33 protein-coding genes are annotated in these 47,740 nt (G+C 61.2%); 15 read left to right on the top strand and 18 right to left on the bottom strand.

The window, feature by feature from the left end; genetic code table 11:
* Nucleotides 1-952: acetyl-CoA C-acyltransferase (locus tag VJR68_RS15435; RefSeq protein ID WP_324149114.1), on the bottom strand; the 952-nt coding region annotated here is incomplete at its 3' end.
* Nucleotides 953-1,398: 446 nt separating this feature from the next.
* On the opposite strand from VJR68_RS15435, the gene VJR68_RS15430 reads away from it, so the two are divergent.
* Nucleotides 1,399-2,535, top strand: coding sequence for a hypothetical protein (locus VJR68_RS15430; protein ID WP_324149112.1), 1,137 nt, complete (start codon nt 1,399-1,401; stop codon nt 2,533-2,535).
* A 158-nt stretch (nt 2,536-2,693) separates the two neighbouring features.
* Nucleotides 2,694-5,180: a sensor domain-containing protein gene (locus VJR68_RS15425; protein ID WP_324149110.1), complete on the top strand. Its 2,487-nt coding sequence runs from the start codon at nt 2,694-2,696 to the stop codon at nt 5,178-5,180.
* Between the two features lie 20 nt (nt 5,181-5,200).
* Here VJR68_RS15425 and VJR68_RS15420 read toward each other — a convergent pair whose 3' ends face one another.
* The 7 genes from VJR68_RS15420 to VJR68_RS15390 form a co-directional block, all read right to left on the bottom strand.
* Nucleotides 5,201-6,223, bottom strand: a complete 1,023-nt coding sequence (locus VJR68_RS15420) for an HDOD domain-containing protein (protein WP_324149108.1) — start codon at nt 6,221-6,223, stop codon at nt 5,201-5,203.
* Between the two features lie 262 nt (nt 6,224-6,485).
* On the bottom strand, nt 6,486-8,378 hold the full coding sequence (locus tag VJR68_RS15415) for a M61 family metallopeptidase (RefSeq protein ID WP_414647798.1): 1,893 nt from the start codon (nt 8,376-8,378) through the stop codon (nt 6,486-6,488).
* Between the two features lie 358 nt (nt 8,379-8,736).
* Entirely contained in the window at nt 8,737-10,275 is a 1,539-nt protein-coding gene (locus VJR68_RS15410; protein WP_324149104.1) for an amino acid permease, read from the bottom strand.
* 208 nt (nt 10,276-10,483) lie between these two features.
* Nucleotides 10,484-10,900, bottom strand: coding sequence for a DoxX family protein (locus VJR68_RS15405; RefSeq protein WP_324149102.1), 417 nt, complete (start codon nt 10,898-10,900; stop codon nt 10,484-10,486).
* A 152-nt stretch (nt 10,901-11,052) separates the two neighbouring features.
* Entirely contained in the window at nt 11,053-12,312 is a 1,260-nt protein-coding gene (locus VJR68_RS15400) for a sterol desaturase family protein (RefSeq protein ID WP_324149100.1), read from the bottom strand.
* A gap of 146 nt (nt 12,313-12,458) precedes the next feature.
* On the bottom strand, nt 12,459-14,774 hold the full coding sequence (locus tag VJR68_RS15395) for a TonB-dependent receptor (RefSeq protein ID WP_324149099.1): 2,316 nt from the start codon (nt 14,772-14,774) through the stop codon (nt 12,459-12,461).
* A gap of 426 nt (nt 14,775-15,200) precedes the next feature.
* The gene (locus tag VJR68_RS15390; RefSeq protein WP_324149097.1) at nt 15,201-15,812 is read right to left on the bottom strand and encodes a hypothetical protein; all 612 of its coding nucleotides are present in this window, start codon (nt 15,810-15,812) and stop codon (nt 15,201-15,203) included.
* A gap of 230 nt (nt 15,813-16,042) precedes the next feature.
* Between VJR68_RS15390 and VJR68_RS15385 the strand changes: the two genes are divergently transcribed.
* Nucleotides 16,043-16,975 (top strand): DUF5995 family protein, encoded by a 933-nt coding sequence (locus VJR68_RS15385; protein WP_324149095.1) that lies wholly within the window; start codon nt 16,043-16,045, stop codon nt 16,973-16,975.
* A 185-nt stretch (nt 16,976-17,160) separates the two neighbouring features.
* Here VJR68_RS15385 and VJR68_RS15380 read toward each other — a convergent pair whose 3' ends face one another.
* The 4 genes from VJR68_RS15380 to VJR68_RS15365 all read right to left on the bottom strand — a co-directional run bounded on the left by VJR68_RS15380 (nt 17,161) and on the right by VJR68_RS15365 (nt 25,456).
* A complete protein-coding gene (locus VJR68_RS15380; protein ID WP_324149093.1) occupies nt 17,161-19,452 on the bottom strand; it encodes a beta-N-acetylhexosaminidase in 2,292 nt (763 codons plus the stop codon).
* Nucleotides 19,453-19,604: 152 nt separating this feature from the next.
* The gene (locus VJR68_RS15375) at nt 19,605-21,440 is read right to left on the bottom strand and encodes a glycoside hydrolase family 9 protein (protein ID WP_324149090.1); all 1,836 of its coding nucleotides are present in this window, start codon (nt 21,438-21,440) and stop codon (nt 19,605-19,607) included.
* 88 nt (nt 21,441-21,528) lie between these two features.
* A complete protein-coding gene (locus VJR68_RS15370; RefSeq protein ID WP_324149088.1) occupies nt 21,529-24,339 on the bottom strand; it encodes a TonB-dependent receptor in 2,811 nt (936 codons plus the stop codon).
* Between the two features lie 130 nt (nt 24,340-24,469).
* Nucleotides 24,470-25,456 (bottom strand): glucokinase, encoded by a 987-nt coding sequence (locus VJR68_RS15365; protein WP_324149115.1) that lies wholly within the window; start codon nt 25,454-25,456, stop codon nt 24,470-24,472.
* A 479-nt stretch (nt 25,457-25,935) separates the two neighbouring features.
* Here VJR68_RS15365 and VJR68_RS15360 point away from each other — a divergent pair, with 479 nt between their 5' ends.
* The 7 genes from VJR68_RS15360 (at nt 25,936) to VJR68_RS15330 (ending at nt 32,438) form a co-directional block, all read left to right on the top strand.
* Nucleotides 25,936-27,222, top strand: coding sequence for a sugar MFS transporter (locus VJR68_RS15360; RefSeq protein WP_324149086.1), 1,287 nt, complete (start codon nt 25,936-25,938; stop codon nt 27,220-27,222).
* Nucleotides 27,223-27,316: 94 nt separating this feature from the next.
* Complete coding sequence (locus tag VJR68_RS15355; protein ID WP_324149084.1) at nt 27,317-28,348, top strand: LacI family DNA-binding transcriptional regulator; 1,032 nt, start codon at nt 27,317-27,319, stop codon at nt 28,346-28,348.
* A gap of 88 nt (nt 28,349-28,436) precedes the next feature.
* Nucleotides 28,437-29,471, top strand: coding sequence for an SIS domain-containing protein (locus tag VJR68_RS15350; RefSeq protein WP_324149082.1), 1,035 nt, complete (start codon nt 28,437-28,439; stop codon nt 29,469-29,471).
* On the top strand, nt 29,471-30,634 hold the full coding sequence (gene nagA / locus VJR68_RS15345; RefSeq protein WP_324149080.1) for an N-acetylglucosamine-6-phosphate deacetylase: 1,164 nt from the start codon (nt 29,471-29,473) through the stop codon (nt 30,632-30,634). Before VJR68_RS15350 ends, nagA begins: the two co-directional genes overlap by 1 nt.
* A gap of 293 nt (nt 30,635-30,927) precedes the next feature.
* Nucleotides 30,928-31,371 (top strand): DUF2778 domain-containing protein, encoded by a 444-nt coding sequence (locus VJR68_RS15340; RefSeq protein WP_324149078.1) that lies wholly within the window; start codon nt 30,928-30,930, stop codon nt 31,369-31,371.
* Nucleotides 31,368-31,922 carry a hypothetical protein gene (locus VJR68_RS15335; protein WP_324149076.1) on the top strand — a complete coding sequence of 185 codons (555 nt, stop codon included), beginning with the start codon at nt 31,368-31,370 and terminating at the stop codon, nt 31,920-31,922. Before VJR68_RS15340 ends, VJR68_RS15335 begins: the two co-directional genes overlap by 4 nt.
* Before the next feature lie 177 nt (nt 31,923-32,099).
* The gene (locus VJR68_RS15330) at nt 32,100-32,438 is read left to right on the top strand and encodes a nucleotidyltransferase domain-containing protein (RefSeq protein WP_324149074.1); all 339 of its coding nucleotides are present in this window, start codon (nt 32,100-32,102) and stop codon (nt 32,436-32,438) included.
* A gap of 370 nt (nt 32,439-32,808) precedes the next feature.
* On the opposite strand, the gene VJR68_RS15325 is transcribed toward VJR68_RS15330, so the two are convergent.
* Entirely contained in the window at nt 32,809-34,521 is a 1,713-nt protein-coding gene (locus tag VJR68_RS15325) for an LTA synthase family protein (RefSeq protein ID WP_324149072.1), read from the bottom strand.
* A 163-nt stretch (nt 34,522-34,684) separates the two neighbouring features.
* Between VJR68_RS15325 and VJR68_RS15320 the strand changes: the two genes are divergently transcribed.
* The 4 genes from VJR68_RS15320 (at nt 34,685) to thrC (ending at nt 40,606) form a co-directional block, all read left to right on the top strand.
* Entirely contained in the window at nt 34,685-36,715 is a 2,031-nt protein-coding gene (locus VJR68_RS15320) for a bifunctional 2',3'-cyclic-nucleotide 2'-phosphodiesterase/3'-nucleotidase (protein ID WP_324149070.1), read from the top strand.
* A gap of 428 nt (nt 36,716-37,143) precedes the next feature.
* The gene (locus VJR68_RS15315) at nt 37,144-38,286 is read left to right on the top strand and encodes a homoserine dehydrogenase (protein WP_324149068.1); all 1,143 of its coding nucleotides are present in this window, start codon (nt 37,144-37,146) and stop codon (nt 38,284-38,286) included.
* Nucleotides 38,283-39,272 (top strand): homoserine kinase, encoded by a 990-nt coding sequence (locus VJR68_RS15310; protein WP_324149067.1) that lies wholly within the window; start codon nt 38,283-38,285, stop codon nt 39,270-39,272. Before VJR68_RS15315 ends, VJR68_RS15310 begins: the two co-directional genes overlap by 4 nt.
* Nucleotides 39,269-40,606 carry a threonine synthase gene (thrC, locus tag VJR68_RS15305; RefSeq protein ID WP_324149065.1) on the top strand — a complete coding sequence of 446 codons (1,338 nt, stop codon included), beginning with the start codon at nt 39,269-39,271 and terminating at the stop codon, nt 40,604-40,606. Before VJR68_RS15310 ends, thrC begins: the two co-directional genes overlap by 4 nt.
* A gap of 140 nt (nt 40,607-40,746) precedes the next feature.
* Here the strand turns inward: thrC and VJR68_RS15300 are convergent, their stop codons facing one another.
* A complete protein-coding gene (locus VJR68_RS15300) occupies nt 40,747-42,093 on the bottom strand; it encodes a GH1 family beta-glucosidase (RefSeq protein WP_324149063.1) in 1,347 nt (448 codons plus the stop codon).
* A 95-nt stretch (nt 42,094-42,188) separates the two neighbouring features.
* Between VJR68_RS15300 and VJR68_RS15295 the strand changes: the two genes are divergently transcribed.
* On the top strand, nt 42,189-43,280 hold the full coding sequence (locus VJR68_RS15295; protein WP_324149061.1) for a sn-glycerol-3-phosphate ABC transporter ATP-binding protein UgpC: 1,092 nt from the start codon (nt 42,189-42,191) through the stop codon (nt 43,278-43,280).
* Between the two features lie 86 nt (nt 43,281-43,366).
* On the opposite strand, the gene VJR68_RS15290 is transcribed toward VJR68_RS15295, so the two are convergent.
* From VJR68_RS15290 to VJR68_RS15275, 4 genes are all read right to left on the bottom strand, one after another.
* Entirely contained in the window at nt 43,367-44,188 is an 822-nt protein-coding gene (locus VJR68_RS15290; RefSeq protein WP_324149059.1) for a carbohydrate ABC transporter permease, read from the bottom strand.
* Nucleotides 44,185-45,063, bottom strand: a complete 879-nt coding sequence (locus VJR68_RS15285; protein WP_324149057.1) for a sugar ABC transporter permease — start codon at nt 45,061-45,063, stop codon at nt 44,185-44,187. Before VJR68_RS15285 ends, VJR68_RS15290 begins: the two co-directional genes overlap by 4 nt.
* Complete coding sequence (locus tag VJR68_RS15280; protein ID WP_324149055.1) at nt 45,060-46,322, bottom strand: sugar ABC transporter substrate-binding protein; 1,263 nt, start codon at nt 46,320-46,322, stop codon at nt 45,060-45,062. The genes VJR68_RS15285 and VJR68_RS15280 overlap by 4 nt, the downstream gene beginning before the upstream one ends.
* Before the next feature lie 152 nt (nt 46,323-46,474).
* A partial coding sequence (locus VJR68_RS15275; protein WP_324149053.1) for a glucoamylase family protein occupies nt 46,475-47,740 on the bottom strand: 1,266 nt, incomplete at its 5' end.

The following is a 47,740-nucleotide window of genomic DNA, read 5'->3' as shown; positions in this document are numbered from 1 at the left end:
TGCGCGGCACCGCCACGGTCGGTGCCATCAGCAGCCCCTCGCCGTGCACGAAGTCGACCGCGGCCACTTCCGCGTCGCGGAAATACGCCTGCACCTTGAGGCCGCGCCTGGCCGCCCATTCGTCGCTCGCCAGCAGCACCGCGGCGGCGCCGTCGGAGAGGCCGGTGGAGTTGCCCGCTGTGAGCGTGCCGTGGCCGGAGATCTTGTCGAATGCCGGCTTGAGCGAGGCGAGCTTCTCCATGGTGGTGTCCGGACGCAGGAAACCGTCGCGCTTGAGGCCGCGGAACGGCACGACCAAATCTTCGAAGAAACCGGCCTCGTAGGCGGCGGCCAGCTTCTTGTGGCTGTCCAGCGCGAGCTGGTCCTGCGCCTCGCGGCCGATGTGCCATTCCTTGGCCATGCGCTCGCAGTGGTCGCCCATCGACATGCCGGTGCGCGGCTCGGCCACGCCGGGAAACGAGGGCTTCAACTCGCTGAAAGAGAAACCGCGCACGGCGGTTTGCAATTTTTCCAACGGTGTCCTGGCGCGATTGACCGCCAGCAGACGCTTGCGCAGGCGTTGGCTATAAACGATCGGCACGTCGCTGGTGGTATCGGAACCGCCGGCGATGCCGGCCCCGATCTGCCCGGCGGCGATCTTGTTGGCGACAAGTATGGTGTTGTCCAGCGAGGTACCGCAGGCGCGGGCGGTGGTGATCCCCGGGGTGGTCGGCGCCAGGCCGGAGCTGAGCAGGGCTTCGCGGGCCAGGTTCCACTCGGAGGAGTGCTTGATCACCGCCCCCATCGCCACTTCACCCAGTTCCACGCCGTGCAGCCCGAAACGTTCGACCAGCGCGCCTAGCACCTTGACTGACATGCCGAAGTTGCCGACGTCCGCATAGGCAGTGTTGTTGCGGCAGAACGGGATGCGCACACCGCCGATGACGCCAACGCGCTGCTGCGTGTTTTCCATAGCCTTGAATGGGTCCCGATGCATCGATTCAGCAAGGCTAACCCGCGCGGCGCCCTGGCGAAACCCCGCGCGGGCGGTCGATCAGCAAATGTTAGAATTGTCAGGGATGCTCTGATCTATTCCACGTGCCCGGCATGACGTCCAGAAGGCTCGCAGGGTGTATTGCGTGGCGCCGGGAAGACTGGCCGTCTTGCCAAGCCACGCGGCACACCCTGCGGGCCTTCTGGACGTCACCCCACCGTTTAAATTCAAGACGTTGGGGCATCGCTTCGCCCCGCCGTCTCGACGATGCGCCAGTCTGCCTTCGCCGTCGGTGCTGTGCGATGCGCGCATACAGTGCGGTGACGGGTACGTGGAATAGATCAGAGCATCCTCAACTGTTTCCCATACGCGTGATGCATGTCGAACCCGTGTCTCGACAGCATCCGGCTCGAGGTATCGATCACGTGGAATCCGCCAGCTCACTCGTCGCCCTGCCCGCCGTCCTGGCTCTGGAACTGTCCCCCGGCGAGCATCCGCCGCGCCTGATCCTGAGCCGTGACGAAGCCGCCGACCTGGCCACCCTGGTGGCGGAAGACCTGCACGCCCTGGTACCCGAGGTCGCCCAGGCGCGACTGGCCCTGGGCGGGGCGGTGTTCGATGCGGTGGAACTGTTGCGCCCCGGCTTTCCGGTGTGGGCGACACTGGACGAGCTGGCTCGCCGCGTCCCGCGCGGCCAGCTCGGCAACGTGGTCGCCTTCGGCCACTACGAAGGCCGCATGCCGGCCCAACCGCTGGAGCCGGCGCTTGCTTACGCGGACGGCCCCATGCGGCTGCTGCCGCTGAGCCTGCTCGCCGCCGACGATATGGCCGATGCGCTGTCCGAGCGGCTGGAAGTGGAACTGGTCGGCCGCGGCGAAGCCGGTGCGCGCACCGCAGACTGGCTGATGCGTACGCTTGGCATCCGCCTGGAGCATGCGCGCTACCTCAGCCGCAACGACCTGCTTGCCCTCACCTGCGTGCAATACGAACACGTCAATCTCGCGCCGTTATGGCAATTGCTGGAAGCGGCCATGCTGACGCCGTACCGGCCCGAAACCACCTTGAGTGCACGCGGCCTCGCGCTTCGCTATGAAGATGGCAAGGTGTGGATGCAATCGCCGGCGCAATGGCTGGCGGCGCAGCACGGCGAGACTGCCGAACGCAGCCATGCGTTCGCCGGCTCCGTGTTCGAATTGCGCCAATACGCGGCCCTGTTGCAGGCCCATGGCATGACGCTGCAGCTGGAAGGCGACGCCGTCACGGAAGGATCGGGCTGGCTCGCCGAGACCCTGGCGCAGCCCGATCCCGCGTACGGTGCGCCAACCCTGTTCGCGCACGAAGCGGCCGGCCTCGGGGTGGTGGCCGTGACTGTGGCGCAACGCGGCTCGGCGGGACGCGCCAGCGTGCTGGCGCATGGCTATCCCCTGCGGTCTGCGGCGCTCGGGTCGTTGCTCTCCGTGCTGGCCGATCGGTTCGGCGCAACGAGCGACCTGCATGCATTGGGAAAGATTCAGCTTGATGAGCGCGGCGTGCTTGCGGCACCTGCCGTTGCCTTGCATTGAAAGCAGGCTGGGATGTGATCCAGCACCTGGACATCACGAAACGCTGGGATTGGCATCCCAGCCTACGGGCTCCCGCGCATCAGCAACGCCGTCCCACAGGTGCAAACAAAGCACGATCCGGCGCATGATGTGCGGACTCACGGCCGCACCGGAACCGCATGTCCAAGGTGACGAATCCCGTCGACGGCAATCCATCCGCCCAGGAATCGGGCCAGGGTTTGCTTGCACACGTCGTGCAGGGTGTGCCTGCGCTGATGACATATATCGATCTGCGCGAACATTTCGTGTTCGCCAACGAGGCGCACCGCCGCTGGTTTGATCTCGATCCGGCCCTGATCGTCGGCAAACCGGTCAGCGACGTGCTGGATCCGGAAAGCTATCTGCGCGTGCGCGCCGCACTGCTGCAGGCGCTGGGCGGACATGATTCCAGCTACGAAGGGCCGCTGTTCAATCGCAGCCAGAATCGCTACGTACACGGCAGTTTTACGCCGGATCGCGACGAACACGGCCGGCTGCGCGGCGTCTTCACCGTGTTCACCGACATCACCGAGCGCCACGCGCTGGAAGAACAATTGCGCGAAAGCGAGCAGCGTTTTTCGCAGGCGTTCCAGCACGCCGCCGTCGGCATGGCGCTGGTGCTTCCCGATGGCCGCTACCAGCGCGTCAATGCAGCGCTGTGCGACATGCTCGGCTACACCGAAGCACAACTGCGCACAATGACCTGGCGCAACGTGACGCATCCGGATGATCTGCCCGTAAGCGACGCCTTGGCGACACAAGTCATCAGCGGCCGGCGCGAAGCGTTCCAGACTGAAAAGCGCTATATCCATCGCGATGGGCACGTCGTGTACGTGCTGCTCAGCATCTCGCAGGTGCGCAACGATGGCGGGCAGCTCAATTACCTGGTCAGCCAGGTGCAGAACATCACCAAGCGCAAGCAATACGAAGAAGCGCTGTTCCGCGAACGCCAGCTGGCCGAAGTCACGCTCAATTCGATCGGCGATGCGGTGATCACCACCGACGTGGCGCTCAACATCACCTCGCTCAACCCGATCGCCGAGGCGATGACCGGCTGGTCCAGCGCCGATGCGAAAGGCAGTCCGCTCGACGACGTTTTTCGCCTGCGCGACATCAACAACCGCCAGCCGCTCGACAATCCGCTGCGCCAGGCAATGCGGCGCAACGTGATCGTCGATTTCAGCGGGCGGGCGATCCTGCTTCATCGCAACGGTTTCGAAACGCCGATCGAAACGTCGTCCGCGCTGATCCACGATCACACCGGCACCGTGACCGGCGGCGTGCTGGTGTGCCATGACATCAGCGAAAACCGCACGCTGGCGCTGAAGATGATCCAGCTGGCCCAGCATGACACGCTGACCGGCCTGCCCAATCGCAGCCTGCTGTATGCGCGCATCGAGCAGGCCACCACCATGGCGACGCAGCGCCATCGTCAATGCGCGCTGCTTTATCTGGATCTGGATCACTTTCGCCGTGTCAACGACACACTTGGCCATGGCGTCGGCGACCAGGTGCTGCAAGCGCTGGCGCAGCAGATCCGCAGCGTGCTGCGTGATAGCGAAGACATGGCGTTCCGCTACAACGGCGACGAATTCGTGGTGTTGCTGCCGCGCGTGGACGATGCGGACGAAGCCGCCAGCTTCGCGCGCAAGCTGCTCGATGCTTGCGCGCAGACGCAGGTCCCGCACGTACCGCCGCTCGAACTGCGCGCCAGCATCGGCATCAGCCTGTTCCCGCGCGACGGTATCGAACCCGATTCGCTGGTACGCACCGCCGATGCGGCCATGTACGAAGTGAAAACCCAGGGCCGCGACGGTTACTGTTTCTACGCACCGGAAATGAGCCAGCGTTCGGCTGCCAGCCAACGCATCGAAAACGTGCTGCGCCACGCACTGATGCACAACGAGCTGAAGCTGCAATACCAGCCCAAGGTCGACGCAAAACTTGGCCATATCGTGGGCGCCGAGGCACTGCTGCGCCTGTACGTGGATGGCCAGGAGATGTTCACGCCGGATCAGTTCATTCCGGTGGCGGAAGACACCGGCCTGATCGTTTCGATCGGCACCTGGGCACTGCGCGAAGCCTGTCAGCAGGCGCGCACCTGGCAGCGCGAAGGACATCCCATCGCGATCTCGGTAAACGTGTCGCCGCTGCAGTTCCAATACGCCGGTTTCTACGAACGGCTCGACAGCATTCTCAACGAGACTGGCCTCGATCCAAGCCTGCTGGAACTGGAACTGACCGAGCGCACCATGATGAGCGGCGGCGACGGCATCATCCGCTTGCTGCGACGCATCCGCCAGCGCGGCGTGCGGCTATCGCTGGACGATTTCGGCACCGGCTACAACAGCCTTTCCTACCTCAAGCATTTCCCGGTCGACGCCTTGAAGATCGAGCGCGCGTTCGTGCGCGACATTGCGCAGGATGTGGAAACGGCCGCGATCACCCGCGCCATCATCGGCATGGCGCGCAGCCTCAACAAGGATGTGATCGCCGAAGGCGTGGAGACCGAAGTGCAAAGCGCATTCCTGCGCGATGCGGGTTGTTCGCACATGCAGGGCTTCTTGTTCGGTGCGCCGATGCCACCGGAAAAGTTCGAGGAACGGCTGGCGGCGAACAGCGTGTAGGTTGGGGTGCGAACCCCAACCTACGTGCGGAAGACTCTGCGCAGCTCCTGCTGCGCGCGCTCCACCAGCACCTCGGGCAAGCGATCCGAACGCACCGGCGCAGGCGGCGTGGCGCGATCGATCACGTGGTTGTCGGCCAGCATCTGGATCATCGCCAAGTGGTCGGCGGCGAGCAGCGCATTGCCCAATTCGGTGACGGGTGCCTTGCCGCGTACCTCCAGCCGTTCGCGCAAGGCCACGATCACGTTCGGCGGCAGCTCCCAGTGCTTGGCCGCGCGCAAGGTGAGATGGTTGGCAAGATGCACGAAATTAAGCAGGAAAGCGCGGCTGAAAACCCCGAGCGTGGGCGGCGCTTCCTGATCGAGCACGCGGATCATCGCGCCGACGCCGGCGTTGCAGACGATGCCGGCGAGATACGCCTCAAACGGATCGCCCTGCCCGCGCGCCAAGTACGTGCTGACGTGCGCGCAGCGTTCCGCGTGATCCCACAACCGCTGGCCCGCCGAATGGGCGAGCATGCCGGCGCTGGCCTGCAGGATCGGCTTCATCACGTGTTGCGTCACCATCTGGCGCAAGCCATCGTGGCCGAGCAGCACGACTGCATGTTGCAAACTGCTGATCGGCCGCGCCGTGCGATAGTGCGCGCTGCGGCTGACCCGCATCACTTCACCGACCAGCACCGGATCGCGCCCGATCAACTTGGCGACCTTGGTGCCGTCGGAGTTGTCGCTTTTAAGCAGGCGCAGCAACTGCGGCAGCACCTCCGGCAAACGCGGCAACGTCGTGATGTCGAAACGATCGCCGCCGCATAGTTCGTCCAGCCGGCGCAGCATCACCTGTTCCTGCGGACGCATCTCCGCCGCTTCGGAACCGGGCATGCCCAGCACCAGGCGGTAAAACCAATCCTGGATGTCCGCGCTGCTCAGCGACGGGACCGGCTCCTGCGGCGTGCTTTCTTCCGGCCACGGCAAGACCACGCTGAGACGCGGCCGCTCTTGTGCCGGCTCGTCCCCCGTAAACAGTCGTTTCCAGAATCCGCTCATATCCCGCCCAGGTTTGTCCCCTTGCAACGGATATCGGCAGGGATGGGCGGGGCTTGATGGGCTTGCCCTCCCCGCTATCGCGGAAGGAAGGAAATCGTCGCCGCTTCGTTCGGAGGCTGGGATGAAATCCCAGCATCAAGAGACCGCCAAGCATGCTGGGATTGTCCTCCCAGCCTACGTCGCTCCTCTCCCTTCAACGCTTGCCCTTAAGGCCGTCATTCCGCGGGAATGACGGCCATATATAAGCGTTACGGGTTAAGCATTACTTGCTACGCGGCTTGAGGATATCGCCAAGCACATCCTTGCCACCCGCCCGCACCAGATGCGGGTAGCGCAAGCCGTCGTGGTAATCCACCTTCACCGTGCTGTACACGTCCACGTTCTTCACCAGCAGTTCGATCGGTGCCGAGGATGTCTTGGCGGCGGTGATCGCATCCTTCATAGCGTCGGTGGAGAAGTCGCGCCCATTGACCGCGACGATGGTCAGGTTGGGTACCAGGCCGGCTTTGAATGCCGGACCGTTCCATTGCACGTCGCTGATACGGCCTTTCTGGTTGACCGTCAGGCCGATCGAGTAGGCCAGGTTCATGCCGTGGCGGATGCCTTCATAGGCTTTCTCCTCGGCATTGGGCGTGTCGTTGTAGACCAGCTTCCAACCGCCGCGCTCGATGCCGTGCTCGGGCAATTCGGTGCCGGTGTAGTCGAGGCGGTCGCGCAGGAATTTCGCCCAATCGAACGGCTGCACCTGGTTGAGCGTGTTGACCACGTCATCGAAGGTATAGGTCTTGGTGACGTAGCTGCCGTTATCCATGCCATAGAACGCGTGTGCGAAATCATCCAGCGAATGCTTGCCGTTGCTGAGTTCGCGGATCTTGGTATCGACGTCCAGCCACAGCAGCTGGCCTTCCGGATAGAAGTCGGTATCGCGGATCCAGTTGATCCAGCTTTCCGAGCCGTAATAGGTGAGCGGCGCGGCATCGGCGGTGTCTTGCAGCGAACGCCAGGCGCGGCCGGTGCGATAGCTCATGGCGCCGGCGATATTGGCGATGGAGTCGCGATACTGCTCCGGCGTCCACAGGCCGGCGCGCGCGGTAAGGATGCCGCACCAGTAATCGGTGAGGCCTTCGTACACCCACAGCAGGTCATCCTGCATTGGCACGTTGAAGTTGGGCGTCCACAGATCCGCCGGGCGGCGGAATTTGCCGTTCCACGAATGCACCATTTCGTGCGGCATCAGGCTCGCCGCCACCAGATGCATGTCGTCGTCGGTGAAGAAGTCTTCCGGCAGACGATCATCGCTGGACTGGTGATGCTCCAGGCCGAAGTGGCCGGTGTGATCCGACAGCGTCAGCAGGAAATCGTAGTGACTGTAGTGATGCGCGCCGAACAGGTAGTTGGTTTGCGCCACCACGTTGCGCTGCTGTTCGAGTTGCTTGTCGGTGAGCTTCACCGCTTTGGCCGAATCGCCGACCACGTTTAAGTACACCGGCGCTCCGCCTTTGGGTGTGAGATCGACGCGATTGAAATGCGAACCGGCGATCAGCGGCGAATCGACGAAATTATTGAAGCTCAGCGGCTTGAAATGAATGGTGTTGCCCGATTGGTTGTCCACTTCCAGCGCACTGCCGAATTTCCACCCTTGCGGCAATTGCACGCTCGGCTGGATCTGGATCTGGCGCGTGTAGTAGCCCGCCGGATAGAACGCCACCTGGTTGAACTCCATGTCCACCACGTCGGGCGAGGTGGAAACGCTGGCGCCGAAGTTGCTGCCCTCGCCTTCGCCCGGCGAGAGGAATTCGAATTCCAGGTCGAGCTGATTCGCATCCTGCGGCACGTCGACGTGGATCGCATACATATCGCGCAGGTCGCGGCGCCACGACAACTGCTTGCCGTTCGCGCGAATGATCAGGCCCGATACGTTCGACACCGGACCGGACGGTGCGTGCTCGCCCGGGATCCACTTCGGATAGAACAGCGTGACCGCACCCGGCTTCACCGGAATGGTTTCGTGCGAGCGGAAGATGCGCTTGGCGGCATCGGTGAGATCGACGTTGACCGTCAGCATCCCCGCATAAGGCTGATCGACCGGCGCCGGTACGTTGCCGGAAAATCCATCCTGCGCGGCGGCGGTGGCGGATAAGGAACAGGCTGCCATCACGGCGGCGGCAATCACGCTGAAACGCAGGGCTTGGGACTTCACTCGATAACTCCGGCAGGCGCCGCCGCGCGGATGGCCCGCAAGGACAGCAGAGGGTAATGACCGCACAACAGGCGGATTGCCGGCGATGTTAGAGCGAAGACCCTACGCGACTTCCCCTGCCAGAGGTCATGTTGTTGGGCTTTTAAGATGCACGGCGAAGTGCAGTTATGGCTATCGCAGTGCATCACGCAAAAGCCTGCGACTGCCTATTCCTGCATGGCTCCCGCGCGTGCTGTCGTAGGCTGGGATGACAATCCCAGCTTTTTTGCTTCCGATGCTGGGATTTCATCCCAGCCTACGATGGCATTTCAGTTTATTTATCCACGCGGCTATGCCGCATGCCGTAGCCGAAATAGATCACGCAACCCAGCGCCATCCAGATGATGAAGCGCTCGAAGGTGATCCACGGCAAACCGCCGATGCGCTGCCAGCCATTGGCATCCGACCACGGCACGCCGAAGATCAGCAGCAGCGAGAACAGCACGCCCAGCGGCGATACCAGCGCCAAGGCCGGCGCGCGGAAGCTGCGCGGCACGTGTGGCTTGCGGACGCGCAACACCAGTACCGCCGTGCAAATGATGATGAACGCGCTGAGCGTGCCGATGTTCACCAGCTCCGCCACTTCGCCAATCGGCAGCAGGCCTGCGACCAGGGCGGTAAACACGCCGAGGATCACCGTCGGCCGCGCCGGCGTACCGAAGCGCGGGTGGATATGCGCGAACCACGCCGGCAGCAGGCCATCGCGTGCCAGCGCAAACCAGATGCGTGCCGCGCCGAGCATGAAAGCAAACAGCACGCTGGTTACGCCGATCACCGCCGCCACGGCAATCGTCACGCTCAACCAATGCAGGCCGATGGATTCGAACGCCTGCGACACCGACGCATCGCCACCCAGGTTGCTGTAGTGCGTGATGCCGGTGAGCACCAGCGACACCGCGATGTACAACACCATTGCCACCGCCAGCGACAGCAGCACGGCGCGCGGCAGATCGCGTTGCGGGAATTTCGCTTCTTCCGCCGCTGTCGTCAGCGTGTCGTAGCCGAACACGGCAAAGAACACCACGCTGGCGCCGGTCAGCACACCGGCCCAGCCAAAGTGCCCAATGCCCTGCGCATCAAGGATGCGAGCGGGAATGAACGGCTGCCAGTTCGTCTTATGCACGTAGAACGCGCCAACCAGCACCACCAGCAGCACGCCAATCACCTTGATCGTCACCACCAACGTATTGAAGCGCGCGCCCCATTCCGTACGAATGGTGAGCAGCGCCGCCACCAACAGCGACACGGCGGCAGCGATCACGTTGAAGCGATGTCCATCGCTAGGCCCGGCGATCGCCTGCCCGCCATGCACGCCGAACCATTGCTGCAGGTAGTACTCCATCGTCTGCGCGCTCATGCTCTGCTGCGCCCATTCCGGCAGATGGATGCCTGCCGAGCCGAGCAACACCTGCACATAGCCGGACCAGCCGATCGCCACCACCGCCACAACCAATGCATATTCCAGCAGCAGATCCCAGCCGATGATCCAGGCGACGAATTCACCCAGCACCGCGTAGCCATAGGTATAGGCGCTGCCGGTTACCGGAATCAGCCCGGCAAATTCGGCGTAGCACAGCGCGGCACACGCACTGCCCATGCCGGCGATGATGAAACTCAAGGCGACGGCCGGTCCCGCATTCGCAGCAGCCTGCTGTCCGGCCAGCACGAAGATGCCCACGCCGATGATGCCGCCGATGCCGATGGCCGTGAGCTGCCACAACCCCAATACACGGCGGAAATCGCCACGCCGGCCCGCTTCCGCCTGCAACTGTTCGACGGACTTATGGCGCAGCATCCTGCTCAGGACACTCATCGGCGGCTCTCCAAAAACGAAAGCGCCGATCATAGCGAAAGCAAACAGCCGGGACGGCTGCCGGAAGGGATATCCGACACGCCTTTTGATGCTGCAGCGCAACGGGACCGTAGGTTGGGTTAGCGCAGCGTAACCCAACGTTTCTGAGCCCGAAGAATGGTTGGGTTACGCTGCGCTAACCCAACCTGCGCAAGCCCTGGCGACGGCTTTACCGTCGATCGAGCGAGAACTTGCCCGGCCCGGTCAGGCATAGCAGCAGCAAGCCGCCGGCAATGCCCATGTTCTTGTAGAAATGGATCATCGTATCCAGGCGCAAGCCACCAGTCAGCGCCCAGAACCGGTGACCGATCAAGGCGGTGATCAAGGTGTACAAGCAGAGCGCGAAGGCCAACGGCCGCGTGTAGAAGCCGAGCAGGATGGCCACGCCCACCACCAGCTCCATGAACAGCGCAATCAACGACGCCAGCGTGGCAAACGGCAATCCCACCTGTTCCATGTAATCGGCCGTGCCGGAAAAATTAAGGAACTTGTCCCAGCCGAAGATCACGAACAAGGCCATCAGCAAGATGCGGGCAATCAGCAGCAGAACGTCCCTGTAACGTTCGAACAGCGATGTGTAACGCATGATCATTCTCCCGTGGAGAACAACACACGCCCGGCCGGGCAACGCCAAGCCAGGCGGACCCTCTGGTGCACACTATGGAACAAACCGATGCGGGTTCCAACTCATTTCATCACTCAGCGACGCAGGTTGGGGTGAGCGCACGCGAACCCAACCTACACGTTAGCCGCTGCGGATGAACGTCGCTCGTAACCCACCAGCAGCCATAGCGCGACGGCGCTCATACCAAACACCATAACCAGCGCCATGACGATGCGCGCATCCAACTGCGCGATGCCGAACCAGCACCCGCTGATCGCCACCAGCACTGCCGTTCCCGCCGTGCGCAACAGCTCCAGCCATATGCCGATGCGGCACCCTTCCAGCAAGAAGCCAAGCGCCCACAAGCTGTACACCAGGTACGCCGCATAGGCTGCCGCGGGTATCCATGCCATCTTCGGCGCGACATCCAGAAAGTTCACGCCAATCAGCAGCAACACGCCCAATTGCACCAAGCAATAGAGCTTCAACGCCCGCGATATCGGCGGGTTGTAGCGCGCATGCCGGATATCGAAATCCGGCTTGGGAAAACGCGCTGCCACCTCTGCAGGCCGCCAGCCCGGCGGCTTGATCCACACGCGCAACTTGTCCAGCCAACCGTGTGCATGCCAGCTGTCCCTGAGCATCGCGCCATACACTTCCACGTTCGCCCACAGCGGGTTCCAGCTTTGCAGCGGTGAGCGCGTGCCGTACACCGGCGGGTCGTCGTCGTTCTCTTCGACGAAGCTGCCAAACACACGATCCCAGATAATCAGGATGCCGCCGTAATTTCGATCGAGATAGCGATCGTTCACCGCGTGATGCGCGCGATGGTTGGAGGGCGAACAGAACACGCGATCGAACCAGCCGAGCCGGCCGATCACCTCGGTATGCACCCAGAACTGGTAAAGCAGGTCGATCAGCGCGATGACGGCAAAGACTTCGACGGGATAGCCAAGCAGCGCCATCGGCAGGTAAGCCACCCACCCCAGCAGAAAACCACTGCCGGTCTGGCGCAGCGCAGTGGTGAGGTTGTAGCTCTCGCTCTGGTGATGTACCACGTGCGCCGCCCATAGCACGTTCACCTCATGGCCGAGGCGATGCAGCCAGTAATAAAGCAGGTCATAGAGCAGCAAGCCGCTGATCCACACCCAGATGCTGTCTGCCGGCAACGTCCACGCGGCCAGATGCGCCGCACACCAGCCATAGATGCCGATGTTGAACAGTTTGGTAAAGACACCGACGATTTGCGAGATTGTCCCCAGCCCAAGGCTGTTGATCGCATCGTTGATGTAGTAGACGTCGCGCTTTTGCCATTTCGCGACCAGCAACTCGATGCCGATCAGCACGAAGAAACCCGGTATGGCCCAGGCCATGATGCGTTCGGGCGTGATCATCTCGGCCGCGTGCCTCCCCAAGGCGTGAAGCGCTTGGGCCGCAGTATATCGATGGCACCGGCTTGTGGCGCGCGGCTTTCATGTTGCTGCGCAGCGCCGTGACTGCTCCCTCCTTAAGAAGGGAGCAGTCTTTGTCTTCAAGCCAATCAGAACTTCGCGTTGATATTGAAGAAGTACTGACGCGGCGCACCCGCCTGCAAGGTCTGGTTATAGCCGTTCGGATCCGACGCCACATAGCCATTGGTACCGGTGGTGGCGAAGTAGTGCTTGTTGGCCAGGTTGGTGATGTTGAAGCCCAGGCTCAGGTCTTTCAGGATCGAGACCGCACCGATGTCGTAATTCACGCCGGCGTTGAACAACCAGTACGCCGGCACCGACGAATCGTTGATGTAGGTGATGTAGCGGCGGCCGGTGTACTTGCCATCGATGTTGAAGGTGAAGCCGTCGAGGGTATAGCTCAGCGCACTGGTGAACATCCACACCGGCGTGCCGACTACGTATTTGCCGGAGGTCGCGACCACGCCGTTATCCAGGTAATTGTTCTGGTACTTGGAGTTGTCGTACGACAGCGTGTTCAACCAGCGCATGTGTTCGATCGGCTTCCAGATCAACGCCAGGTCGATACCCTTGCTCTTCACCGAACCCACGTTGTTGATGATGGCCGAGCACGTCTGTACCGCGCTGCACGGCGTCACCGCCAGCAGGCGATTGGTGAAGTGCGTGAAATACGCATCGGCCGAGGCTTCAAAAGCGGCACCCTGTACGCGGTAGCCGAACTCGAAGGTCTGCGATTCTTCCGGCTTCAGGTTGGACTTGGCGTTGTCGAACGACGTCTGCGACTGCGAGAACGGCAGGAAACCATACGCCGCCATGTTCTTGGTGTAGGACGCATACACGTCCTGATGCGCATCGAGCTTATAGTCGACACCGGCCTGCGGCAGGAAGTTGTCCTTGGCGGAAACCTGGCCCGCGGATAGCGCACTGGTCGGCACCAGCGACTTGGCCGTGGTGGTCACGTCCAGCGCCTTGGTGCCGAAGTTCACCGTCAGGCGATCATCCATGAAGTGCAGCGTGTCTTCGATGTAACCCATGCGCGTGGTGGTCTGGTAGTTCTGCAGGAAGCCACGCAGGAACGGCTGTTCGGAATCGTAGAAATCGCTGAGGAAGGTGTACTGGCCGTTCAAGTAGAAGTAATTGCGTTCCTGGTTGGTGTTGGCGTCTTCCACCCAGGCACCGATTTCGATGTCGTTGTTGGCGATGTTGAAATTCAGCGACGCCGTACCACCGGTACGATCCAGACCGTAGTCGGTCGTGCGCATGGCAATCGGCACGGTGGCCGACGATGCCACATACGGCGTTGCCCACTGACCTTCACCACGATCGCCGTGATAGTAGGTGCCGAGATTCAACGTGGCGTTGCTGCCCAGCGCGAACTGGCCGCTCAAGCCCACCAGGTTGTCGCGACGGATGCCGCCACCGGCGTAATAGTTCACGTCGCCCTTGTCGTAATTGGCCGGCAGGCCGTTCAACGAAGCGGGATAGGCACCCTTGCCCTGGATCGCCAACGCCGTCTGCACTGCAGACGTCCAATCCGGCTGCCAATAGTCGTAGTTCCAGCCGAGCACGCGTTCGCTAGTCAGCGACAGATCCTGATAGTCGTATTCCTTGCGCTTGGAGCTGTCGACAAACAGGCTGACGCGATTGCCGTCGCCCCACTGATACAGGCTCTTCAGGTTGACCTGGTTATCGACCTGGTCGCCGTAACCCTTCCACTTGCCGGTATCGGCGCGATTGAACGACACATACATGGAGTAGCCGTGAAAATCGCCGCTATCCAGGCGCACGAAGGTGCGGTACGTGCTGTCGGAAGCAAACGCCTGGCTGACTCGCGCGCCCGCCACCGCATCCGGATCGGCCGAATAGAACTGCACCGTGCCGCCCAGGTTGGTGCTCGACGGCGTACCCAGCGCACCGGCGCCTTGCGCGATTTCCACCGAGCTCAGGTTGTCGCTGGTGATGGCGCGTGTGACTTGCAAGCCATTGGTCACGCCGTAGCTCATGTTGCCCAGCGGGATGTTGTCCAGCGTAAAACCGAGACGGCTCTGGTCGAAGCCGTGCAAGGTGATCTGCGTCGACCACTCGTATGCGCCCCACGGATCGGACGACTGAAAGTTCACGCCCGGCAGTTCATCCAGCGCCTTGAACGCGCTGCTGCCCGGCGGCAGCGCCTTGATGTCCACGTTGGACACGCTCTGCACCTGGATGGTCTCGCCTGGCGCCACCACCGAGATGGCTTCCAGCGATTTGGCCTTGTTCTTGTCCGTGGCCGACGCATCGGCAGGCGCCGCGACGGCAGATGTAGTACCGGTGTTGTCAGCCGCAAAAACCGCCGCGCCATGCAACGCCGCCACGACGGCAAGCGCCAACCCGGACATGCGAATCGAGATATGACGAACAGACATTCGGAAATATCCTTTGCGCAGCTAGCCCTGCAGCAGGCTGCCGCATCATGTGTTTATGGATTCGAGACAGAAGAGAACGCCGCCCCTGGACGGCGCGGCGTCAAGTGTTCATCACATAGATGAAAGGGGCTTTACAGAAATATGGAAGGACGTGGCATTCCATATGTAAGTGATGTGTCACGCATGTTGCATGACCGACCTTTCCTGTCCCTACAGGACCAGCCAAGCACATGAAGACAGACGGCAAACGTAAGCACGATGGCTTCCGAGCCAGCGCAGCAAAGCCTGTCCCTTATCCAGCGGCGAAAAAAAACGCACCCGGCAGAACCAGGTGCGTCGTACGCAAGCTTCGCGAGCGAAGAGGCTGCCGTGTGCAAAAACAGCGCTGAGGAGGCGAAGCCCCCTCAACGCCATTGCTCTAGACAATCAATTCGACTCGGTGAACTGGATATATGGCGAGGCGCCACCCGTGGCGCTGCACGAACCCAGGTTCAGATTATTGGTTTCGCCGGTCGAGCCTGCGTTGGCCAGGCAACTTGGGGCATTCGTGCTGCCATCATTGACCTGTACGTTCACCGTCACCGATGAGCCGGTGTTGAAAGTCGCCGCGGAACCGCCGCCATTGCCGACGATATTGAACTCCGACTGTTTCCACACGTAGGCGATGTCGAGCGTGCTGTCGGCTTCGCTCACGGCATAGGCATTGGCGCCGTTGGTGAACGTGACGGTGTCGTTGCCGTTTTCCGCAACCGCACCAGCCAGCTTCATGTTCGCCAACTGCGTCGCCGGCACGGTAACGCTGTTCACCGCACTGCTGTTTTTGTAACAGCCGTTGTAGGAGCTGGTGCGATATTGACTCCACCCGCTCGGACACTTGGCATGTGCCGGAATGAACATCCAGTTCTGCATGAACACCTGCGCCCCCTTGCCGACATAGTTGGACGAATAGATGAACTGCTCCCACACCTGGCAGCTGGCATAGCCGTAGTGCGCGCACGCCGGCGAGGCATTGGCCAGGTTCGTCGCCCCCGACAGCATGTACGCGCGACACCACAACGCGGCGATCAAATACGAAAATCGTGTTCACCGCGACAAGCGGCGCACCATGGCGGAGCCGTTACGGGGCCAGGGTCATTCATGCCTGACATGCAGTGATATGTAAGCATCGCGCAAGCCGAGCGTGCTTTCGCTTAAGCAGCAGCGTCCCTGTTTCACGCCGGCAAGTGCGTCATCGATCCACTTCTTGGAACTTGAAGAGGAGGAAGCTCATGTCCCTCGCATCAAGACCGGCCAGCACACTCATCACACTGTTCACCATGTGCATGGCTCTGTGTTTCATCCCGCCGAGTAAAGCCGATACGTTCAATCCCGCACCATGGACAGCCCTGTTGCTACCGGCACCACTCGGCTATACGCCTGACAACACCAGCGTCTGCATCAACGGCGATATTTCATGTGTCGACCATGTCGACAGCAACCTGCAGGCGCAGCTTGCATCGTTGCTGACGGACTGCGATCACAAGCTGGTATTTACGTTCTTCCTGGACCGCATGGTGCAAGCCTATCGCACTGCGGCGCTTACGCCCGGCTATTTCGAAAATACTGTTTACACCAATCAGGGGGATGCATTGCTATACAGTTATTACACAACGCAATACCAGGCCTGGAACAACCACAATGTGTCGCAGGTATCGCCGGCGTGGCAGATCGCATTCGCTGCCAATGACGATAAAACCGTCAGTGCGCTGGGTGACGCATTGCTTTCCATCAATGCGCACCTCAATCACGATGGACCGTACGTGCTCGATCAAATTGGGCTGGTATATCCGAATGGCGATTCCGCCAAAGGCGACTATGACAAACACAATGTATGGTTGTACGCCGCCGAGCTGCCCACGCTGGACGAAGGCGCCCGCCGCTTCGATCCCGGCATGAACCAGCCAGCCTTGATCCTGCAGCCACCGTTCAATCTATTGGACTTCCAACTGATTGCTGCCTGGCGTGAGCAGGCATGGCGATTTGCCGAGCAGCTGAAGCTGGCCGAGGAAACCAACGATCCGCTTGCCTATCAGGCGACGGAAGCGGCCATCGATGCCTATACGGTGACGCAGGCAGACATCATCCTGGCGGCGACGGCTATCATGCCGCAGCAAGCGGTCAACCGCGATGCCTACTGTATGGCGCATCGCTACGATCCTTAGGCGTAATGGCGAGGAGCTTGATGCTTTTTGCTCGTCATTCCGGCGTAGGCCGGAATCCAGTTCAAATACGCAGTGCGAAGCACTCAACATAAAAAGTGCCGTGTCCTTCGGACGCTTATTCAAACTGGATTCCGGCCTTCGCCGGAATGACGGGCGTCAGATCTGAGGCGACTGAAAGATCCTATTTAAGGGCTGCCCTTACCGGCACCCGAACCCACCAGCGACACACGCGCAAACGCATACAGCGGCCCATCCGTCGGCGCAGTAAACACCAAACACAAGGTGTGCTCGCCATGTTGCGCTGGCAACGCCGCATCCAGCGAAAACTGCCGCGCACTGGCCGCCGGATCGGGCAGCGGCGCCGTCGCGATCACTGGCCCATCGCAACGATCCAGATGCGCGACGAATTCACCGTACGGCGTGCTGTGCGGCCGCGACACCACCAGCTTGATGTCATGGGCGAGTGCGTAATTGCGTTCCAGCCGTGCCGCTTCGACGTGGATCGATGCGATGCCGTCCAGTGGCGCAGCCGGATATTGCTGGCACGTATCAAAAACGTTGATGGCATAGACCGGCGCCATGCTGGTGGCGTCCGGCATGGGCTGCACATGCAAACGGAAATCGCTTCCCGCGCAATTGGTAAGTTCGGTGCCCGCTCGCGATAGCAGATGGTCGCGATCGATCACGCGCGTGCGCGCAGCAGCCAGGGTCTCGCCATCGTCCGCATACACCGCCGCCTTGACCGTGGCCGGCCATGCCACGGTGAATGGTTTGCTATACAGCGCAGCGTGGCTGCTCGGGGGGCTGCCATCGGTCGTGTAGCGAATGGCGCCATAGCCAGCCTGGTCGGACAGCGTCACCTGTGCTCTGCCGTTTTTCAGCGCGGCGTTGACGTCGAATTGGACGACCGGTGCGAACGCGCTATCGGCCACTTCCACATGCTGCACGGCGTAACGCTGAAACTGTGCCGGCAGCCGCGCAAGAAAGCCCTTCCAATCACGGGAGGAGGCCGGCGACCACGCTACTTCGCTCAAGGCATCCAGGCGCGGGAAGGCGGCATGCTCGACATGGCGCATGCTCGGCATGTGCTCGGTCCATATGTTCGCTTGTACGCCCAGCACATGCGCGGCCTGCGCGGCATTCAACACGGCAGGAATGGCCTGAAAGCGATAGACGTCTTGCAGGCTGCGCACGGGATCGCGGCCAGCCGCTTCATCGGGGAGGTTGCTTTGCAGGCTGTCCAGATAAAGATCCGGCGCGGGCGACATCACCACGTCATGACCCAGCTTGGCCGCCTTGATCGCACCATCCGTACCGCGCCAGGACATCACGGTGGCATCGGCCGGCACGCCGCCGTCGAGAATTTCATCCCAGCCGATCAACCGTCGTCCATGCGCCGACAAGTAACTGCCGATGCGGCCGATGAACCACCCTTGCAACGCGTCTTCGTCTTTCAGATGCAACGCATGGATTTTTTCCTGGATCGCGGGCGAGGCTTTCCATTGATCCTTGATCGCCTCGTCGCCACCGACGTGGATGTAGTGCGAAGGGAACAGTGCCAGCACTTCGTCGAGCACGTTGTCGATGAACTGGAACGTCGCATCGTTCACATTGTAGAGGTAGGGATTCACACCCCAGTCAACCGACACCGACGGACGTTTGCCAGTGACGCCGATGTCCGGATACGACGCCACCGCCGCTTGCGCGTGCCCCGGCATGTCGATTTCCGGAATGATGGTGATGTGGCGCAGCGCTGCATAGGCCACCACATCGCGGATCTGGTCCTGCGTGTAGAAGCCGCCGTAACGCTGCGGTTCGCCGTCGTGCCCGGCATCCGGCGGCGTGCGCCATGCACCGATGCGCGTGAGTTCCGGATAGCGTTTGATCTCGATGCGCCACCCCTGGTCGTCAGTGAGATGCCAATGCAGCACATTGAGCTTGTGCTGGGCCATCTGGTCGAGCAACGCCTTGACGTCATCCACCGATTGGAAATGGCGCGCGGAATCGAGCATCACACCGCGCCAGGCGAAACGCGGCCAGTCGCTGACATGCAGGGCGGGAACTTGCACATCGCCCTGCTGCGCATCCGGCGTGAGGAGTTGATAGAGGCTGACGGCACCATAGAACAGGCCAGCGTCATCATGCGCTTGGATACGGATACCCTGCGGGGTGACATCCAGCGTATAGCCCTCGGCATGTGACGCGTTGGAACTGCGCTGGAACACGATGGCGTGATCGGCCGAACCCTCCTTTACCTGCAGATGGATACCGCGAACGCGTGCAACCAGATCAGCGAGGTACTGGGCGGACGCATCGGCCGCCTGATCATTCGCGGGTACGACGATAGCGGTACTGCCGTCGACCTTGAAGGTACCGTTAGCCTGCTGCAGCTGTGCCGGCAGTGGGATCAGCGTCACAGGGGCAGCATGGGCGAAGCCACACAAGGTCAAGCAAAGCAGTAGAGCGGCGAATCGCATGGCGTTTTCCTATCAATCTATCTGTCGTCGCAAGAGTTGCATTACGTCGTGCATGCCGACTCCTACCGGACGTTATTCCCGCTTTCGCGGGAATGACGTCCGGAGAGTTTGAGCATATCGGACCAGGGTGCCGAATCCATGCACGCCCCTGCTCAATCATGCGGCAAGCTCACCGCATACAAATACCACGCATCGTGCGGCAGCCATTGCTCTGTCCAGCGCCAATCGTCATCGCGGCCGGTCTGGGCATAGCCGAGGTTGAAGGCGATGCCGTCCTCGTCATCCAAGCCCGCCGTGATGCCGTTGATGATCGCGCCCGGCGCGCTGGTGTATTCGTAGGAACGGAAGAACATGTACTGCGCATTGCGCTGGCCGCTACCCATCAGCATGCTGGTGTTGTACGGGTTGCGGCCGAGTATCCAGTGCAGCTGATGCCAGGCGTAGTTTTCCAGCTTCGCCTGGAACGCCAGGTCATCCGGGAACAACGGTTCCGCCATGCGCGCTGCGGCGGCCAACGACGCGATGCGCGCATTTTCGCCTTGCCACCACGGTGCAGCTTCCGAATCGTGCGGGAAGAAGAACGCGGTGCGCAACGTGCCATTACCCATGCGCAAGAACTGGCGGGCATAGCCGAACGGGTTGTTGACCTCATCGGTCACATGCAATTCGTAGCCGAGCGAGCGACGCACCGCGTCACGCACGGCCGATTGCTGCGCGGGCGTGGCAATCAGGTCGTATTCCAGCAAGGCCACCACCGGCAGGCCGGCATCGGTCGGATGGAAAAACGGACGCGTGCCCGCGTCGGCACGCCAGTAGTCGGCTTGACCATCATGCGTGACCAGGCGCGCCATCAAGCTCTGTGCGCGACGGTCAGCGGCATGGCGCCAGGTTTCATCGCGGGTCGCGCGGTAAAGCTCAGTTGCCGCCAGCAGTGCGCAGTAGTCGTCGACGATGTTCTCGACGCCGTCGTTGAGCAATGCCTTGTTGTGCGCGTCGAGGAAACGATACGCGTCTTGTGCTGCGCGCAGATAATCCAGATGAGTGAAATCACCGTCGGCAGGCACCGTGCTGGCCAGCGCCAGCGCCGCAATCGCCAGGCCACCGCCGGCACGGAAGCTGGACTCGTAAGCATGAGGACCATGCGGCGGTTGCTCGATTTGCGCACCGATATCGCCGGCACTGCGCTTGATCTGCGTACGCCAGTTGGGATCGCCAATACGGCGGTCCCGTGGAAGCTTGTCTTTGCCCGGCGCGTCGATCGATTCGTAGAAGGAACCATCCGGCCGCTTGTCGCGCACCAGAAAATCGGCACCGAACAAACCCTCGTCCAGCAAGCGACGCAGATATTGGCTGAAATTCGGATCATGCCGCGCCTCAAGCTGCTGATAGCTGCGCAATAAACTCCAGGCCACCAGCGGCAATTGCTGGGTATTGAAATACGACGTCAGATTCTGGTGCGACAGATGGATGCCATAGTCGCCGGTGGCGTCGTACCAGCCACCATGAATATCCAGCGTGCCGGGTTTGCCATCCGGCCGCGGCAGCTGGCGATCCGCCTTGTCCATCAGGCCACTGGCACGCTGACCCTTGAAGTAATAGATGACGTTGGAGAGCGTATTGCGTTCCAGCACGTTGTCCTGGATCAGGAATTCATAGGAGTGGATGCAGGCATCGTGGTCCTTCAGTTGAAGCACATAACGGCCCGGCGTTTTCAACGAAGAAAAATCGGCGCGCCAATAATGCTGCTTGCCCCAGTTGTGAATGGCTCCCGTGTCCTGCAGCGAGCCACCGTATACCGGCTTGCCGGTGCCGGTGTCGATGACTTGGAAATCATGGAGCGACTGCCCGGCGTCCGCCGAAATGATTGCCTGTTTTTCGGCTGCCCGATCATAGCCGACCTGATCGACCAGAATCGTCGGCGTAGCCGCCCCTACCTTCAGCACGCATGATGCAAGACAAGTCAGGAACAACCGCGCAACGGACTTCATCAGGCAACTCCTTGGGTCAAGCACCGCCCTAAAAAAATGGACCTGGCAAACCATCACCAGGTCCTTGGCGGGGAAGAAGAAGACTAGATCAGAGCTTGAAATGCGCTTCGAGCATGAACTGGCGACCCGTCACATACTCCTCGGACAACTGCGTCTTGCTGCCCAGGTACGCGTAGTACTTGGAGTTGAGCAGGTTCAGCAGGTTCAGCGTGACCGAAAAGTTCTTGTTGAACTGATAGCCCGCGGAAGCATCCAGCTCCTTGAAACCGTCGACATAGGTAGCCGGAGCACCTGCAACGTAGCCACCAGCCAGATAGGCGTCGCGATAGTTGTACGACACGCTTGCGCTATACGGCCCCTTCTCGAAATACGGCCCGATGTTGTAGGAGTTCTTCGAGTTGTACGGCAGCCAACCACCACTCGCAGTGCTTGCATCGGAATAGGTGTAGTTGGCGCGCATGCCAAAGCCGCTATCGCCGAACGCCTGTTGATAGCTCAACGTGGCGCCCTTGACCTTGGCGCGGCCGCCATTGACGGGTGCCGTTACGCTGTATTGGCAAACACCGGCGCTCGTGCAGAGACCGGCGGCAACTTGCGCATTGCCGTTTGCTTGCATATAGCCCGGAATGGTCCAGGAACCATTGATCCGGCTCTGGTATGTGGCGGCATTGACGATGTAGTTGAGGACATCCTTGTAGAACACTGAGGCTGCGAACATCGATTCATCGTTGAAGTACCACTCGATCGATGCGTCGAAGTTGGCCGAGCGATAAGGCTTCAGATTCGGATTGCCGGCGGTCGCGGTCAACACCGTGTCGTTGGCTTCGAAGTACGGAGCCATCTGGTTGTACGGAGCGTACGCCACGGTTTCCGACGCTGCACCACGCAGAATGAGGCTCGGCGTGATGTTCCAGGCGACGTTCAGGGCCGGCAGTATATTGGTGAAGGACGTCTTGGACGTCACCCAGCCGAAACCTGGGCCGAAGTTGCAGTTGAACGTATCCGCGGCGGCGCAATAGCCAGGAACGTTGTAGCCGGATGCGGTGAACTTCGTATCGACGAAGCGCAGGCCGACGTTGCCATGCACGGTGTCGGTGCCAAAGTTCGCCTGTGCATAGGCGGCCTCGTTCTCCTGCTGTACCGCCCAGGTGTTGTCGAAGTAGACGTTGGCGTCCTTGGAGACGCCGAAACCTGGTGTGCTGAGCACCGCGTTCTTGATCGCATTGAAGCCGCTCGTCTGCACGTGTCTGACGAAACTGTCGGAGAGTCCGAGATCCGACATGCCAGACAAATTGGTCAGGCCGCCATAGCCGATCTGATTCAAGGTCAACTGCTGCGGACCGGTATAGGCATTTTCCACCTGGCTTTCCCAGTGGCTGGCATAACGCACGCCGACCAGTACCTCGTTGACGAAGCCGTCGAAATCCTTGCTGAAATCGAGCTGGCCGTAAGTATCGCGAGCCTTGTACAGGATGGTTTCTTCGTTACCGCCCCAGCCATTGTCTGCCCAGTAGTTGGGGTTGTTGGCGGTGCTTGGATCGGTGTATTGAACACCGTTGTTGATGTTCCAGTTGAAGCTGCCGCCGTAATAGATTTCCTTGATGAAGGACGTCATCGGGTTACGCGAGCTGCTCACACCCGCATTTGCGCTCAGGCGCCAGCCATCACCGAAGTACGTGCCCTTCCAGTCCGCCCCTTTGGTGGTGACCGCCGATCCGCGTGCATAGTTATCGGAGAACGTGGATGCATTACTGGTGCAACTGGTGGTGTTGAAGCAGGGCGTACCCACCGAGCTGCCACCCGTGATGATGCCGTTCGGGCCTTCGGTCAGCGACGTAATGCCGGCCGGCCTGTTGGTGGCCCACGGATACGTCGATTGGTTGACGTTGTCGAGGTCGTCACGCATGTACATCAGGCTCAGCGTGCTCTCGAAATTCTGGTTCGGACGGTACTGAATATTGGTCAGGATGCTGCTGCGCTTTTCCGTCTGCTGGAAATTGGCCGCGCTCAACTCGTTCGGAATCAGGTCGCCCGGCTTGATGCTGCCGGCGTTGATTTCGTTCTGGATGGCGTTGTTACCTGCAGCGACGGCTGCCGCGTTGACCGACGCCACCGTGCTGTAGCCATAGTTTTCCATGCCCTCGCGCGAGGTGTATTCCTCATAGTGCTGGGCGGATACGTCGATACCGAACGTTTTGTCGCTGTTGTGCCAGGAGTAGAACACCGATCCATTGGGACGCTGGCTGCCGACCATGTCGTTGTAGTTGACGCCGAACGAACCGTTTAGCGTGTTGGAGGCCACGTCAAGCGGCTTCACGGTGTGCATGAGCACCGTGCCACCGAGGCTGCCTTCGACGATGCGCGCTTCAGGGCTCTTGATGATCTCCAACTGGCCGAGAATTTCCGGCGGCAGCAGCGAGTAGTTGAAGCCGCGGTTGGGGTTGTCGCCAAACAACCAGATCGCCTGCGCCACCGGATGGCCGTCCAGCAGACTGACGTTGAGGCTGGGGTCCAGACCATCGATGCTGACGCGCTGGGTGCCCGGAATGCTGCGATCGAGCGTGACGCCCGGAACCTGGGCCAGCGCTTCGGCAACGTTGGTGGCGGGGAATTTGCCGATGTCCTCGGCCGTGATCGCATCCACAATGGCGTCGGCATTGCGCTTGGTGTCCATCGACGCCTGAAGGCTGGCGCGGATGCCGGTAACCGTGATGGTGGCCAATTCCTTGGCGTTGGTTTTGCTGGTGGCGCTGTTCGTCGTGTCCTGGCTCTTGGTCAGCGCGCCGACGCCATTGTTGGCGGTGGTCGTCTGGCTCGCATCCTGCGCATTCAACGTACCGGACAGGCAACATAGGCCCGCGATAATGCTCGCGGTAAGCAGAGTCTTGCGATGTGACATGGCTTCCTCCCCTCAGAGGCTTTTTTCAGCACGGAAACGTTCGCGGCATATCCGTACTGCGTGGCGTATGGGCTTGCGCCCGTTCGTTTCAGAACACTTCCTTCAACCCTTTACATCTCTCACACGCAACTCAATGCGCGTGTTGACCATCCAGATACAAACCAGCGGCGCCGATCACGCCGAGCTGGCCGTGCTCCATCAATCGAACCGGTACTTGCTGCAGAAAAGGGCGCATTACGCCCTTGTTGAAATAGCGTTCGGCGAAGGTGCTCGACAGCAGCAAATCGCGGATCTGCGGCAGGATGCCGCCGGCGAGATACACGCCGCCGCGCGCGCCATAGAGCATCACCAGATCGCCGACGAAGCTGCCGAGCAATCCGCAGAACACATTCAAGGCTTCGACGGCTGCAGCATCCGTGCGTTCCACCGCGTTGCGCGTGACCTCGGCCGGCAGTTGCAGGCTCGGCGTTGCACCACGCAAGGCGCAGATCGCGTTGTAGAGATTGAGCAAGCCGGGGCCGGACAGCGCGTGCTCGTAAGAGACGTACGCACGATCGCGCGCCAGCCAGCGCAATATGTCGATTTCCAATTCGTTGCCGGGCGCGAGCGAGATCTGCCCCGCTTCCGTCGCCAGCACGGTGGCGTGCGGCTTGCCCGGCAACAGCACCGCCGAACCCAGGCCCGTACCCGGCCCCATCACCAGCACGGGACCGGCCACCTGCGGCGCGCTGCTTTCGATCACCGGCACGGTGTCGGCCTGAGTCATGAACTGCGTGGCGTAGGCGACCGCTTCGAAGTCGTTGATGACGGCAAGGCGGGAAATGCCCAGGCTCTCGCGGATGTCGCGAATGGATACCGGCCACGGCAGGTTGTCGTTGACGATCGCATCGCCCAGCACGTAGCCGGCACTGGCCACGGCGCAATGATCGACATGCGTGCCCGCGCTGAGCTGCGCGACGAAATCTTTCAGCACCGCGGTAAGGCTCGGCCATTCGGCGCAGGCGTAGCGGCGGTACTCCAATACCGTGACGGGGCGCCGGCCATCCGGACGCGGGCTGACCAGGCCGATGCGCGCATGCGTGCCGCCGACATCAGCTGCCAGGAATACCGATTCCATGGCCGGTTCCGGTGACGGCACCGATTGCGCCTTGCCATGTACGACAGCCTGAGCCACGCCCCCTCCTCACGTTTTTGTTCGCGCCTTGCCTACAGAACCTGCGGGCAACCCTTTCGGCACGTTTCGGTGACGGAGTCTGGTCAGGAATGACAACGCTGTCAACAGGGGGAAACACAAGCGCTCTAGGGACTTGTGCCGCGGTGCGATATGCCGTCGCGCATGGTTACAGGTGCAAGTTTTTAACCCTTTGACATGTCGTCATTTTTGGATCGATCATGTAGGCCATATGGCCTATTCGCCAAGCTGCTGCGATGCATCACATCAAAGCGCTTGCCAGCGCCAAATGACGCACGTTGTCGGTGCTGTAAAACGGCTTCGATTGACAACGTTGTGCCTTGAGGACAATAAAGGACCGGATCGTCTTGCATCACGGTGATGTCGGTTGCCGGCATCGGGTTCATCCATGGGGAAAGCGCTACATGTCGTCCACCACTTACACCGCCGACGCACCACGCACGTCGACCTTGCTGCCGATGATGATCATCGGCGTGCTGTTCTTCATCATGGGATTTTTCACCTGGCTCAACGGGCCGCTGATCTCGTTCGTCAAAGTGGCTTTTACGCTGGACGACATCAACGCGTTTCTGGTGCCGTTTGCGTTCTACGTGTCGTACTTCGTGCTCGCGTTGCCGGCAGGTGCCGTGCTCAAGCGCACCGGCATGAAAAAAGGCATGGTGCTGGGTCTTTTCATCATGGCGATCGGCGCCGCGCTGTTCGGCGAGTTCGTGCGCATTCGCATCTATTCGGGCGCACTTACTGGCTTGTTCGTGATCGGCGCAGGGCTGTCGTTGCTGCAGACGGCGTCCAATCCTTACATCAGCATTCTTGGCCCCATCGACAGCGCTGCGCAGCGCATTGCATTGATGGGTATCTGCAACAAGGTCGCCGGCGCATTGGCGCCATTGGCGTTTGGTGCGCTGGTGATGAAGGGCATCGATACCTTCCTTGGCCAAGTAACCGGCATGGCCGAAGGATCGGCGCGCGAAAGTCTGCTTAATGATTTCGCCGCGCGCGTGTTCTGGCCGTACATGAGCCTGGCCGGGTTGCTGGTGGTGCTGGCAATCTGGATCCTGCTTTCCTCGCTGCCGGAGATCAAACCTTCCGGCGCCAACAGCGAACGTTCGATTGGGCATAACAAGGGCGGTATTTTCAGCTTCCCGCATTTGTGGCTCGGCGTGCTTTGCCTGTTTCTTTACGTCGGCGTGGAGGTAATGGCGGGTGATGCCATCAATACCTATGGCCAGGGTTTCGGCCTGCCATTGAATATGACCACGCACTTCACCACCTACACCATGCTGTCCATGCTGGCCGGCTATCTCATCGGTTCGGCGCTGATTCCGCGCGTCATTTCGCAGCAGAGCTACCTGGCCGTATCGGCGGTGCTTGGCGTGCTGTTCGCCATCGGCGCGTTCTTTACGCACGGCTATGTATCGGTGGCTTTTGTGGCCGCGCTGGGCTTTGCCAACGCCATGATGTGGCCGGCGATCTTCCCGCTGGCGATCAAGGGGTTGGGCAGCCACACCGAGCTGGGCTCGGCGGTGCTGGTCATGGGCATCGTGGGTGGCGCGCTGCTGCCGCAGGCATTCGTGCACCTGAAGCAGTACATCGACTTCCAGCTCGCGTTCGTGATTGTCATCGTGCCGTGCTATCTGTACATCCTTTACTACGGGATGCGCGGGCATAACGTGGGCACGCACGCTGGCTAAGGCAGCTTCGTGAAGCCGGGCGCATACCTTTCCACCACCATCAAGCCGGGGCCCTGGGCTACGATGCCCACCCAATACCCGGGAGGATCTCTCGTTGCACAGCCCCACCATCAAGGACGTCGCCAAACACGCCGGCGTTTCGTTGAAGACGGTTTCGCGCGTCATCAACCACGAGGCGGCAGTACGACCCGAGACCCGCGAAAAGGTGGAGCGAGCGATCGAGCAGCTCGGCTATCACCCGGATCCTTCGGCACGCAGCTTGCGCAGCAGCTCGCACTCGTATGCGATCGGCCTGGTCTACGACAACCCGAACGCGCACTACGTGATCGACATGCAGAACGGCGTGCTGTCGGCCTGCCGCGAACGGGGCTTCGGCTTGCAGATTTATCCCTGCGATTCGACGGCACCGGGCTTGGCGGAAGAACTGGTATCGCTGGTACAACGCGCGCGCCTGGCCGGGTTGATCCTGGCGCCGCCAATGTCGGAGCAATCCGCCCTGCTCGCCACGCTGCAGGCGAACGACGTGGACTTCGTGCGCATCATTGCCTCGCGCGAAGATCCCAAGGACGGCATGCCCTGCGTGTACGTGGACGATCACGACGCGGCGTATGCGATCACCGAGCATTTGATCCAGCTCGGCCACACGCGCATCGGATTTTTGTGGGGCGAGCCGCATCACCGTTCCAGCCCGGAGCGTTACCAAGGCTATGCGGATGCGCTGAAGGATTACGGCATCGCGCTCAATCGCAAGATGATCTTGCCTGGCCGCTATGCCTTCGACGACGGCTTTCGCGGCGCGCGCAAATTGCTGGCGTTGAAGGAGCCGCCCACCGCGATCTTCGGCTGCAACGACGAGATAGCTGCGGGCGTGCTCGCTGCCGCGCGTTCGGCCGGCCTGGACGTGCCGTGGGATCTATCCATCGCCGGGTTCGAGGACAGTCCGTTCTCCAAACAGGCATGGCCGGCGCTGACCACGGCGCGGCAATCGACCAGCGAAATCGGGCGGCATGCAGCGCTGCGCCTGATCGGCGGCTTGCAACACGAAAACAGCAACGAACTGGCCAACGAAGGCTTCATGCCGGAGCTGGTGGTACGCGGGTCGACCGCGCCGCCGCGGCAGACTTGATCACTCCCGCTTACCTATCACCTCAATCCTCTTCCCAGCGGGAAGAGGAAGCAGTGCAAGCTGCGTTTTATTTTTTACCGGAGCCTCCATGAAATCCGCTCGTGACACCCTGATGTACAACGAGGCGCAGGAAAGCGCCGCCGCCGTCGAACGGCAGCTTGCACAGAACGCATCGATCCTGAACACGCTCGGCGAACGCCTGCGTGCAAATCCGCCGCGCTTTATCGTGACCTGCGCGCGCGGCAGTTCCGATCATGCTGCGGCCTATGCGAAATACGTATTCGAAACGCGGCTTGGCCTGGTCACTGCGTCGGCATCGCCGTCCATCGCGTCGATCTACGATGCGAACCTCAAGCTGGATGGCGCGCTGTTCGTGGCGATCTCGCAATCCGGCAAGAGTCCCGATCTGTTGCGTAGCGCCGAAGCCGCGAAGCAGGCCGGCGCCTACGTGATTGCCCTGGTAAACGTCGAAGATTCGCCGCTGGCAGCGCTGGCCGATACGGTGATTCCGCTGCGCGCGGGTCCTGAGCGCAGCGTGGCAGCCACCAAGAGCTATCTCGCCACGCTCGCTGCCGTGCTGCAGTTGACCGCACATTGGTCCAACGACGACAAGCTGCATGCTGCCATCGCACGCCTGCCCGACGATCTGCGGCGCGGCTGGGACGGCGATTGGAGTGCGCTGGAGCAAGGGCTGGTCGGCGTGCACAACTTGTTCGTCGTCGGTCGCGGCTACGGCTTCGGCGCAGCGTTGGAAGCAGCGCTCAAGCTCAAGGAAACCTGCGGACTGCATGCCGAAGCCTTCAGCGCCGCCGAAGTGAAGCACGGCCCGATGGCGCTGGTCGGCGAAGGCTTTCCGGTGCTGTTCCTGGCGCAGGATGACGGCACGCTGGAAAACACGCTCGCTGTTGCCAATGAATTCCGTGCGCGCGGTGCGCGCGTGTGGGTGGCGGCGCCGGGCGCGCAAGATCCGGATGCGCTGCCGCTGCCCAATGGCATCGATCCGATCGTGACACCGCTGCTTGCGGTGCAAAGCTTCTATCGCGCCGCCAGCGCCTTGTCGCTCGCGCGCGGGTACGATCCGGACGTTCCGCCGCATCTGCGCAAAGTGACGGAGACTGTGTAATGCCTCCGAGTCCGCTGATCGCCCTCGTCAACGGCCGTGTACTTGGCGACCATGGCCCACGCGAAGGCCTGGCCGTGCTGGTGCGCGGGAAGCGCATCGTCGCGATCGTTGCGCATGATGATCCGCGCCTTGCCGATGCGCAGCAGCATGATCTGCACGGCCACCTGCTGCTGCCCGGCTTTATCGACGTGCAGGTGAACGGCGGCGGCGGCTTGCTGTTCAACGATGATCCCAGCGTGGACACCTTGCGCGGGATTGCCGCAGCGCATCGCAAGTTCGGCACTACCGGCATGCTGCCGACGCTGATCACCGATACCGCTGGAAAGATGCGCGCCGCGTTGCAGGCGGTCGACGAGGCGATCGAGCAACACGTGCCCGGCATTCTCGGTATTCATGTGGAAGGCCCCTTCCTAGCCAACGCGCGCAAGGGCATTCACAACGCCGACCTGTTCCGCCTGCCTGACGATGACGACGTTGAAGCATTGATCGCTCCGCACAAAGGCCCAGTGATGCTGACGCTGGCGCCAGACCAGGTGCCGATGCCCGTCATTGCACGCCTGGCTGGCGCCGGTGTCGTCGTGGTCGCTGGCCATACCGCCGCCGACTACGCCACCGCGCGTGCCGCACTCGATGCCGGCGTATGCGGCTTCACGCATCTCTACAACGCCATGACGCCGCTCGCCAGTCGCGATCCGGGCGTCGTCGGCGCTGCGCTGGATGACCCGCACAGCTGGTGCGGCTTGATCGTGGATGGCCATCACGTGCATCCAGCCACCTTGCGCGTCGCCATCGCCGCCAAGCAGCGCGGTAAATGCGTGCTGGTCACCGACGCCATGCCGCCGGTCGGCAGCGATCGTCCCGAATACGTGCTCAACGGCCAGACCATCATCATGCGCGACGGCATCTGCCAGAACGAAGCCGGCGTGCTTGCCGGTTCCGGTCTGGATATGGCCGGCGCCGTGCGCAACACCGTGCAGATGCTTGGCCTGCCGCTGGCGGAAGCGTCGCGGATGGCGAGCAGCTATCCGGCGGCATGGATCGGCCTGGAGCGCACGCATGGGCGGATCGCGGCCGGATATCAGGCGGATTTTGTGGTGATGGATGATGCGCTGACGGTGCGCGAGACATGGGTTGGTGGTGTGGCGTACTCGGTTGCTGCCTAAAACTATTTGCTGCGTGTAAGTTGGGCGCTCCGGCGCACCTAGTGCATCTCATATCGATATTGTTGGGTTGCTCAACGCCAACCCAACCGTGGCCGTGCCCCATGCACACGAGATATCGGCAACAATCGCCGACCGACGAACAGATGTATGCAATCTTGGCCTGCATCATGATGGGAATACGACCGATACAGAACACAGTCAACGATCAGTAGGATGCAAAGAAGGAGCAGGCAACTCGATCCGGAGTATTGCTAGCAATGTTGGAATGCAGCTTTGAGTTAAACAACCGTCCCATGAGCGTGCTCAAGATTGGCGCCCTCTCCTTCCCTGCATTCCCCGGGAAAGACGGATACAAAAACATTCACTCACTTATGTGCACACCCGGCTTCGGCGCCATACCTGCCGGGCGCTATTACATTTTCGATCGTCAATCAGGCGGCTTAATCGGCCCGATCAGGGATCGGCTCGAGGAGATTTTCATTCGCAACAGAAAGAGCGAATGGTATGCCCTTTATGCGATTGACAACCATGTCGATGACGACATGACGTTGTGCGATGGGCTTGAGCGAGGAAACTTCAGGCTGCACCCAAAAGATCCCGCAGGCATTAGCGAAGGCTGCGTTACCATTGAGCACCTGCACGACTGGGTCCGCATCAGGGCTGTTCTCGGAAACATTCCCAAGCAAGCTGTCTCTGGCTCGTCCCTAAAGGCATACGGAGTGTTGACGGTAAAATGAAACCAACCTCCTTCACACTGCGCTATACGTTGTTCTTGCTTGGTGTAACCGCAGCTGCCTTAGCCGTTAATGGCGTATGGTGGACGCTTAATAGCGAATGGCTGCCCAATATTGAAAATGCACGCTGGCGCGCTATTTGGAGAGCATTGCTTGACGCGTATGGCGCAAAGAGCTTCGCCGAGCAGAACGATTTCGTCATCATTGCTTCTTCCACCGTCATTTTTTTTGTGATGTTCACGGCAGGGCTATGCACTGCCGGATGGTGGCAAAAGCGAAGCAAAACATCCCCTCATCTGCTCTCATTTGTATCTCTGGCCACATTTGTCACCGCGACCCTGTTGATCATCAATACCATTTGGTGGAATGCGCACGGCGGCTTGCTTCTTGGAGCGACAAACTCTCTCTGGGCCGCCTTATTGCGCGTATACGGGGCGACAAATCCGTACCATGACGTTCAATTAGCTTTGATCTTGTCGTCCATCGCCATCGTGGCTGCGGTCGCCTTGATTGCGTGCAGATTGGCCCGTCGCGTGCGAAAACCCGCAGGCTGAGATGCAGGCTCCGGCATACAGATATGCCGCATAAGCTGTCACCAATGTCGGCCGTTTGAATCAGATTGGAGCGTCCCCATGGACGAATAGCCTCCGGCTATCGTGGATATAGATGAGGGCATCTCCAAAGGCTAGGATAGCGGCGCCCCTTCGCCATCCGGGTATAAGGATGTCTCCATGCACGGCATCGACCATGACACCGAGCAAGCCGTCCAGCGTTTTCTAGCGTTGATTGCGCCACGCTACGCCGTGGCCGGTGCCATCCTTTATGGCAGCCGGGCTCGCGGAACCCATCTTCCCGATAGCGACGCGGACGTGGCCGTGCTGCTGCAAGGAGACCACCAGTGCTTCGTTACCACCAAGCTCGCGATGTCCGATACGGCATTCGATGTCCTGTTGGAGACTGGCATCAATATTTCGCCATTACCCATTTGGCTGGACGAATGGGAGCACCCGGAGAACTTCTCCAATCCCGAGCTACTTCGAAAAATCGCCAGGGAGGGTATTCGTCTGTGAGCAGACTTACACCAGCAGCCCTCCTGGCAAGGACCGAGGGCGCTTGTAATCGTGCGTACTATGGAATGTTCGATGTCACCAGAGCCGCATTGCTAGCTTCACGTACACCCGTAGCGCCGAATATTGGCAAAACCCATAGCGGGTCGATGTCGGTATTCAGCGAGCGCCTCATCAAGACGACCCTGGTTTCCAAGGAAATGGCAGGTCGCCGAAACGCGCGGAGGAGATTCATTTGATCGCTGATTACACAGGCGATCTTATTGATCTGACCGATGCGATGGAACTCGCTGGACAAGCTGAAAGCTTCTTCGCAGCGATGCAACACGTTGTAACACGCTCACGTTGATGCGGCCGAACAGGTCCACGCACATCACTGATACACCCGCAACCGATTGAACGTCCACCCGTAATACGACTTCACCAGCGACTTATCCGCGCAATCGGCATACAAGCCATGGCATCGTTCGCGCAATGACGTCAGCGCGGAGAAATACGAGTCCATCGGCAGATCGGCCGCCTTCAACACCATGCCCGGCAGATGCGCGATATCCAGCATCGGATACGTCGGCAACGCGGCGCCGGGCACGTTGCTCTTGATCATGTAGTAGGTGAGATAGTCCTGGTAGGGCACCAGAGCCGGTGGCAGGTTGCGCGGCAATGTACGCATCAGATCGTCGAACGACGGCTGGTGATCGCCAAAGTGCACCAGCACGGTGGGCTGCTGGCGGTCGAGAAAATGATGTTCCAGATCTTTCATGGCCACATCGGAATCGTGCACGCGTTGCAGATAGGTATCGAAGTTCAATGCGCTCGTCGGCGGCAGACCTTGCAATAGATTCTGGAACGGCTTGGGCAAGGTCGACATGGGATCGTCATGCGGCCCATGCTGATTGATGGTGAGGATCATCATGAAGACCGGCTGGCCCGGCTTCTTCAGCTTGTCGTAGACGCGCTTGGCGGCATCGAACATTTGCGCGTCCGTCTCGTCCCAATCGTCCAGGCCAAGCTCGCCGGCACCGTAGAACTGATCCACGCCGTACGCTTTGTACGCATCGCGGCCGTTGAGGAATTCGCCATGCGTCGGATAGATGGCCACCGTGAGATAGCCGAGTTTCTTCAGCAGTCGCGGCAGTGAATCTTGCACGTGCGGAGCAAGCACGTACGGCGCGTACATGCCACCCGGGCCGAAAATGTCCTGCGGCATGCCGGTCAACGCAGCGAACTCGCTCACCCAGGTGCCGCCGCCGAACGTATGCACGCGCATCACACCCGTGCCGCGTGTGCGTGCATCGGCCTGGAACATGTCCAGGTGACACTCGGGCACGGTGCAATGCGTAAACGGCGCTGGGTCGAACGTGCTTTCCTCCAGCACCTGCACGATATCGGGATAGTGGCCGGGATCGACGGTCGACGGCAATTCGGTAATGGTGGACTGCCAGTCATGCGCCGCCGTTGCCGCATCGGACGTAGCAGGCACACGCACGCTGGAATCGCGCAGGTTCACGAAGAAATTGGTGAGGTCCGCATCGTCGGACATTTTTTCCCACGTACCACGCGCATGCACGCGATGGAACGGACCGGCGGGCAACAGGCAAATCCAGAACGCCAACGCGGACAAGGCGATGGTCGCCATGCGCAACAAGGCGCGCGACGCTTTGCGCCAACCCGGCAACAAGGGCCGATCGTAATGCCACGCCAGCCACAGCACGATCGGCACGGCGATGCCCACACACAAGCCCACGCTGTAAATGTTCGGATAGCGACGCAGTGTTTCGAACAGGCTGGAGCGCACGTAATACACGAAATCCGCCGGCATCAGGGGGGATTCCAGATACTCCTCCTTCAACACCGTGATCGCGCGCAACAGCAGGAACAAGCCGCCGCTGACGACGAGCGCAAACGCCATGCGCATGAACACGAACAGCGATACACCCAACACACACAGCATCAGCGTGGACACGAACACGCGCTGCTCAAGCAACGGTTCCTGCCACGCGGTAAACCACACGCAGATGGCAAAGAAGCCCCATGCGCAAACAGCAGCTACGCGGTTCCGCGAGGCGCGAAACGGAATCAACGGCATGTATGTCCCCTGGGTCGGCGGCGCCGGGAAAGGCGCTCTTTTCTGGTTGTCAAAGTCGCGTCATTTTAGTGTCTTTTGGCCGCTCCATATGGGCCCCTGGCAGGCGCGAAATGTCATCCATATCTGCTAGGTTCATGCATTTGACGCTTTCGAACCGCTGCCCATGCGCCAACGCTTCCGTTTCACCGCCCTTGTCGCCACCCTCCTGCTGGCCGGTTGCGCCAGCCAGCCGCATTCCGCGCAGCCCCGGGCCCAGCCGCCGCTGCCGGACGGCCTGCGTGCGGACGTCGCCGTGCTGGAAACCACCGACCTGCATTCCAATCTCCTCAGCTACGACTACTACAAGCAGAAAGCCGACCCAACGCTGGGCTTCGAACGCACCGTCACCCTGATACGCAAGGCGCGCGAGCAGTACACCAACAGCATGCTGTTCGACGCCGGCGACACCATCCAGGGCAGCGTGCTGGCCGATTACCAGGCGCAGGTGCAAAAGGTGGGTTGCGGGGAAGAACTTGCGATCTACAAGGCCATGGATGCGGTCGGCTACGACGGCGGCACTATCGGCAACCATGAGTTCAACTATGGCTTGCCCTTCCTCTCGCAGGTCACCGGCACGCCGATGAACGTGGATGGCGGCGCCACCCAGCGCTGCGCCGGGCCGCACTATCCGCTGGTGCTGGCGAACGTCAACGGCGCTCGCGACGGCAAGCCGATCTTCCAGCCGTGGACTATCGTCAACCGCAAGGTCGCCGCGTTCACGCCGGACGGCAGCAAACTGAGTGTGCCGTTGAAGATCGCCATCATCGGCTTTGCGCCGCCGCCGATCATGCAGTGGGACAAGCAGAACCTGCAGGGCAAGGTGACCGTTATCGGCGTGGTGGAAGCCGCGCAAAAGTACCTGCCGCAGATCCAGGCACAGCATCCGGACCTGGTGATCGCGATCCTGCATGGCGGCATGAATACGTCGCCCTATACCTCCGACATGGAAAACGGCGGCTGGTATCTGGCCGGCGTGCCGGGCATCGACGTGCTGTTGATGGGACACGAACACACCGACTTTCCCGGCCCGCGTTTCGAGCACATGCAGGATGTGGACGATGCGCACGGTTTCGTGCGCGGCGTGCCGGCGGTGATGGGCGGCTTCTTCGGCAAGGACCTGGGCGTGATTCGCCTGGCCATGGTGCGCCAGCAAGGTCATTGGGTAATCGATAAGAGCAAAACCTTCAGCGAAGTGCGGCCCATCTGCCCGCCCATGACGATCGCCGGCAAGCTCGCCGTTTCCGCATCGAATTGCGTGCCGGCCGATCCGCAGATTTCATTGGTGGTGGGCAAGACGCAGCAAGCGGCGATCGATTACGTGAACACACCGATCGGTCAAAGCACCGTGCGCATGAGCAGCTACTTCGCCGACGAGGGCGACATGACGGCACTGGCTCCAGTGAATGCCGCGCAGATCGACTATGCGCAGCAAGAACTGTCTACCGCACATCCGGAACTGGCGAACGTCCCGGTGCTTGCCGCCGCCGCGGCATTCCGCAACGGCTTTGGCGGCCCGGACGATTACACCGACGTGCGACCGGGTCCGCTTACGCTGCGCAGCGCCGCCGATCTATATTTCTATCCGAACACGCTATCGGCCGTGAAGATCGACGGCGCGTCGCTCAAGGCGTGGCTGGAAAAATCGGCCGAGCGTTTCAATCGCATCGACCCGCATGCGGAAGGCGAGCAGCAACTCGTCAATACGAAATATCCGGGCTTCAATTTCGATCAGCTCCAGGGCGGCATCAGCTACATCATCGATGTATCCAAGCCGGTCGGGCAGCGCATCGAAAAGCTGAGCTATCGAGGCAAAGCGGTGAAGCCGTCGCAAACGTTCGTCGTCGTTACCAACAACTATCGCGCCAGTGGCGGCGGCCGTTTTCCAGGCTTGGACGGCAGCCATATCGTGCTCGCCTCGCCGGATGGCACACGCGAGATTCTTGCGCGATGGTTGAAGACGCATCCCACGCTTGGCGCGGATGATTTGCCGCGCACGTCGTGGCATTTCGCCAAGCTGAAAACGCGCGGCACCGTGGTGTTTACGTCGGCGAGTGACAAACAGTCGGTAGCGGAAGCGGATGGCTTGCACAACATCCGGCAATTGCGCGACAACAGTGACGGCACCGCCGTATACACCATCGACCTTTCGCAGTGAGGCAACGCTTTCGTAGGCTGGGATGCAATCCCAGCATGGCCATGCACATCAATGCTGGGATTGCATCCCAACCTATGAAAAGCCGCATGTATCGGTTTCCACTGAAACTTTTATCACTTGACCTCATGCAATAGTTTCATTAAGCAACTGTTGACAGCCGCTGCAGCGCACAACTATCGTCGGTTCCATGTCGCACGCATCCACGCCAGCACGCATCAACATCGCACCGGTCATCACCGGTCGAGCTGGCATGGCAGCGACAATCATCATCGCCACGATTATTACCACTACCACCGGAACCGGAACGACCGGGTCTGGGGTGGTGTCTGTGCGCGAATAGTCTTCATACGCAAACGGTCCCGCCCTCGACGAGGCGGACCGGCACTCCCGAACCGCCAGCGAGCTAGGGGCCTCTACCGGAGGCCGTCATGGAAAGCTGTGCATCACTCATCGCTGAACACCCACACCGTTTGCCTCCGCTGCAAGCCGCGGTATCGCGACGACGAACGCTCGCCGTCGGCCTGGTCGGCCCGGGCCGCGTCGGCAGCGTATTGCTGGCCCAACTGCGCGCGGCGCAAGAGCGCCTGCTGCGCGAAGCCGGCCTGGAACTGAAACTCTGCGGCGTGGCCGCCAGCCGCCGCATGTGGCTGGATTGCGACGATCCGGAACTCAACGCACAGCACGACGCGCAGACCTGGCGCCCCACCGATCTGGATCAATTCGCCGCCCACCTTCGCGGCGACGGCGGCCGCCACGCCATGCTGATCGACTGCAGCGCCAGCGATGTGGTGGCTTCGCACTATCCCTACTGGCTCGCCTCCGGCGTGCACGTGGTGACGCCGAACAAACTGGCCAGCAGCGGCCCGCTCTCGCGCTGGCAGGCGATCCGCGCCGCGAGCCAGCATGGCGGCCGCTTCCGCTATGAAGCCACGGTGTGCGCCGGCCTGCCGGTGGTGCAGACCTTGCGTGACCTGCTCGATACCGGCGATCAGTTGCTCTCGGTGGAAGGCATGTTCTCCGGCACGCTGGCCTGGCTGTGCTGCCACTACGACGGCAAACGCCCGTTCTCCACGCTAGTACGTGAAGCACATGCATTGGGCTATACGGAACCCGATCCGCGCGACGACCTGTCCGGTATGGACGTGGCGCGCAAGCTGGTGATCCTGGCGCGCGAAGCCGGCTGGCCGATGTCCCTGCACGACGTGGCAGTGGAAAGCCTGGTGCCGCCGGAACTGGCGGACGTTCCGCTGGACGAATTCATGGCGCGCCTGGACGAACTCGACGCCCCGATGGCCGCACGCCTGGCCGAAGCGCACGCCTGCCATGGCGTGCTGCGCCACGTCGCCAGCCTCGACCGCAACGGCCGTGCCCAGGTCGGTTTGCAGGCGCTGCCTTCCGCACATCCGTTCGCGCATACGCGGCTTACGGATAACATCGTGCAATTCCGCACACAGCGTTACCGCGATAATCCGCTGCTGGTGCAAGGTCCCGGTGCCGGTCCGGAAGTGACGGCCGCCGGCATCTTCGCCGACTTGCTGCGCATCGCCGAATCGCTGGAGGTGCGCGCATGAACGCTCCTCTTGCCGTGAAGCCCCCGATGTCCGCGCAACGCCTGCAAGCCGCCTCCGCAACCGCCTTTGCCAGTGTCGGCAACGTGGGCGTGGGTTTCGATATTCTCGGCCACTGCATTACGGGCGCGGGCGATCGTGCCGACGTCCGCCGCATCGACGCACCGGTGGTGCGCATCGCCAGCATCGACGGCTGCGTGGACGTGCTGCCGATGGATGCTGCCAAGAACACCGCCGGCATGGCCTTGATGGCCTTGCGCAAGGCACTGGGTTTGCAGCACGGCTTTGAAATCGCCCTGCATAAGGGCATCGCGCTGGGCTCCGGCATGGGCGGTTCGGCCGCTTCATGTGTGGCCGCGCTGGTCGCGGCAAATGCCTTGCTGGAGCGGCCGCTGTCGCGCGAATCGCTCTACGGTTTCGCGGTAGAAGGCGAAGCCGTCGCCAGTGGCGGACGCCATGGCGACAACGTTGGCCCGATGCTGCTGGGCGGCCTGGTGCTGGCCACGCGCGAACGCCTGGTACGCCTCCCCGTACCGCCGAGCTGGCATTGCGCACTGGTGCATCCACATGCGGTATTGGAAACGCGCAAAGCGCGCGCGGCGCTGGCCGGCGACTATGCGCTAGGTGAATTCGTGGCGCAGTCGGCCAATCTCGCGCTGGTGCTGGCCGGCTGCTTCCGCGGCGATGCGGACCTGGTACGCGAAGGCCTGAAGGATGTGTTGGTAGAACCACGCCGCGCATCGCTGATCCCGAATTTCGCACGCGTGAAACAGGCCGCGCTGGATCACAAGGCGCTGGGCGCCAGTATCTCCGGCGCCGGTCCCAGCGTGTTCGGTTGGTTCGAGCACCGCGCCGAAGCGGAAGCTGCCGCCGAAGCGATGCGCAGCGCCTTCGCCGAAGCGGGACTGGACAGCGACAGCTTTATCTCGCCGGTGGATGGCCCTGCCGCCACGCTGGTTCCTTCGGTTGATGCAGGTGAACACGCATGAGTGCAGGGTTGCGTTATCTCAGTACACGCGGCGCGAGCCCGGCCGCTAGCCTGAGCCAGGCGATCGCCGCGGGCTTGGCGCCGGATGGCGGTCTGTACGTGCCGGATCATCTCCCCACGCTGCGCGTTGAAGACTTCAAAGCCGGCGGTAATCTGGCGCAAACGGCCGCGACGCTGCTTGCACCGTTCTTTGCTGGCGACGCACTGGCTACAGAATTGCCGGCGATTTGCGCCGAAGCGCTGACATTCCCGACACCATTGCGGTCGTTGCCACAGCACCCGAATACCTCGGTGCTTGAGCTGTTCCATGGTCCTACCGCCGCGTTCAAAGATGTGGGTGCGCGGTTCCTTGCCGCCTGCTTGCGTCGCGTGCGGGGCGATCAGACAACGCCACTGACCATCTTGGTCGCGACATCGGGCGATACGGGTGCTGCGGTCGGTGCCGCCTTCCATCGGCAGCCCGGCATTGAGGTGGTGATTCTTTACCCCGATGGCCGCGTCTCGCCACGCCAGGCCCATCAGCTCGGCTGTTTCGGCGACAACGTGCAGGCACTGCGCGTGCAAGGACGTTTCGACGACTGCCAGCGCATGGTGAAAGCCGCCTTGAACGATGCCTCGCTACAGGCGCAGTCGCCCCTTTCTTCCGCCAACAGCATCAGCCTGGGCCGCCTGTTGCCGCAGATGAGCTACTACGCGCACGCCGCCCTGGCGTGGTGGCGCAAGCATGGGCAACCGCTGAACCTGGTCGTGCCCACCGGCAACCTGGGCAATGCACTGGCCGCCATATGGGTGCGCGCCATGGGCCTGCCGCTTGGGCAGATCCGCCTGGCCTGCAATGCCAACGAAACGCTGCCGGATTTCTTTGCCGGCCACGACTACACGCCACGCGAAGCAGTCGCGACGCTGGCGAACGCGATGGACGTGGGCGCGCCGAGCAATTTCGAACGCCTGCGCTGGACGTATCCGGATGCGAACGACCTGCGCAAGGCTTTCAAGGCGCAGTGCGTGGACGATCACATCATCGCCGCGACCATATCCCTGCACGCACGCGAGTACGGCGAAGTGTTCTGCCCGCATACTGCGACGGCGATGCACGTGTTGGATGAGTTGCGGGCAGCCGGTGATAACGCGCCGTGGGCGGTGGTGGCGACCGCGCATCCGGCGAAGTTCGAGAGTGTGGTGGAGCCGTTGATCGGTAAAACGGTGGATGTGCCGCCTGCGTTGGCGGCGATGCTGCGTCGTTCGGCGTCGGCGGAGCCGATGGTGGCGGAAGATCACGTGTTGCGCGAGTGGCTGCTGGAAAAGGCGGCGCGACAGTTAATGTTGTCGCCATAAATATCGGCGCCGTGGCCCTTGTAGGCTGGGATCACAATCCCAGCATTCCGGCCCGACGTAGAAGCTGGGATTATCATCCCAGCCTACGCTAGCGAATGAGGTGATCGATTCCCGCCCTCGCGTGAATGACTGCTTTGCGGTTAGACAAGCGCGTCGCCGTTGGTTTCGATCACCCGTGCATAAAACCTCGCCGACGTCTTCGGCGTACGTTTCAAGCTCGCATAATCCACGTGATACAAACCGAAGCGCTTGGCAAACCCCAGCGACCACTCCAGGTTATCCAGCAGCGACCAGGCGTAATAGCCTTTGAGGTTCACACCGTTTTCAATGCACTGATGCAAGGTACGCAGATGCTTGCGCAGATAGGCGACGCGTAGCGGATCCTCCACTACATCCCCTTCCGCCACTGGTGGATCGTAGAAAGCCGCACCGTTTTCGGTGATGTACAGCGGCAGGTTGCCGTAGCGATCCTTGAACCACATCAGCGTATCGGCCAGCCCCTGTTCGTAGACCTCCCAATCGGTTTCCGTGTGCGTGGCATGTACCTGCCGCACGCGCGAGGCTCGGCAGGGATAGCCTTTGTCGTCATGCTTCACCACCGAGCGGGTGTAGTAGTTGATACCGACAAAATCGACCGGCTGCCTGGTAAGCAAAAAATCCTCGGTGGGGAAATCCGGCCATGCGTCGCCAAAGACCTCTTTCAGTTCCGGCGGATAAGCGCCCAGCAACGCAGGATCGGCAAACTGCTCGTTCATATAGGCATGCGCACGACGGGTTGCCGCCACATCTTCGGCACGTTGCGATGCCGGATATTTCGGCTCGATGTTGAACACCACACCGATCTCGTGCCGCCCCACAGCGCGATAGGCCTGGATGCCGGCGCCGCTGGCGCGCATCAGGTTATGCGCCGCCATCGGCGCTTCGTATTTGCTGCGATGTCCCGGCGCAAGCGCGCCGTGCAGGTAGCCGCCATCCGTCACCACCCACGGTTCGTTGATGGTCGACCAGCGCTTTACGCGGCCGTCCAGCGCTTTGAACACCACGCTGGCGTAGTCGGCGAACCAGTGCGCGCTATCACGGTTCAACCAGCCGCCGCGGTCATCCAGCGCGGCCGGCAAATCCCAATGAAACAGCGTGACATTGGGCTCGATGCCGTTTTCCAGCAGCTCGTCGACCAGGCGCGAATAGAAATCCAGGCCTTTGGGGTTCACGCGGCCGGTGCCTTCCGGCAGCACGCGCGCCCAGGCCACGCTGAAGCGGTAGCTGTGCAAGCCCAGCGCACGCATCAACTGCACGTCGTCCTTGTAGCGGCGATAGTGGTCGCACGCCACGTCGCCGTGATCGCCATTGGCCATCATGCCCGGCGTATGCGCGAAGCGCTGCCAGATGCTGGGACCCGCACCATCGGCCAGGGGCGAGCCTTCGATCTGGTAGGCCGACGTGGCAGCGCCCCAAATAAAGCCGTCCGGGAAGCGATAACGGGTCATGATGCGAGACTCTCCATGCCGCACTGCGGCTTGATGTAATCGATTACGCAAGGAGAATAGCCCAACGCTGCATGCGAATGGGGCAATACATTTCGATGGCGACGGTCAGTCTTGAGCAGGTCCGCAAGGTCTATCCCAATGGCCACGTCGGCGTCGACGATGCCAGTTTCGAGATCGCCAATGGCGAGCTGCTGGTGCTGGTCGGCCCTTCCGGCTGCGGCAAGACCACCTTGCTGCGGATGATCGCCGGATTGGAATCGATCTCGGCCGGCACGCTGCGTATCGACGGGCACGTGGTCAACGACGTCGCGCCCAAAGATCGCGACATTGCGATGGTGTTCCAGAACTACGCGCTCTACCCGCATATGACGGTGGCAGAAAATCTCGGTTTTGGCCTGCAGTTGCGCGGCAAGCCCAAGGACGAGATCGAGCGTCGCGTGCACGAAGCGGCACATCTGCTGCAGTTGGAGCATCGCCTGGATGCGCGCCCGGCTGCGCTTTCCGGCGGCCAACGCCAGCGTGTGGCGCTGGGGCGCGCATTGGTGCGCGAGCCGAAAGTGTTTCTGCTCGACGAACCGCTGTCCAATCTCGATGCAAGATTGCGCCTTACCATGCGCGTGGAAATCGCACGCCTGCACCGGCGGCTGGGCACCACCACCATCTATGTCACGCACGACCAGATTGAAGCGATGACGCTGGGCGAACGCATCGTGGTGCTGGATGGCGGCAGGATTCAGCAGATCGATACGCCGATGCATTTGTACGAGAAGCCGGCCAATTTGTTCGTGGCGGGTTTTCTTGGCTCGCCGGCGATGAACCTGTTGCGCGGCAGACTGCATCGCGCGGGTGGCTGGCAGTTGGTGATGCCGCATGCCGTGCTGCCCCTGGGCGAATTGCCGCTGCAGGCAGCGATGCTGGAGCCATGGAACGATCGCGACATCGTGCTCGGCGTGCGCCCGGAAGATCTGCAACCGGCCGCGTCGCATGCAGGCGCGCTTGAAACGAAGCTGGAAGTGATCGAACCGGTTGGCAACGAACTGTTCCTCAACCTGCGCTTCGGCGATCAGATGCTTGTTTCGCGGGTGCCGCCGCAACAGGTACCGGCGCCCTGCAGTTCGCTGCATGTGGGGTTCAATGCAGAGCGGCTGCATTTCTTTGATACCGACGACGGCTTGCGCATCACGTAGGCTGGGATGAAATCCCAGCTTTCTGGTGGTTTGTGGTGCTGGGATTACATCCCAGCCTACGCGGCCATGAAGCGTCCCGATACGCATCAGCCTTTCACGCTGCCCAACAGCAGCCCCTCCAGGTAATAGCGCTGCAAGGCCAGGAACAACACCAGCACCGGCACCACGGTGATCACCGAGCCGGCCATCATCAACTCGGTATCGGTCGCATGCTCGCGCGCCAGCGAAGCCAGCCCCAGCGGCAAGGTGTAATGCTCCTGCCCGGTCAGCACGATCAGCGGCCACATGAAGTCATTCCATGCGGTCAGAAACGTGTAGATCGCCAGCGTTACCATGATCGGCTTCAGCAAGGGCAGCACGATGCGCACGAAGATGCGCAATTCCCCTGCTCCATCGATGCGCGCCGCTTCAAGCAATTCGCCGGGAATGCCCCGTGCATACTGGCGTACCAGAAAGATACCGAACGCACTCGCCATGGCCGGCACGATGACGCCGCCGTAGTTGTTCACCAGGCCCAGCGGCTTGAGCATCAGAAACAACGGCAACATCGCCACCTGCGCAGGAATGGCCAGCATGCCGACCACGCTTTGGAATAACATGTCGCGGCCAGCAAAACGCAGCTTGGCGAAGGCGTAGCCGGCCATCAGATTCAAGGCCAGCGACAGCACGGTAATGGCGCTGGATACCAGCAGGCTGTTGAGCAGGTAACGCCCCATGCCGGCGCGTAAAAGCAGTTCCTGATAGTTGTGCAGCGTGACATGCGCGGGAAGCAGTGGCGGCGGCAAAGTGCTGGCTTGGCCCGGCTGCATCAGCGAGACCGATAGCATCCACAACATGGGAAACAGCGCGACGATGGCGCCGCCGATCAGCAAGCCATGGATCAAGGCCTTGGCGACGCGAGGATTCATGCCTCGACCTCCTTGCGGCCAACCCGCAGCAAGCATTCCGTCACCACAAACATGATCACGAACAACAGAAACGCGATAGCCGAGGCGGAACCCAGGTTCCACCACTTGAAGCCTTCGTCGTACATCAGATACAGCACGCTGACCGTGCTTTGCAGCGGACCACCCTCGGTGATGACGTAAGGCTCCGCGAACAGCTGGAAATAGCCGGAGATGGTGAGAATGCCAACCATCAATAACGTGGGAGCAAGCATCGGCAAGGTAATGTGGCGGAACTGCCGCCAGGCCGATGCACCATCCATGCGCGCCGCTTCGTACAATTCGCTCGGAATCGCCTGCAGCCCGGCCAGCATGATGATCATGTTGTAGCCGAAGTTCTTCCACACCGCGAAGAGAATGATCGTCGGCATCGCCCAATGCGGGTTGCCTAGCCAATCGACCGGATGGATGCCGATCGCACCCAGCATGTCATTCACCAGGCCGTACTTGGTATTGAACAAATAGCGCCAGACCACAGCCACCGCGACCACTGTCGTCACCACCGGCGCAAACAACGCCGTGCGGAAAAATGGTTTGCAACGTGCCAGCGGCGAATGCAGCAACAAGGCTGCGCATAACGAGACCAGCATCGACAGCGGCACGCCGACCGCCACGAAATACACCGTATGCCCGAGCGCCGCCCAAAACAGCGGCCGATGCAGCAGCGCCCAATAGTTGCCTAATGCCACGAAACGCAGATTGTGCAGATCCGCCAGCGCGTACAGGTCGTAATCCGTGAGACTCAGGACAAAGGCGCCGATCACCGGCAGCAGGAAAAACACGCCGAGCACGATGGCGGCAGGGGCAAGAAACAGCCATGCGGCAGGCTGGCGATTCATAAGTTTTCACCCGCTGCGTGATGCGCGCGGTCCAACATCCAACGCCGCTTTTCCAGAATATGGTCGGCGCGGCGATCGATCTCCGCCGCAGCCTGGTCGACCGTGAGATTGCCCGCCACGGCTTGCGCCGCGACGAGCTGCATTTCGTTGGCGATCTGTTCCCATTCGGGCACTGGCGGCGTGGGTTTCACTCGTTCCAGTTGTTCGCGAAATGCCTGGACTTTTGGATCATCGCGCAAGCTGCGCTGGCTCCATGAACTCCGGCGCGGCGGCATGTCGCCCAGCAAATCGTAGAAGCGACCCTGCACATCAGGCCGCGACAAGTACTCGATCAGCTTCCACGCCTCCTGCTTGTTGCGAGCCTTGCGGAAGATCACCAGGCTGGAACCGCCAGCCACCGATGCCCCCGGACCGTCCGGCCCTGGCAACGGTGCCGTGTTCCACTGCGCTTCCTGCGCGGCAGGAAGACGTTTGCGAAATTCCTGGATGTTCCAGGGGCCGGAAAAATAGAAACTGTAGACGCCGCGCCCGAATTCTTCCCACGGATTACCGGCTTCGATATTGGTGATGGGTGGCGCCTGGTGAAGCCGGAAGGTGTCGACATAGAAGGTCAAGGCACGCTTGAAGCCTGCGCTCTCGAAATTGCCGTAGCGGCCACCGTCGCGCAGCAAGGGATCCGATTGCTGCAAAGCCAGCGACATCAGCTGTTCGTATTCATTGGTGGGCAGCAGGATGCCGTAGATGCCGCGTTCGGGATGGCTCAATGCAGCCAGCATGCGTCGCCATTCATGCCAATCGCGCGGTGGCGCGTCGAACCCGGCGGCTTTCAGCACATTGCTGCGATAGAACAGCAGGCGTGTGTCGATATACCAGGGCACGCCGTAAAGCACGCCGTCGTAGACGTTGGTAGACCAGATGCTTGGGAAGTAGTCGTCAGTGCGAATGATCGACGACTGCGCTACCCGTGTTTGCAGTGGCTCCAATGCGCCCAGCGCCGCCAGTTCCGGCAGCCAGGTATTGCCCAGTTGAGAGATGTCCGGCGTGGAATCGCCAGCGAAGGCGGTAAGTAATTTTTGGTGCGCGGCGCTGAGTGGCAGCTGCTGCAATACGACGTGGATGCCGGGGTTTTCGCGCTCGAATTCCGGCAGCAGCTGCGTGACGGCTTCGCCTTCGCGGCCGATGGTCCAGAAAGTGAGGGTGCGGGTATCCGTGTGTTGCGTACAGGCCGTCAACGATACATGCATCAGCACAGCCACCATGACACGCCACGCCGTATGAGAAAACCGCTTGCCCGTCGTCCGGCGGCGTTGTCCGCCAGCCAAGGCACTAGGGCCCGGCGTTCGCCGGGGCGACGAAGGCACGGCACGTTTTCTCATGATCTCCCCGGAAAGATGGAGACGGACGCACAGCACTAGTTGGCCGCCTGCTCCAACCAACCACCCGTAAACCCGGCGCGCTGCAGTCCCTTGCGGATATACGGATTCTTGCGCATCACCTTCCACACGAAGCCGCTGCGCCAGTTTTCGATCATCAGCACGATCGGCCCCTGATCGATGCCGATTTGCTTGGTATCAAACCAGCCCTTGACGATATAACGGCCGGAATCCGTCGTCACCGTGCCGTCGAAACTGGGATTGAACGCATCGACAAATCCGTATTTGTCGTAGACGTCGTCACCGTATTTTTCCTTCATCGCTTGCAGGGCGGGAACCGCGATTTCCGGTGCATATGCAATGGAACCGCCAGCCGCCGTGGGAGCAATCGTGCCGTCATCTGAAATCTCGTCGAGGCCGGCGCCACGCGCTGAATAGGCGAAGAATTCTCGCGACGAGCCATCACTCGTTTTCATTTTGAAGTCACCAGGGCCATCGCACGCGGTCAAACCCCAGATGTTTGCGCTGTAGTCCTTCCAATGCCTGGGATTGGCGATGGCATAGGCGCGTTGCGCATAAGTGGCGCGGCGGCCGTTTTCAAAATAGTCCAGGCCATGCGCGCGGCTCCATGCATCGCGGATGCCGCGAAAATCCACCCACGTCTCGGTGTACTGGTGGCCGAACAGCGGCGCGAAGTTGAGAAACGTCTGTCCATAGAACGTGCCCCATTGCTTGGAATACGTGCTGGTCCATGCTGACCAGGCCTGCTCGGAAACCGGATGGGTGGGCGAACCAAGCGCCAGGATGTAAACCAGCTTGCCTTCGTCGTAGCCTTTCCAATCCGAATCGATGAACTTGCCGCCCGGCGTCCAGCCCATGCTGATCAACGGCGCACGCGGTTGCATCCAGGTCCAGTCGACACGGCGGTAGATCGCATCCGCCAAGGCACGAATTTCCTTCTCCTTGGGCGTATCGCGATCGTAATAGGACTGCGCAAACAGCACGCCGCCCAACAGCAAGGTGGTATCCACGCTCGACAGTTCGATGGCGCGCGTAAACCGCTTGCCGGTCTGCATGTTGAGAAAGTGGTAGAAGAAGCCGTGATAGCCGGAGGCATCGTCTTCGCTGTCGTTTTGTGGCGCATGGGCGAAGAAGCGCAAGGTGGTCAACGTGCGATCCACCGCTTGCTCGCGCGTGACGTAACCGCGCTCGACACCAACGCCATAAGCGGTCAAGCCAAAACCGACGGATGCAATGCTCGAAAAAGAAGGGCCGGGATAGTGATCCGGGATCAGCCCATTAGC

Origin of the sequence: Dyella sp. (assembly GCF_035277725.1) — a bacterium.
GTDB lineage: Bacteria > Pseudomonadota > Gammaproteobacteria > Xanthomonadales > Rhodanobacteraceae > Dyella_B.
This window is presented reverse-complemented; position numbering and strand designations above follow the sequence as displayed.

Bases quoted from the DNA above. Each gene is read 5' to 3' on its own strand.
- VJR68_RS15425 (WP_324149110.1), top strand. From the start codon at position 2,694: ATGTCCAAGGTGACGAATCCCGTCGACGGCAATCCATCCGCCCAGGAA.
- VJR68_RS15420 (WP_324149108.1), bottom strand. From the start codon at position 6,223: ATGAGCGGATTCTGGAAACGACTGTTTACGGGGGACGAGCCGGCACAA.
- VJR68_RS15415 (WP_414647798.1), bottom strand. From the start codon at position 8,378: ATGGCAGCCTGTTCCTTATCCGCCACCGCCGCCGCGCAGGATGGATTT.
- VJR68_RS15410 (WP_324149104.1), bottom strand. From the start codon at position 10,275: ATGAGTGTCCTGAGCAGGATGCTGCGCCATAAGTCCGTCGAACAGTTG.
- VJR68_RS15405 (WP_324149102.1), bottom strand. From the start codon at position 10,900: ATGCGTTACACATCGCTGTTCGAACGTTACAGGGACGTTCTGCTGCTG.
- VJR68_RS15400 (WP_324149100.1), bottom strand. From the start codon at position 12,312: ATGATCACGCCCGAACGCATCATGGCCTGGGCCATACCGGGTTTCTTC.
- VJR68_RS15395 (WP_324149099.1), bottom strand. From the start codon at position 14,774: ATGTCTGTTCGTCATATCTCGATTCGCATGTCCGGGTTGGCGCTTGCC.
- VJR68_RS15390 (WP_324149097.1), bottom strand. From the start codon at position 15,812: ATGCTGTCGGGGGCGACGAACCTGGCCAATGCCTCGCCGGCGTGCGCG.
- VJR68_RS15385 (WP_324149095.1), top strand. From the start codon at position 16,043: ATGTCCCTCGCATCAAGACCGGCCAGCACACTCATCACACTGTTCACC.
- VJR68_RS15380 (WP_324149093.1), bottom strand. From the start codon at position 19,452: ATGCGATTCGCCGCTCTACTGCTTTGCTTGACCTTGTGTGGCTTCGCC.
- VJR68_RS15375 (WP_324149090.1), bottom strand. From the start codon at position 21,440: ATGAAGTCCGTTGCGCGGTTGTTCCTGACTTGTCTTGCATCATGCGTG.
- VJR68_RS15370 (WP_324149088.1), bottom strand. From the start codon at position 24,339: ATGTCACATCGCAAGACTCTGCTTACCGCGAGCATTATCGCGGGCCTA.
- VJR68_RS15365 (WP_324149115.1), bottom strand. From the start codon at position 25,456: ATGGAATCGGTATTCCTGGCAGCTGATGTCGGCGGCACGCATGCGCGC.
- VJR68_RS15360 (WP_324149086.1), top strand. From the start codon at position 25,936: ATGTCGTCCACCACTTACACCGCCGACGCACCACGCACGTCGACCTTG.
- VJR68_RS15350 (WP_324149082.1), top strand. From the start codon at position 28,437: ATGAAATCCGCTCGTGACACCCTGATGTACAACGAGGCGCAGGAAAGC.
- nagA (WP_324149080.1), top strand. From the start codon at position 29,471: ATGCCTCCGAGTCCGCTGATCGCCCTCGTCAACGGCCGTGTACTTGGC.
- VJR68_RS15340 (WP_324149078.1), top strand. From the start codon at position 30,928: ATGAGCGTGCTCAAGATTGGCGCCCTCTCCTTCCCTGCATTCCCCGGG.
- VJR68_RS15335 (WP_324149076.1), top strand. From the start codon at position 31,368: ATGAAACCAACCTCCTTCACACTGCGCTATACGTTGTTCTTGCTTGGT.
- VJR68_RS15330 (WP_324149074.1), top strand. From the start codon at position 32,100: ATGCACGGCATCGACCATGACACCGAGCAAGCCGTCCAGCGTTTTCTA.
- VJR68_RS15325 (WP_324149072.1), bottom strand. From the start codon at position 34,521: ATGCCGTTGATTCCGTTTCGCGCCTCGCGGAACCGCGTAGCTGCTGTT.
- VJR68_RS15320 (WP_324149070.1), top strand. From the start codon at position 34,685: ATGCGCCAACGCTTCCGTTTCACCGCCCTTGTCGCCACCCTCCTGCTG.
- VJR68_RS15315 (WP_324149068.1), top strand. From the start codon at position 37,144: ATGGAAAGCTGTGCATCACTCATCGCTGAACACCCACACCGTTTGCCT.
- VJR68_RS15310 (WP_324149067.1), top strand. From the start codon at position 38,283: ATGAACGCTCCTCTTGCCGTGAAGCCCCCGATGTCCGCGCAACGCCTG.
- thrC (WP_324149065.1), top strand. From the start codon at position 39,269: ATGAGTGCAGGGTTGCGTTATCTCAGTACACGCGGCGCGAGCCCGGCC.
- VJR68_RS15300 (WP_324149063.1), bottom strand. From the start codon at position 42,093: ATGACCCGTTATCGCTTCCCGGACGGCTTTATTTGGGGCGCTGCCACG.
- VJR68_RS15295 (WP_324149061.1), top strand. From the start codon at position 42,189: ATGGCGACGGTCAGTCTTGAGCAGGTCCGCAAGGTCTATCCCAATGGC.
- VJR68_RS15290 (WP_324149059.1), bottom strand. From the start codon at position 44,188: ATGAATCCTCGCGTCGCCAAGGCCTTGATCCATGGCTTGCTGATCGGC.
- VJR68_RS15285 (WP_324149057.1), bottom strand. From the start codon at position 45,063: ATGAATCGCCAGCCTGCCGCATGGCTGTTTCTTGCCCCTGCCGCCATC.
- VJR68_RS15280 (WP_324149055.1), bottom strand. From the start codon at position 46,322: ATGGTGGCTGTGCTGATGCATGTATCGTTGACGGCCTGTACGCAACAC.